The organism is Rhodococcus sp. IEGM 1341 (assembly GCF_030056895.1).
Classification (GTDB): domain Bacteria; phylum Actinomycetota; class Actinomycetes; order Mycobacteriales; family Mycobacteriaceae; genus Rhodococcoides.
This window is the reverse complement of sequence record NZ_JASHKV010000001.1, coordinates 1,495,613-1,553,283: the sequence shown is the minus strand read 5'-3', so window position 1 is coordinate 1,553,283 and position 57,671 is coordinate 1,495,613. Positions and strand designations below refer to the sequence as shown.

Below are 57,671 nucleotides of genomic sequence, written 5' to 3'. Positions count from 1 at the left end.
ACCCGCTGGCCGTGACCGCGCCTGCCGGCCCCGAATACGACCGCGTCAAGCAGGCCGGAGCCGCTCTGGGCTCGGTTCTCGCCACCGCGTCTGCCGCCGAGACCCTGGTTGCAGCCGGCTTCCGAACATCGAGTGGCACACCGCTTCCCGACGGTCGAGGCGTCGGGTCCGTCGCGTCGCTCGAGATCAAGAACCCGCTGTCCATCGAGACGACGCTGCGGGACTGGGCCGTACTCGCACTGCCGTTGCGCACCCTCGTCGTCGAGGACGTGTCGGGTTCGATGGCCGCGAAATCGGGCGACTCCACCCGCATCGCGCTGACCGTGGACGCGTCGGTAGGTGCCAACTCGCTCTTCAGCGATCAGACGCAGATGGGGTTGTGGGCGTTCTCGATCGGTCTCGGTGGTGGCAAGCAGGACCACCGTGAACTGGTGCCGATGGGTAAGGCCGACGGTACGTTCAACGGAAAATCGCAGCGCGACGCCATTCTCGATTCGATCCGGGGGCTTCCGGCTCTCGTCGGCGGCGGAACGGGGCTCTACGACACCACGTTGGCTGCATTCCGGCGGGTCAAGGAGGGATACGACCCCGACTACGTCAACAGCGTCATCATCCTGACCGACGGTGCCAACGAAGACGAGGGCAGTATCTCCCTCGACGAGCTGCTGGCGTCGCTGCAGAAGGAACAGGATCCGGTGCGCCCCATCGTGATCATCACCGTCGGCGTCACCAGTGACGCAGATCCGGTTGCGCTGCAGCAGATCTCGGCTGCGACCGGCGGAACGAGCTATGTCGCCGAGGATCCACGCGACATCCCGGAGGTGTTCGTCAAGGCCTTGAACTCGCGCACCGAACGTCTCGCGGGGGAGTAGGTCAGCCCAACAGGAAGCTGATCGCGATCGCCGCGGCGCACGCCAGAGTCACCACGATCAGTGTCACCGCGTCCGAGGCCTTGAACCGCGCGTCGGTGGCGGTGATCATTCCGGTACCTCCGCGAGCGGTGATGGCCCCACCCATTTCGTCGGCCCGCCTGATCGCCACCGACATCACCGTCGTGACGATGTCGACCAGAGAATTGTCCGACGCGCTGTTGACGACCGGCTTGGGGCGCAGGCGTCGGGCAGCATTGAGGGTGCGCATCTCTTCGATCAGCAGCGGAAGCGACCGCAGGCTCAGGGCCACGGCGATGGCCCACTCGTCGACCGGCAACTTCAGCTTCTTCAGCGGTGCGCCCAGTTTGGAGACCGCAGGCGCGATGTCGCTCATCGACGTGGTCCAGCCGATCATCATCGATGCGCCGAGCAGGACGAAGATGAACAGCGTCGCGCGCAGATACACCAGCACTGCCGCGCCGCCGATCGGCAGATTGATGAGAGCTCCGACGCCGAACAGTGCCCAGATCCACCACGGTGGACGCGGCACCGCGGTGATCGGGACGTGCGCGATGATCGCGGCGATGACCAACAGCGCGAACACGATTCCGAGGGCAGGCCACGTCGGTGCCACCACGAGAGTGATGCTCAGCAGCAGCACGGCGACGAGTTTGGTGCCGGCCCACAGGCGGTGGATCGGTGAGAATCGCGGGACCTGACGCAGGACGACGGTGGTCACGAGTGCACGCTCCCCAGGATCGAATCGGAGACGATGTGGCCGTCGGCCATCGTGATGGTGCGGCTGCAGACGGTGTCCATGCCGTCCACGTCGTGCGAGATGACGACGATGGCGACGCCGCGATCGCGCAGTCCGGCGAGAACGCCGATGATGTCGTCGCGGCCGGGAGGGTCGAGCCCGGCCAGCGGTTCGTCGAGAACCAGCAGTCGAGGCCGACGCGCGATCAGCCCGGCCAGCACCACGCGTCGCATCTGACCACCACTGAGCGAATCGATGTCGCGAGCCGCCAACGACCTGTCCAGGCCGACGGCATCCATCGCGGCCGAGACTGTGGCAGAACCTGTTTCGGGACCGGCAGCGGCAGCGATGTCCTCGGAGACGGTGCGCCGCTGCAGCTGCAGGCGAGAGTGCTGAAATGCGAGTCCGACATCGCCGACACGTGAAGTCATCGCCTTGCCGCCGAGCTGGGCGGTGCCCTCGGTCGGGCCGGTGAGGCCGGCCATGATCCAGGCGAGAGTGGACTTGCCCGAACCGTTCCCGCCGAGAACGAGCACACCCTCACCGCGTTTGACAGTGATGTCGATGCCGTTCAGTGCTACCTGCGCCCACGGTGTGCGCCGGTTGTACGTGTGCGCGACGCCGCTCAGTTCCAGAAGACGTTCGCTCGAATTGTCGTGCAGCGCAGCGGGGTTCTCCGTCCGAGCGTGCATCCACGTCGAGTCGTGCTGGACCTGATAACCCTCGTGCAGATGTACGACGCGATCCGCGGCGACGGTCTCCGAGACATGGTGGGTGACGAGCACGACCGACATCGCGTGCCTGCGGGGCAATTCGGCGAGGAGCGAGACCAGATGTTCGCGCCCCGAGGCGTCGATCATGGCGGTTGCCTCGTCGGCGATGAGCAGTGCAGGACGGCGAGCAAGTGCCGCGGCGACAGCGAGTCGCTGCATTTCGCCGCCGGAGAGGGAGGCAGTGTCGCGCGCTCCCATACCGCCGAGCCCGACCTCGTCGAGCAAGGCCTCCACGTCGGGGCGTGAATCGCCGGGCGGCAGTCCCCACACCACGTCGTCGGCGACGCGGGTGCCGAGGATCTGGCTTTCGGGGCGCTGCAGCACCACTGCGGTACCGCCGTACCGTCCGAGTCCGGTCGAGCCGGGCCTGTCCACGGTGCCCTCCGACGGTTCGAGGCCGGCGAGGATCCGCGTCAGCGTCGATTTGCCGGAACCGTTGTGGCCGACGATCGCCACGAATTCACCGGTGTCGATGCGGAGGTCGACACCGGTCAACGCGGACGTCGTGCTTCCCGGGTACCGGAACCCGACCGCGGTGAGCCTGACCGGCAGTGGGCCGATCTCGTCGTCGGTGCTCGAGGCCAGAGGCTCGGGGGTGGGGATGGTGGAGAGACGGTCCAGAATCGCGGTGAGGATGAGCCACGCGAACAGCGTTCCGGTGACGATGCCGAAGGCGATCGATCCGCCGACCCACCACCACCAGTTGTCGAGCACGGTCGTGGAGCTGGTGCGGATCACGTCGGCCACGCCTTGCAGTGCCGATGTGCGCTCGAGCAGTCGAGAAATGCCCTCGAAGGTGTTGCGGAGAGTTTCGAGGAACAACTCGCGCAACGGAACGAGAACGAGCAGCAGCAGCACCGTCAACGCCCCGAGCACCGGCCCGACGACCATCGAGGTGACGAGAACGCCGAACAGTCCTTGCTTCCTGCGCTTCGCCCGCCCGACCAGGCCGCCCAGTAGGGCGGCACTGGCGACGGTGATGGCCGTCTGGGTTCCGGCCGCGACGAAACCGACGAGGGTGCCGGCCACCGCCGAGGTGACCAGTGCACGAGTCCGATACCGAAGTGCGACCACCGACATGGGAATCGCCGCGACGACCTGAAGGATCGCCGCCATCGGTACCAGCACACCGATCACCGTCAACGCGACGGTGAAGCTGCTCATGACGGCAGCGGTCGCCATTTCCTGCGGACCGAGGGGCCCTGACTTCGGCGTGTGGGGAGAGCTGACGGTCACCGCTCCAGTGTGCCAGCCTGAGATCAGCGGCTGCGCTGGCTCGTGGCGGGTCCTGCTGCGCGACGGCTGTGTCCGCCGCCACCGCTACGCGGCTGACCACCGCTGCGGGGCTGTCCACCGGAGCGCGGCTGCCCACCGGATCGGGCCGGGCCGCCGCGTCGGGCGTTGTTGCTGTTGCGAGGGTTCGCGGCGCGAACTTCCGGCTCGGCCTTCGGCATCGGCTGGACGTAGCGAGCCTGCTCACCGACGAGGTTCGCCACTGCGGGCGAGTCGGCGGTGACGCGGACGGGCGTGACCTTGATATCGGCCTTGCGCAGCAGAACTGCGGTGTCCTTGCGCTGCTCGGGCAGGACGACGGTCACGACGTCTCCGGCGCTTCCCGCGCGTGCGGTGCGGCCGGAACGGTGCAGGTACGCCTTGTGCTCGGCCGGGGGATCGACGTGGACGACCAGCTGGACGTCGTCGACGTGGACGCCGCGGGCTGCGACGTCGGTGGCGACGAGAACACGGGCCTGGCCGGAGGAGAACGCGGCGAGGTTGCGGTCACGGGCGGCCTGCGAGAGGTTGCCGTGCAGGTCGACGGACGGGATTCCGGCGTCGGTGAGCTGCTTGGCGAGCTTGCGGGCCTGGTGCTTGGTGCGCATGAACAGGATGCGGCGTCCGGTGCCGGAGGCGAGCTGGTGGACCAGCTTCTTCTTGGCTTCGACGCCGTCGACCTCGAAGACGCTGTGCGTCATGGCCTCGACGTGTGAGGTGGCCTCGTCGACGGAGTGCGTGATCTGGTTGTGCAGGAATCGCTTGACCAGCTTGTCGACGCCGTTGTCCAGGGTCGCGGAGAACAGCATGCGCTGGCCCTTGTCCGGGGTGGCGGCGAGGATGCGGGTGACGACGGGCAGGAACCCGAGATCGGCCATGTGGTCCGCCTCGTCCAGGACGGTGATCTGAACGCCGTCGAGGGTGAGGTGGCGCTGCTTCATCAGGTCCTCGAGGCGACCGGGGCACGCGACGACGATGTCGACTCCACCCTTGAGTGCGGAGACCTGGCGGACCTGCGAGACACCACCGAAGATCGTGGTGACCTTGAGCGAGTACGCGGACGCGAGTGGTTCGATCGCGACGGCGATCTGGGTGGCGAGCTCACGCGTCGGCGCGAGGATCAGGCCACGGGGGCGGCCGGGCTTGCGGTTGCCGGGAAGCTGGCCGGCGAGGCGAGCGACCATCGGGATGGCGAATGCGAGTGTTTTACCGCTGCCGGTCTTTCCGCGTCCGAGCACGTCGCGTCCCTGCAGTGTGTCGGGAAGGGTGTCGGCCTGGATGGGGAATGCCTCGGTCTTGCCCTGGCTCGCGAGTACATCCGCGATGGCCTGGGGTACGCCGAGTGCAGAAAAAGTCTGTGGGGTCGTCATAGTGATGGAAAGTGCCTTTCGGGCAGGGTGTTGCACCTGCGGGCCTTCGGGCCGAGATGCAAGGTGGCGAGACTGCCGGTGGGCAGTTTCGATCGCCGTAAGAGAAGCCTGTGCAGGGTGCACATGGAGGTTCGGGAGCATTCCACGACGTCTGGCGTGCAGCTACGCGCGCCGTTGACGAGTGTAACCGAGTCGGTGCTCGGTATCTTCCCGCCGCAACCCGTCATGCGGCGTCGTCGTCGAAGAGACCGGTGATCATCACGTTCTCGATCGTCGAGCTGTACAGCTCGACCACCGGCATCGGCGGCGCACTCGAGTCATAGCTGTGCCCGGTGGGTGAGATGAGCCGGTAGCGGTGTCGCGCGTTGCGTTTGTCTCGCCATGCTTCGGCTGTCCAGCCATCACCTTCTTTGGCGTAATTGCATGCGGCACAGAGGCCTGCGCCGTTCTCGGCACTCGTTCTGCCACCCGCGGAGTGCGATCTGATGTGATCGTGGTGACGGATCGGTGCGTCGCACCACGGGGTTCGGCAGGTGCGATCGCGGAGATCTATCAGGCGTCCCAGCGCGGTGGGAAATGCGCGCGAATTGGACTCCACTGCCGTCAGCGCACCGGACTTCGGGTGCGCGTAGAGGCGGCGCAATGCGACGTGCGTCTCACTGTCGAGTGTGTCTCGGATCAGTTGCCGTGCGACATCGGACGGAATGTCGCCGTAGCCGTGCATGTATGCGGACGTGTCACCGCCGGCGAGGAGGGTGGAATCCGAGATCACGATGTCGACGGTCACCGGCGGGCCCTGAGCTGCAGATGCGCCGGTGATGCGCTCGAACACGAGGTCGGCCATGATCTGATCGCGGGTGCGTGTGTCACCGCCGGAGTTGATGATTGTGTCGGCGTCTCGTCTCAGCGTCGCCCACATGCAGACCATCTTTTCCATCGACGTGAGGACCGTGAAGAAGCCCATCGATTCGGGTGCTGGACGGGTGCTGGTGCGGCGGGCGGCGTAGGCCTTGGCGCGTCGTTTCACCTGGGAGGCGGCGTCGAGCTCGTTGGCGAGTGCGCGGGCGCGGCCTTCGATGGTGCGGTCGCCGGCACCGGCCAGGGTGGCGGGGTCTGCGCACAGTCGTGCGTCGATGGTGCGGCGATCGTCGACGGTGAGGCATGCGGTTTCGCGAGCGAGGATCATGGCGCGCCACTCGTTGAGTTCCCCAGCTTTCAGCCGCGCGAGGGTGTGCGGCATTTCGTGCACCAGCGCGCGAGCGAGTCCCAGGTGAGTGCCCCCACGGTTCGGTGATTCGCGCCGAGCCAGTCCGATCTGTGACGCAATACCATTGTGCCACTGGGCTTTCGGCTTGCCGCGCTCTCTGCGTTCGTTGCTGATGGCTGTCGCAACGGCATCGGTCACCACGGCTTGCGTTGCCACGCTGGCGCACTTGACAGTCTCGAGAGCGGAGATCAAATCGATGCCGGCTGCTGCGTCGACATCGAGATCGGACGCCTGAAGACGCGCAACGAAGCGCAGCACTTCATCGGGCGTGAGTGGTGAATCTTGTACAGCTGTGACCACGAGTTCCTCCCCAGTACTCGAATACATGTTCGATAGTACGGGGAGTTTTGTGGCTGCGCAATAGTTGCCAGCAATTGGGGAGGGTGGAGCGCGAAGTCGACTCGTGGTGCCCTCGGCAGGATTCGAACCTGCGACCTACCCTTTAGGAGAGGGTTGCTCTATCCCCTGAGCTACGAAGGCTGGTGACCGTTCTGCTGATCCGAAGTCATTGTCCAGCAACGGCTTTCGATCAATCGAACAATCGGTTGCGGATGGGTCTGCCGCCGCACTGCACAGCTGGCCCACATCGCGCTTGCTAGTCTAGCGGCCCACCGTGCCGATCGTGAAGCAGGTTGCCGCTGCTCGCCACCGTCCCGGTCGGCGATGCGATCAGGTTCAGGGCGGTGCGGTGCTGGTCAGCGGTGTGATCGGCAGCCGATTCGATGCCGACGAAGCACCGAATGTCGCGGGCGAAGGCATCGGTCATCCTCGGACAAACGCGCGCGCATTCGCCAAACGCGCGCAGAGTCGCCGGCCACTGGCTGTCTATTCCGCTCGCACCTGACAAACGCGAGCGCATTTGCGGATCCCGAGGCCGGAGCGCATTTGCGGATCCCGAGACCAGCGGCCTGTAGCCCCGCCCACCATCTAATCCGCCGCGATAGCGTCCACGATGCTCAGTCGAGAGGCATGCACGGCAGGCGGAGCCGAACCCAGCAGCGACAGGCCGAGGGCAACGAGTCCGTACAGCAGCACCGACCAGCTCGCGGTGTAGGCGACCGGAATTCCGATGCTGGCTCCGAGGATCAGGGTGCTCAGGTATTGCAGACCCGCACCGATGATCAGGCCGAGCACACCACCGACGACGCCGACCGAGAGCGCCTCGGCGAGCACCATTCGCGCCAGGGTTCCGCGGCCACCGCCCATGGCGCGCAGTACGCCGAGTTCACGTCGACGCTCGAGTACCGACAGTGTCAACGTGTTGAGCAACGCGACGGCAGCGACGAGCGCGACGATCCACTGCAACGCGATGGCCAGTGCACCGGACTGTCGGATAGCGGCGCTCGTTCCCTCGAGTGCGGCGCCGCCGGTGTAGACGAACGCCTCGGGTGGCAGCGCTGCGCGCAGTGAATCCTGTACTGCCGCAACGTCTCCATCGATGCTGATCTCGAGGTAGGTAGCCCCGGGCCGGTCGTACCAACGCTGCATCGAATCCAGCGAGATCGCCATGGTCCCGCCGGCGGCGTTGATGTATTCGACCAGGTCGAGTACCCGCACGGTCTGCACGCCGGTCGGCGTCGGCAGATCGATGGAGTCACCCACCGAGACACCGAGTGTTCTGCCGAACCCCTCTGACAGCACCACACCGTCACCGGCGAGCACCGCCGCGCGGACGTCGTCGGAGAGCGATGCGAGCGTTACTGCGTTGCTACCGTCGGCGACGCCCTGGATGGATACCGTCTCGCCGTCGATCGTCGCGTATGCCCACTGTCCCTCGACGATGCGAGAGACCCCCGGCGTCGCCCGGACAGCGTCTTCCACCTCGGCGGGAACGATCGGGCCCGACGGTATGGCGTCGGGTGAGGTCATCGACACGTACAGGTCGGTGTTCGCCAAGGACGACAACGATTCGGCTGCCGAGTCGGTCATGTTGGTCAGCGAACCCGACACTCCCACACTGACTCCCACGGCGATCACGATCGTCATCACGGTTGCCCAGATACGCCGCGGGGCGCGTTCGATGGTGGCGGTCGCGAGGCGTCCGGCACCACCCCAGCGGCGGGGGACCGCTGCGGTGACGGACACGATCGGCCCGGTCGCGCCGACGCACAGCGCGACGACGCCGAACATGAACAACGCACCGGCTCCGAGGGTCAACTGCCCGTCGACGTTGACGGCGAAGAGGAAGGATCCGGCGACGGCGAACACGCCGAACACGGTCGCGGCCAGGGTGAATCGCAGACCGGGGCCTCCGGAGGTCTCTCCGCCGCCGACTGCGAGCGCTTCGATCGGCGAGATGCGATACACCTGCACGGCGGCGACGGCCGACGCCCCGACGCAGGCCAGCACGCACGCGACGATCGCCACCGGAATCGCGAAGCCGGGCAGCACGTATTCGATTCGCGCATCGAAGGCCTGCGAGAGGAACGGCGGCAGACTTTCGATTGCAATGCGGCCCATCACGATTCCCAGCGGAACTCCGACGGCACCGCCGACGAGACCGACCAGAACGGACTCGAACAACAGGTCGCGGACGATATCGCCGCGGCGGCCACCGACTGCCCGGAGCAGAGAGATGGTGGGTCGACGCTTCGCGATGGCCATGTTCATGACGTTGAAGACGAGGAACGCCGCGACGACGAACGCGATGAGCGAGACCATCAGTGTCGCATTGCGAGTCAGGCTCATCGCCTGGTTCGCGCGGTCGGCCCGGAAGTCCGGATCCATCACCGACACCCGGCCGGCCAATGCGGCATCGAGGTCGGTGCGCAGAGAGTCGCCACTGCCGAGGACGAAGATCGAATCGAGCTGATCGGTGCGGTCGGTGAGCGCCTGAGCCGTCGGGACGAGCGCGACCGCGAACATGCCCCCGCCGATGCGCTGCGTCCCGGGGCCGTCGACCACGCCGACCACCGCGGTCGGAACATCGTCGATGGTGACGGTGTCGCCCTGCGTCAGACCCGTTGCGGCTCCGACCAACACCCCGTCCGGATCGGTGAGCAATCCTGACGCGTTTCCGACGGCACCTTCCAGATCGGATTGCAGTGCCGTGATGGATGAGTCGACACCGAGAATCGTCAGGTCTCCGACATCGGACCGAACGGTGCTGCGCAACAGTGGAACCGCTGTCTCGACGCCGGGAACAGCACGTACGGCGTCGAGTTCGCTCTGATCGAAACCGGAGTCGGTGACACCGACGATCTCGTAGTTCGCGTTACCGGCGATCGACACGGCGAGCCGCTCGACGGAGCCGGTCAAGGAGCCGTACGTGCCGAGGACGGCGATGAGCAGCCCGGCCGCGACGGCGACGACACCGGCCGAGACCAGCGAACGCACCCAGTGCATGCGGAGATCGCGAAGGCTGATGACTCGAAATCTGCTGAGCGCGGTGCTTATCACCGATCGAGGCCGGCCGTCAGAGTGTCGGTCTCGACGCGACCGTCGATCATGCTGACGATGCGATCGGTGGACCGTGCTGCCTCGAGGTCATGGGTCGCCATCACCACTGCTCGACGCCCGTTGCTGGCGTGCGCCACGTCGGCGAGGATCTCGAGGACGTTGTGGGAGGTCTTCGAATCGAGATTGCCGGTCGGCTCGTCGGCGATCAGCAGCGCCGGATCCATCATCAACGCCCGGGCGATCGCGATGCGCTGGATCTGACCACCGGACAACTGTGCCGGCCGGTGCTCGGATCGGTTCGAGAGTCCGACCATCTCGAGCAGACGCATCGCGTCGGTCTTGGCCTTCTTGATGGGTGTGCCGTCGAGCAGCTTGGGCACGGCGACGTTCTCCCACGCGGACATCGTCGGCAGCAGGTTGAAGAACTGGAAGACGAACCCCACCTGGTGGCGTCGGAAATCGGATTGGGCGTTGTCGTCGAGGGTGGTGACCTCGACGTCGTCGAACCGGATGGAACCCGACGTCGGTGTGTCGAGAGCGCCGAGCATGTGCAGCAGCGTCGACTTTCCGGCACCGGACGGCGCGACGAGCGAGACGAACTGGCCACCCTCGATGGTGAGATCGATTCCGTCCAACGCGCGTACCGGTTGCTCGCCGGTGGGGTACTCCTTGACCACACCGGACAGCTCGAGCTTCAAATTGGTCATGCAACGATCCCCTGCTCCTCGATTACTTCCGACGCTACCTGCCGTCGGGTCGAGAAACCGGTCGGAGTTCTCAGATCACGCTGCGCCGCGCGAGGATTCGAGCCGCCGGGCCACCAGTGCGGCCTGCAGGTGCCGAATTCCCGAGGGACGGGTGGGATCGAACCCGGTGAGTTGCGCGATCCGCTTGAGGCGGTAATCGACGGTGTTGGTGTGCAGATGAAGCTGGCGAGCGGACCGCTGACGGTTCAGATCGTGGGAGATGTGGATCTCGAGGGTCTCGAGCAGCTCAGGGGACGAATCGAGGGGCTCGAGGATCTGGGTCAGGTGGCGACGCCCGGGGCCAGGCCGCGTGAGCTGGTACTCCAGCACCAGGTCGTCCATGCGGTACAGGCCGGACGGGCGGTGCAGCTGGTGCGCCAACGACAGCAGTTCGTGTACCTGATCGGCTGCGGTGGGGATGTCGGCGGTTGCGGCCTGTTCGGCGGTGACTGTGACGGGAACCTCGGCGGCGGTACCGATGCGATGCACCAAGGCCTCGACCCACTCGTCGTCGTGGGTACCGGGGATGAGCACGGTGCCACCCTCGGTGCTGAGCAGAGACAGGGGAGTGCGGCCGCAGATCGTGGCCAGCTCGGCCTGGACGCGGCGCAGCTTTCTACGGGCGGCGACGGTCTTCTGAATGTTGGGATCGTTCTCGTCGGGGTGCGGCGGAACAGAGATGGCGAGCACGAGGTAGCTGTCGGCGAGTTCGATGCCGGACTGACGGGCCATCGAGACCGCGTTGTGGCCGCTGAGCAGCGAGGTCACCAGGGTGTGCGCTGCCGTGTGGTGCTCACTTGCCACCGCTTGGAGCTCCTCGACGTAGCTCTTGCTGGCGGCGATGGACACCTTCTCCGACAGCAGCACGAACATCCGCGCGGCCTCGATCAGTTGAGCGGCGTCGCCCTCACCTGCCCTCTTGGACACCAGATTCCAGCCGATCTGGATGCCCTCGTGGTAGACGCTGAGCACGGACTCGAGGGGCACGCCCTCGCGTGCCCACTGGCTGGCTTTGACGCGAAGTTCGGCCAGGTCGGACTCGGCCGGAGCGCGCCGTTCGTCGAGCATCTGCACGGCGATACTGATGCACTTGACGGTGAATTCGGTGACGTCGCCGTGGAGCTGTTCGCCCGGCAACGACCCGCAGGGGGTGTTGGCGGCGAAGTGCCCCACGAGGAGCCGCGCCACCGCACGGAAGTCGCGAAGAGGAGCCGACGCAGGCTGACCCGCGACCATGATTCCGAGGCTAGTCGAGTTGTGAACGGTCACAGATCAACCCTTCGTGTTGGGATCTTCAGGTCATCGGAGAGCAAACTTACTTGCGCGTATCGATGCGCTTCCGCGGCTCAATGTATGCAATTCCCGACGAAACCGCGGCGTTTTCGTACTTCAAGTTTGTTTCCTGGCCTCTAACAGGGTCGATCATAGGTTGTTATCAACGCGTGATCCACCATTTCGGCAAAACTCGTTGTGACCTGTCTCGAGCGCGCGCCCCAGGCGCTTGCGACTTGCCCTAAACAATCTGCAAGCGCTCCACGGTGCGAGTTCGGCGGATCTACCTTTGTCTCCGTCGGAGTGGGTAGGCGGGCGACGAAGGGGCGGGTATGCGCAGAGATATCGGGCAGTTCGCGGTACTGCGAGAACTGTTGCCGACCATCGAGGCCAACCTGGCTCGGCATCGCGCCGAGGCCGTTCTGTGGGAACCGGCCGACTACGTCCGAGCCGAGATGTACTGGGGTTCGCGTCCCTCGACACTGACCGAAGCTGCCAAAGCGGCACTGGTGACCACCCTGCTCGTCGAACAGAACATTCCGCTGTATCGGCGGGATACTGCAGCCTCCGAGAACGGGGTCTGGCCGTCGTGGCTGACCGAGTGGAGCGACGAACGAACCCGGCATGCAGTGGCCGTCACCGATTACCTGGTCGTCACCCGCAGCGTCGACCCGGTCGCCCTCGGTCGAGCCCGAGCGCAGTGCATGACGGTGGGTTTCGACGCCCCGATGAACGGAGCGCATCTGCTCCGGTCGCTCGCCCAGGTCACCCTCGACGAGTCGGTGTCGAGCGTCTGCCATCGCAACACTGCCGTTCAGTGCCACGATCCGGTGGCCGATCGCCTGCTCGGACGCATCGTCGCCGATCAGGACCTGCATGTCCGCTTCTTTTCGGACCTTGTTTCTGCGGCGCTCGAGGTGGCACCGTCGCTCACCGTCACGGCGATCACCGAGGTCGTCATGAACTTTCAGCTGCCGGGCACCAACCTGCCGGGGTTCGCGCGCAGCGCGATGCTCATCTCGCGGGACGGAATCTACGATCTGCGCCGCCATCTCGACGATGTCCTACGACCCCTGTTGGCGCAGTGGCGCATCTTCGAGCGCACCGATCTCGGTGCCGGAGCCCGCAGTCGCGACCAACTGGCCGACTATCTCGATCATCTCGACGCCCAGGACGCCGCAACCCAGCTCGGCCGCACACGAGTCCGGGAATACTCGAACGCATTGCGCGCCAGCTGACACCACATACCCCGGGGGGTCCGTGGGACCGGTGCCTCTTCGATTCGATTCGAATCGAAGAGGCGCTCGGGCGGACCCCATCGACTAGCCTGAACGCCTATTCGTCATACGCGCGAGGATTGGTTCTCGCGCAAGACCGGAGGCCCGAAACGTGACAGGCTCTCGACCGATCATCGTCGGTATCGACGGATCCGCCGCAGCGGACAAGGCCGTGATCTGGGCGGCTCTCTGCGCTCACCGACGCGATCGGCGATTGCACATCGTCACTGCCGTCGACATGCCGGGGGTGGTCGACCTGAGCGAATTCGCAGGAGAAGCAACCGAATTCGTTGCCACGGCCAAGTCGAGGTTGGTGGCGGCAGAAACGCTGGCCGCACTGGTCGTCGACGATCCTGCCTTCGAGGTGACCTCCAGTGCCGTCGAGGGCGGCGTGATGGATGTTCTCATCGGCGTCTCGGCGCAGGCCGAGATGCTGGTGATCGGGGCCAGCGAAACCGGCGCTGTCACACTCTCGTTGGCCGCGCACAGCGTGTCCCCGGTCGCGGTGGTGCGAGGCCGCGACATCGATGGCCGCCCGGTTGCCGAGGGGCCGGTGATCGTCGGTATCGACGGCTCGGACGTCAACCAGGCTGCGGTCGAGTGGGCTTTCGTCGAAGCATCCGCTCGCGACGCCGTGCTGATCGCGGTTCACGTGTGGTCCGACGTCGATCTCACCCAGTCGTTCGGCCGTGCGCCCAAGGACTGGCAGGCCATCGCCGACGGCGAGGAGGTTCTGCTGGCAGAGAGCCTCGCCGGCTGGCAGGAGAGGTTCCCCGACGTCGAGGTGCAGCGCGTCGTCGCTCAGGACCGTCCGGTGCGGGTTCTGAGCGGACTGTCCGAAACCGCGGCGTTGATCGTGGTGGGCAACCGGGGGCGCGGCGGATTCGGTGGAATGCTGTTGGGCTCCACCAGTTTCGCGCTCGTCAACACCGCGGACTGTCCGGTACTGGTCGTGCGGAAAGCACTCACATAGCGACGGTCAGCAAAAAGCTCACGTCTTCGAGGGCCTCGACGCTGTGGCGGGCGTCGGGGATGACGAGAAGGTCGCCGGTCGAGCCCTTCCAGGAGCGCTCACCGGAGATCAGTTCGAGCTTGCCGCTGAGCACCAGGACGGTGGACTCGCCCGAGAGGTCGTGCTCGGCCAGCTTGTTGCCGGCGGCCAGTGCCACCACGGTCTGCCGCAGGTGGCGTCGGTGGCCGCCGTACACCGTCTGTGAACTGCGGCCACTCGACGCGCCGACTGCAAGTTTGAGCTGTTGGCGGGCAAGGGCGGTGAGTGACTTCTTGTCCATGATCGTCAGTATGACGCACCGCTCGCAGTCGCGACGGGGGAATCCTGAACGCGCTCAAGAAGGTTGGGTAGGCTTTCCGTACTCGACCCAGCGGAATCGGGTTCCGTCGACCCGGCTGCTCTGCCACTCACCTGCCGTCGCGACCCAGCCGTCGGGAATCTCGGGGGCCTTCGTATCGCCCTCCACGTCGAGATCGACCTCGGTCACTTCCAGGTGGGTCGCGATATCCATTGCACTGCGATAGATTTCGCCGCCCCCCATGATCCAGACCGGGCTCTCGCCCACCAGGGCCACGGCGTCGGCGACACTCGGTGCGTTCTCGGCACCGTCGGCGGTCCACGAGGAGTTGCGAGTGACCACGATGTTGCGACGGCCCGGCAGCGGACGGAACTTCGCAGGAAGTGAGTCCCAGGTCTTACGGCCCATGATCACCGGATGCTCGGCCGTCTTCGATTTGAAGTGCGCCATGTCCTCGGGGACGTGCCAGGGGATCGATCCCGCGTCTCCGATGACGCCCGCGGTGGTCTGAGCCCAGATCAGGCCGACGAAGTGCGGTGCACTCACACCGCTACCGGGGCCTTGATCGCCGGGTGATGCTGGTAGTCCACTATCTCGATGTCCTCGTAGGTGTAATCGAAGATCGAATCCCGTTGCGCCAGTTTCAGAGTGGGGTATGGATACGCCTCGCGTGAGAGCTGCTCGGTGACCTGCTCGCGGTGGTTGTCGTAGATGTGGCAGTCGCCGCCGGTCCAGACGAACTCGCCGACCTCGAGGCCGGTCTGCGCCGCCACCATGTGCGTGAGCAGTGCGTAGCTGGCGATGTTGAACGGCACGCCGAGAAACATGTCTGCGCTGCGCTGGTAGAGCTGGCAGGAGAGTTTTCCGTCGGCCACGTAGAACTGGAAGAACGCGTGGCACGGCGGGAGCGCCATCCGCGGGATCTCGCCGACGTTCCACGCCGAGACGATCATTCGCCGCGAATCCGGATCGGTCTTCAGGGTCTCGATGACCTGGCTGATCTGGTCGATGTGCTCGCCCGACGGGGTGGGCCACGACCGCCACTGCACTCCGTAGACGGGGCCGAGCTCGCCGTCCGGAGCTGCCCACTCGTCCCAGATGCTGACGCCGCGCTCCTGGAGCCACGTGGCGTTCGAGTCTCCGCGCAGGAACCACAACAGCTCGTAGACGATCGACTTCAGGTGGACCTTCTTGGTGGTGATCAACGGGAAGCCCGCTGCCAGATCGAAGCGCATCTGATGCCCGAACACGCTGGTGGTGCCGGTTCCCGTGCGGTCGGATTTCGCCGTCCCGGTATCGAGGATGCGGCGCAGCAGATCTTCGTACGGAGTCGGAACCATCACGACGGTCATCGTAGCTGCATACTGGACGCATGCCGGAATTACCCGAGGTGGAAGCCCTTGCCGGCTTTCTGCGCGAGCATGCCGTCGGAGCCGTGATCGGCCGAATCGACATCGCTGCGCTGAGCGTTCTCAAGACATTCGATCCGCCGATCACCGAGCTGCAGGGCAAGGACGTCACCGATGCCGCCCGCTTCGGAAAGCACCTGGCGCTCCGAGCCGGTGACCTCTGGCTGATCACCCATCTCTCGCGTGGAGGATGGCTGCGGTGGGTGGACAACCCCAGCGCCGCGCCGCCGAAGCCGGGCAAAGGGCCCCTCGCGCTGCGGATCCACTTCTTCACCCCCGAGGGAGCGACGCCCGCGATCGATCTCACCGAAGCGGGGACCAAGAAACGGCTGGCGGTGTGGGTGGTACGCGATCCGCAACAGGTGGCGAGTATCGCCCGGCTCGGACCCGACGCGCTGACGGTCACCGAGCTCGAATTCGCCGAGATCCTCAGCAGCACCACCGCGCGACTGAAGACTTCGTTGGTGGATCAGTCGCTGTTGGCCGGCATCGGCAATGCCTACTCGGACGAGATACTGCACGTGGCGAAGCTCTCGCCGTTCGCATCGTCGAGCAAGCTCGATTCCGAGGCCGTCGGGGCGCTGTACGCGGCAATGCGCTCGGTGCTGTCCGACGCGGTGGCCCGCTCGGCCGGGCAGGATGCGGCGCGTCTGAAGGGGGAGAAGAGATCGGGGATGCGCGTGCACGCCAGGACCGGACTTCCGTGCCCGGTGTGCGGCGACCCGGTCCGCGAAGTCGCCTACGTCGATCGCTCTTTTCAGTATTGCGCGACGTGTCAGACGGCCGGCAAGATTCTTGCCGACCGTCGCATGTCGCGACTGCTCAAGTGACGGGCTCGAGCTTCTGGCTGTCGTAGCCCCGGTAGCCTTCCCACGCCTTGCGACGGTCGCTCCGTGGGTCCTTCTGTACCCGCGTGCGGGTGTCGAAGATCAACGTCTTGCGGTCGGTCTCGTTGTACTCCGGCCACGATTCGAGGGGTTTTCCGTTGGTGGCGAACGCAATCCAGTTCGACTGGACCTGCTCGGTGACTTCGGCGAAGGCCTTCCGCCCGCCTGCCAGCGTCAGCGCCTTGCCGAACAGTGTTTCGCTGATGCCGAACACGGCGAACAACTCGAAGCCGTGGGTGGCGTCGAATCCGAGCAGCTTCATCGACCGCGGGGCGAAGTCGAACCGGTAGAAGTACGTGGGTGCATGACGCGAATGTCCCTCGGCCACTTCGAGCGAGGGCTTCCAGAAGGTGAAGTCGCCGCCGAAGTCGATGGCTGCCCGCTCGTTGGGATAGCCCCGGTAGCCTGAAGTGACCACGGCCTCGGCGTCGGGATCGGTGAGCGAGAACAGCTTGGTGATGCGCTCGGGGTTGGTGGGCAAAGCGTCGAGGAACTTCGGAAACAGTGTTCCCTCACGGGCATTGGTGCCGATGATCAGCGGGACGCGGTGCGCCGTTCCGTTCGCGTATGCCTCGACCGGGCTGACCGGGAGGAAGTCGCCGTCGATCACCGGGCCGAACGGGAGCAGCCCCGGGGTGCGGTGCAGGGTGGTGAGGCCGAGTTTGGTGCCCGCCCGGCCGAGCCGGAGCACCTCGGCGTTGTCGAGGGTCTCGGTGGCGGTCTCGACCGTGCCGCCGAGGTAGCCGACGTACTCGCGCGCCCACTGATCGGCGCGCTCCTTGGTGGCCGTCATTCCCGGGGCAGAGCTTTCGGAAATGGCTTGCGCGAACAGGCCTTTCGCGGCGGGAACGGTCATGAGAGTGGTGACGGCATTGCCGCCTGCGGACTCGCCGAAGATGGTGACGTTGTTCGGATCGCCGCCGAAGTTCGCGATGTTGCGCTGCACCCATTCCAGCGCCGCAACCTGATCCCGCAAGCCCAGGTTGGAGTCGAACGGCCGCTCGGGAGTGGAGAACTGGGACATGTCGAGGTACCCCAGTGCGCCGAGTCGGTAGTTGACCGACACGTAGATGATGCCGTCGCCGTCCTTCAGCGAGCGGCGTACCAGAGAGCCGCCGCCGTACAGCGGGGTCGCCGATGTGCCGAGCGTGTAGGCACCACCGTGGATGAACACCATGACCGGCCGCGGGCTCGCGCTGGGTGTGCTCGGGGCCAACACGTTGAGCGTCAGGCAGTCCTCGCTCGACGGTTGGTACTTGCCCACTGCGAGCATCGTGCCGCGCTTGTGCTGAACGGAGGCATTGCCCCACTCGGTGGCGTCGCGCACACCCGACCAGGGCTCGGTGGGTTGGGGCGCTCTGAAACGAAGCGGTCCGACGGGCGGGGCGGCGTAGGGAATGCCTCGCCAGGTGGTCAGATCACCCACCGGCTTTCCCTCGATGATGCCGTCCGATGTGGTCACGCGGGTCGTCACAGCCATGTCGCGAGTGTACTGATCTCTCCTTACCCGCGGGTAAGAACAGCGGGGGACGGGCACACGGCAGACTCGAAGGCATGTCCTTCGAGTACCGCGCCGAGATCGTGCAGCTGCTGCGAGCGCCCACACACGCCTATTTCGGCAGATCCAAGGACGGCCCGGCCGACGTACCGACGGACCTGCCGGAGAGTGTCCAGATCGTGGCCCACAAGGGCATCCGGGGCGATCGGTTCTTCGGCGTGCGGGCGCATACCGAGGCGGCGGTGAGCTTTCTGGCCGTCGAGGCCTGGGAGGCAGTGGGGGATGTGCTCGGCGTCGAGGTCCCCGACCCGGCCGTGGCCAGGAGAAACGTCGTAGTGCGTGGGCTCGAGCTCGACCCGTTGCGAGGTCTGGAATTCGAGCTCGACTCCGGTGACGGCTGGATCCGCTTTCGCGGTGGGCGACCGGCCCACCCCTGCGCGTGGATGGACCGGATGGTCGTCGACGGTGCCCGCAAAGCGTTGATCGGTCGCGGCGGGCTTCGCGTGGAACCGTTGTCCGACGGGATCTTGCGGGTCGGCGAGGTGGCGGTGCGCTCGCCGGTCGAACTCGACGCCTCGCGAGCTGCGCTGTCGGTTCGGCGCGCACAGCCCATCTGACGCCAAGTCGGGGTCACTCTTGCTCACGAAGTAAATCTGTGCCCATAATGTGAGCAATGGTGCGACGCATCACACCGGTCCGTCTTCGATGGCGACGGTCACTCTCTCTGGTGGGAAGAACTGCCGATGTCCGACATGTGGATCGTGATCAACACCGTCGTCGCTGTGCTGGCGGTGGTGGTCTTCATCGTTCGTTTTCACTTCAATCCGGTGATCTCGCTGGTTCTCGGGGCCGCGTATCTGGGTCTGGCGACAAAGCTCGGAGTGTCGACCACCGTCGACACCATCACGGGCGGATTCGGCGAGATCATGGCCGAGGTGGGGCTGCTCATCGCCTTCGGAGTCCTGATGGGCTCGGTGCTGCAGGAGATGAGCGCCATCCAACGACTCGTCGGCACGTTGCTGAAAACGTTCGGGCCCAAACGACTCCCGTACGCGTTGTCGCTGACCATCGCGACCGTGCTGCAGTCCATCTTCCTCGACGTCTTGCTGGTGATCTCCGCTCCGCTCGCCCGCAACCTCGCCCCCAAGATCGGCAAGTACGGTACGGCGAGAATGGCTACAGCACTGGCCATCTCGCTCGAATGCGGCATCGTGTTCATGGTCCCCGGTGTCGCGACGCTCGCGCTGGCCGGACTGCTCGGAGTGCCCCTGGGCAAGATGATGATCTACGGATTGATCCTGATCGTTCCCGTCGTCGTGCTGTCGGTGGCCATCATGTCGTTCGTCTTCCGACACGGCTGGTGGAACGAGGAGAAGGACGAGCAACAGATCGCCGTAGTCGAGCAGCCTGTGGTTCCCGAGCCTGCCGATTCCGACGACGAGCCCCTCGAAACCGGAGGTGGCGTGGCGCAGAAGGTGCGAACCGAGAAGCAGACGTCGCTGCTGGTGTTGCTCTCGCCGTTGCTGCTCGCGCTCGTTCTCATCGCAGTCGGAGCGGTTCTCGAAGTCGCCGAAATATCGGTTCCGGTGGTCGAATTCATCGCCAGCCCGGTCATCGCGCTGCTCATCGGCTTGGTGGGGACCTGCCTCATCGGCCGCTATCACGTCGGTCAGGCCCGGGTGGAGAAGGCTCTCGCCCGTGGTTTCGCCGAGAGCGGTCAGATTCTCATCCTCACCGGTGTCGGTGGTTCGCTCGCGGCCGTCATCAACGAGGCGGGTCTCGGCGACATCCTCGGCCAGTACTTCACCGCCAGCACCGCGGCTCCGTTGTTGATGGTGTGGGTCATCGCTGCCGCGTTGCACATCGCCGTGGGCTCGGTGACGATCTCGGCCATCACGTCCGCGGGCATCCTCGCCCCGGTCGCTCCGTTGATCGGGCTCGATCCGGTGTTCATCGCGCTCGCCGCCGGTGCCGGATCGCTGTTCGCCGTGCACGTCACCAGCAACACCTTCTGGCTGCTGCAGTCCTTGATGGGACAGTCGACCAGGGGCACACTCAAGACGTGCTCGGTGGGCGTCTCGGTGGCATCGGTCATCGCCATCGCGTTGATCGTGCCGATGAGCTGGATCCTGTGAGCCCTGATTTTGTGAGTATCGAAAGGAACACGATGGCATTGCCGCTCAGCGGAGTTCGAGTTCTCGAGCTCGGCAACTACATCGCCGCCCCTACCGCGGCGCGCATGCTCGCCGATTTCGGTGCCGAGGTGATCAAGGTCGAACGGCCGGGAACCGGAGACGAACTGCGTAACTGGCGGCTCTACTCCGGCACCACATCGATGCTGTATCGCACGATCAATCGAAACAAGAAGTCGATCGTGCTGGACCTGCGTACCGAACAAGGACGCAAGGACGTCGTCGACCTCGCTGCCAAGTGCGACATCGTGTTGGAGAATTTCCGTCCCGGCACGCTGGAGAAATGGGGTATCTCGCCGGAAGTGCTCAGCGCAGCCAATCCCGAATTGATCATCACGCGCATCTCGGCCTTCGGGCAGACCGGCCCCATGTCGCAGCGACCCGGATTCGCCGCTGTCGCAGAGGCATACGGCGGCTTTCGCAATCTCGTGGGTGATCCGGACCGGCCACCGGTCCGAGTGGGAGTCTCGATCGGCGACTCGATCGCCGGACTGTACGCCGCGTTCGGTTGCGTCATGGCACTGTTCCAGCGGCAGACACAGCGTGCGGCGCAGGCACCCGACGAGCAGTCGCCGCTGACGTTGGCGCAGCGTTCCATCGATGTGGCGCTGAACGAATCGATCCTGTCGATGATGGAATCGCTGATTCCGGATTACCTCGCCTACGGAGTCGAACGTGAGCGCACGGGCGGCCGCATGGAGGGCATCGCCCCGTCGAACGCGTACCCGTGCAACGACGGTCACTCGATCATCATCGCCGGCAACGGTGACGCGATCTTCCAGCGCTACATGGAGACCATCGATCGCCCCGACCTCGGAGCCGATCCGGACCTAGCTTCCAACGCCGGCCGATGGCGTCGACGCGACGAGCTGGACGCAGCCATCTCGGCCTGGACCGGATTGCATTCGCGCGAGCAGGCTTTGAAGATTCTCGACGACGCCGGAGTGCCGTCGGGCCCGATCTACACCGCTGCGGACATCGTCGCCGACGAGCAGTACGCCGCCCGCAACATGATTCAGCACTTCTCGGTCGACACCGGAGGCGACAAGCCGACCGACGTCGGATTCGTCGGCGTCGTCCCGGTGATCGGCGACGCGTCCCTGCCGATTCGTTCCGTCGGACCGGATCTGGGCGAACACACCAGGGAAGTACTCTCGACTCTGCTCGGCCGCACCGACGAAGAGATGGGCCTGTAAATGTATCGCTTCGCTCCCGCCGCAGAGTTGCGCGACGTCACGATGCGCGACGGTCTGCAGCTGACCGGCAAGATGCTCCCCACCGATCGCAAGCTCGAGATCATCAGGGCCCTCATCGAACTCGGCGTACCGTCGCTCGAGATCGGGTCGATGGCGCGGGGCGACAAGGTGCCCCCGATGGCCAACACTCTCGAGGTGATCGGTGAGCTCACCGCCGCCGAACTCGCCCGATGCTGGGTGTGGGTCGCCACTCCACGGCATGTGGAGAAGGCCGCTGCCGCTGGGGCTCGCAACTTTCAGTACTGCTTCTCCGCGTCGGACTCGCACAATCAGGCCAACATCGGTCGGACCACCGAGGTGTCCCTGGCCGCGATGCCCGACGCCGTGGACATCACTCGATCGGTGGACGGTGAGATCGAGCTGTGTATCGCGACCTCCTTCACCTGCCCGTTCGAGGGACAGGTGTCGCCGGATCGCGTCATCGAGATAGCCAGCGACGATCGTGCAACCGGGGCAACCGATATCGTCATCTGCGACACCCTCGGACAGGCCGTCCCGGTTCAGGTGTCGTCGCTGATTTCTCGGGTGCGTGCCGAAACTCCGGATCGCAGAGTGGTGTTCCACGGTCACGACACCTGGGGCCTGGGCGTCGCGAACACCCTCGCCGCGATCTCGGCCGGAGCCACGATGGTCGACGGTTCGCTCGGCGGGCTCGGCGGTTGTCCCTTCGCGCCGGGGGCCAGCGGCAACACCTCGTCGGAGGACATCCTGTTCGCGACGCGACCGGACTGGTTCGAGCCGAAAACCCTGGCGGCCATGGCAACTCTGTCGGAGGAGCTGCTCACCGAATTGAACGAGCCCATGCGCTCGAAAACCGTTCAAGGTGCACGTTCCGAGGCCCGTGCTTTCGAGTGGGTCGCATGAGTCGAATCCTCGTCACCACCGAGATCCCCGCGCCGGGCATGGATATCCTGCGCGCCGCAGGAGAAGTGGACCTGCGGGAAGTCGATCACCAGCAGTTGGTCGAGGCCTGCGCCTCGGGTGGGTACTCCGTGGTCGTCTCTCAATTGCGTGATCGGTTCGACGCGGAGTTGCTGGAGTCGGCGTCTCTCGTCGGAATATCCAACTACGCAGTCGGATTCGACAACATCGACATCGCGGCGGCAACCCAGCGGGGCGTCACTGTCGCCAACACCCCCGGGGTGTTGACCGATTCGACCGCGGACATCGCGATGTTGCTGATCCTGTCGACTGCCCGCCGCGCCGTCGAGGCCGATGCGTTCGTCCGTTCCGGCGCGTTCACCGGCTGGGAGCCCGAACTGCTTCTCGGCAGCGATGTCTCGGGCCGGGTGCTGGGACTGGCCGGCTTCGGTCGGATCGCCCGCGCCACTGCGCGTCGGGCATTGGGTTTCGGGATGACGGTCAAGTTCTGCCCCCGCCCGCCCGGCGATCGCGAGGTCTCCGAGAACGAGCTCGGCGAGTTCGCCGGTCGCGTCGAGCATGCGTCGTGGGACGAGATCGTCACCTCCAGCGACTTTCTGTCCCTCCATGTTCCGCTGTCGGATTCCACGCACCATCTGGTGGACACCGCCGTACTCGGGGCGATGAAGCCGTCGGCGATCGTGATCAACACCGCGCGCGGACCGGTGGTCGACGAGGCAGCTCTGGTGACCGCACTTCGCGAGGGCGCCGTTGCCGCAGCGGGATTGGACGTCTACGAGCGTGAGCCGGCCCTCGAGCCGGGCCTCGCGGAGCTGCCCAACACGGTGTTGCTTCCGCATGTGGGGAGCGCGACGGTGTCGGTGCGTTCGGAGATGGCGCGGCTGTGCGCAACCAATGCAGCGGCGATGTTCGGTGGTTCGATGCCGCCGCATCCGGTGAATCCCGACGCCTGGTCTCACGCGGGGTAGCGGCCGCCCAGGGTTCTCGTGATCTGTTCGGCATGGGAGATCAGCAGATCCACCCAGTCCTCGCACTGCGACTGCGGCATCCGCAGCGTCGGACCGCTGATGGTGACGGCACCGACGATGTCCGCGGCCGAATCGAACACCGGCGCAGACAGTCCCGAGGCACCGGTTTCGCGCTCGCCGGTGGTGATCGCGTACCCGTCGGCTCTGGTCTGCGCCAACAGCGTTCGCATCGTCTCTGCCTCGGTCACCGTCTGCTCGGTCAACGATTCGAGTTCGCGAGACAGGACGCGCTCGGCGAGCTCGTCGTCCCAGGCCAGCAGGACGCGGCTGGCCGATCCTGCGCTGAGCGGGATGACCTTGCCGACGTACATGTCTCGGCGCAGGGCATGCCGCGTCTCGGCGATGGCGACGCACACGCGGTAGTTCTGTTCGGGCCGAAAGAAGCATGCGGTCTCGGTCGTCAGGTCTCGCATGTCCTTGAGCACGGGGTTGACGACCGACAGCACGTCGAGGTCCTTGGTGGCCGTTGCGGCCCAATAGGCCATGCGGACCCCGATGCGAATGCGGTCGCCGCTCCGATCCAGAAATCCCTGCTGCACAAGGTTGGTCACGAGACGCTGCACCGTCGAGGTCGGCAGGCCGGTGGTCTGTTGGATCTCACCGAGGGTCATGGACGGACGGTCGAACGAGAAGGCGTCGAGAATCTCGGTGATCTTGCCCAGCACCAGAAGCGGTTGCTGCTTCGACGCACTCTCGGTGTTCACCCGTCCAATCTACTCGGCCACGCGATCCGCGAGGCGATTGTGCCCGAGCGCGTACTCAGCGTCGAGATTCGAGCAGCCGCAGCCAGATCTCGCTGACCGTCGGGTACGACGGCACCGCATGCCACAGGTCGTCGAGCGAAACCTTGCCGACCACAGCCACCGTGGCTGCATGCACCAGCTCGGCCACACCCGGCCCGACGAAGGTTGCGCCCACGATCGTGTCGGTGGCGCGGTCGATCACCAGCTGCGCTCGCCCCGAGTAATCGTCCTGTTGCAGAGACGAACCCGCGACTGCGATGTCCTGGGCCACGATCTCGACGTCGATGCCTTCTTCTCGGGCCTTGGCCTCGGTCAGTCCGACGGATGCCACCTCGACCGGCGTGAACACCACCTGGGGGATCTGGCCGTGATCCGCTGATGCGCGGAATCGCTTGCTGTCCAGCGGCTTGCCGTCGGCCCTGGCGGCAATGACGTCACCGGCCACTCGGCCCTGATACTTGCCCATGTGTGTCAGCGGCGCTCGGCCGTTGACATCGCCCACCGCGTAGAGCCAGTCGTGGCCGGGAACGGTCAGATGATCGTCGACGTCGATGTAGCGCCCGTCCTCGAGTCCGAGGCTCGACAGTCCTAGGTCGGAACTCGCCGGAGTACGTCCCGCAGCAACGAGCACTTCATCGGCGACGATCTCGGTACCGTCGACGACGAGACGGACAGTGCCCCCGTGGATTCGGCCGATGCCGGTGTCGGCCGGGTTCTCTCGTGACACCGTCTCGAGGGAGGCGTCGAGCATGATTTTCGCGCCTCGCTTCGTCAGAGCCTCGGCGACGAGTTCACCGGCGAACGGTTCGGAACCGGCCAGCAGCGACGATCCGCGCACGATCATTGTGACCTTCGCGCCGAGCGAGAGCAACCAGGTGGCCGCCTCCGTGGCGACGACGCCACCGCCGATGACGGCGATGTGACCGGGGGTCTCGTGAATGTTGGTGGCATCGCGGGAGATCCACGGCAGGGCATCGCGCAGGCCGGGTGTGTTCGGTACGGATGCGGTGGTTCCGGTGGCGAGAACAACAGCGTGACGGGCTGTGAGTGTGCGGCCGTCGACCTCGACGGTTCTCTCCCCGGTGAGGCGACCGTGGCCACGGATCACCGAGATGCCGGCCGACTCGGCCCACGCCACCTGCGAGGAGTCGTCGAGACCGTGGGTGAAGGATTCGCGTCGGGCCAGGACGGCGTCGGCGTCGAGGGGTTGATCGCCCACCAGTTCCTTGACGCCCGGCATGTTTCGTGCGGTGTCGAGAACCTCGCTGGGGCGCAGCAGTGCCTTGCTCGGCATGCATGCCCAATAGGAGCATTCACCACCGAGAAGTTCGTGCTCGACGATCGCCGCGGTGCGGTCGCTGCCTGCGATGGCGTACTGGGCGGCATTCTCGCCGACCGGTCCACCGCCGATGACGATGACATCGAATTCCGAGCTTTCTGAGGCCATTGCTCCACAGTGACATAGGCTCGCCGCTTATGGCGACCACTCGGAACAAGATTCTGATCACCGGAGCGAGCTCGGGACTCGGTGAGGAAATGGCGCGACGGTTCGCAGGCATGGGCCGGGATCTGGCGCTCTGTGCGCGTCGGGTCGAGCGGTTGGACGACCTTCGCGCCGAGTTGATGCACCACAACCCGAACATCACCGTGGCGGTCCGGGCGCTCGACGTCACCGATCACGATGCGGTCGGTGAGGTGTTCGGAAAATTACGAGACGAATTGGGTGGACTCGATCGAGTGATCGTCAATGCCGGGCTCGGCAAGGGTTCGAAGATCGGGACCGGGCGAGCCGAGGCCAACCTGCAGACCGCCCACACGAACTTCATCGGGGCGCTGTCGCAGGCCGAGGCGGCCCTGTCGATCTTCCGAGCACAGAAACACGGGCACCTGGTGTTCGTCTCGTCCGTCAGCGCCGACCGGGGACTGCCGGGGGCCAAGGCGACCTACTCGGCGAGCAAAGCCGCAGTGGCCTCGCTGGGTGAATCGTTGGCGACGGAACTGTCGCGAACCGACATCGCCGTCACCACCCTGCTGCCCGGCTTCATCGCCACCGACATGTCGGCCAACGCGGGTGACAGTGCCGCTCTCACAGCCACTCTGGACGAGGGAGTGTCGGCAATGGTCGACGCGATCGAGAGCGAAACCCGGCGCGCCGCGCTACCGGGACTCAAGTGGCGGGGCATCGACGCGGCGCTGCGGTTCCTACCGAATGCGCTGACGGATCGAATGGTCTAGGTTCCGGGGTTCACTGCAGGTATCCCTCGACCCGGTCGACGCTGTTGGCGGTTGCCGCGTCTGGGTTCTTGCCTGCATCGATACGCGCCCTACGCTGACGGAGCAGGTCCCAGCACTGGTCCAGGGCGTGCTCGAGGGAGGCCAGTTGGGCCTTCTCGGTGTCCGGGTCGACGTCCCCGGACTGGGCTTCGGTGCGGAGCTTGTGCTCGGTGGCGATGAGCTGCTGGATCTTGGTGTGGATATCGTGCTCGTTCATGGCGACAACGCTAGACCTACCAGGGTTTGGCGGCCAGGTTCCGCGTCGCAAGTGCTCGCTGCAGGGCCGCGGTGAGCTCGGCCGGCGATCCGGCCAGGGCGTCATCGGTGCACACCAGCGAGAGCGTGTAGTTGCCGTCCAGTCGGGAGAGATAGGTGGACATTCGGATCGTCGACAGTGCGCCCGACGGGTTCGGATGGATCGCCCGCGTGGCCAGTCCGCACGATCGGTGCGAGCCGAGGGCAGTGATGCCGTCGGGAATGTCGCCGATGTTGGAGCACAACACTTCTCCGCGTCCAGGCGTCGACGTCAGCTTCGCGGCGACGCGGTGGGGGAGCAGCTGGACGATCTCGGGTGGATAGCCTGCCGGAGCTCCGACCGGCTTGCCGAACGCCTCCTTGCAGGCTGCTCGGATGGCCGCGGGCGAGTCGTCTCCGCGGACGGCGACGGTGGCCATGCCGATCGCATTGGCATCACCGGACCCGGTGCGGAAAGGAATGTCGACGGTCACTGCGGGAGAACCGAGTTCGCTCATCGTGGCGGCGACGACGGAGACGAACAGCGAATTGGCCGATCCGCCGACGCGTCGGGCAGCCGAATCCCACTCTGCAGCATCGACATCCACGATCACCGACGTCATTCTGTTCGCGTGGTGCGGTGCGATACCGCCGCTGTCGGCGGTGGTGAACGCTCGCAATTCGGCCCGGGCTTTCTTGCTGACCCACAATCTTGCCGTCGCCGCGATGGAGCGTAGGAGGACGGTGACGATCATCGCGAGCGCATCCTTCACATCCGAGCCCGGGTGCAGCACATGCACCGGTACCGATCCTGAGAATGCTTGTGCCGCAGCGTCGATGAGCTCACGAGCATCGGCCAGCGCGTGCGAACACACCAGGGACAGCACGGTTCCCCCGTGTGCAACGGGCGCGGCCGTCAACCGCCAGCCGGGCCCGTACTGCGGATCGAGTCGAACGTCTGCCTGCGCGTCGGCCCAGCCGATGATGTCGTCGACCGCGTCGGTGCCGTACTCGAGGGGAAGCGACTCGGATGAGATGTCCCATCGAAGTCGTGCCCCGGGGATGCGGGGCTTGCCGACTCGACGACCGAGCTGCCCTACAGCCAGTTCGTCGTGGATCCTGTCGAGTTCTTCCCTGCTCACCGTCTCGGTCGTGCGCCAGATACCTTGCAGTGCAATGGGAATTCCGTAGCCGCGGTGGGTCCGGAGAAATATCTCGTCGATCACCGACAGGCGCGTGGACTTCACGGACTCGGGGTGCCGTGACGTCCCGCGCCCGAGACGAACTTGCTCGCGCCGGTGAGTGCGTCGGCGGTGATCGAGATGGCTCCGTGCCGAAACTCGTTCTTCAGCGCTGCCTCCTCGTCGAGGCCGTCCTGTTCGAGGACGGACAGGCGATCCTCGCGCATGCAGGTCTGAGGTAGCAGGGCGAGTTCGGCAGCCAGGGCCTCCGCCTCGGAGCGAGCTCGCCCCACCGGAACGACTCGGGTGATCAGTCCGATGTTCAGAGCTTCCTGCGCATCGACTGCGCGACCGGTGAGGACCATGTCCATCGCCCGGCCGGTTCCGACGATACGCGGCAATCGCACTGTGCCGCCGTCGATCAAGGGAACACCCCAACGTCGGCAGAACACGCCGAACGTCGCGTCGTCCTCGGCGATACGGAGGTCGCACCACAGTGCGAGTTCCAGTCCGCCCGCCACGGCGTACCCGGAGACAGCCGCGATGACGGGCTTGGACAACCGCATTCGCGTCGGACCCATCGGGCCGTCGCCGTGTTCGGTGGCGTGGTTGGAGCGCGATGTCCCGAGTGCCTCGAGATCGGCTCCCGAGCAGAACGTGCCGCCTTCGCCCCACAGCACGGCCACCGACGCGGACTCGTCGGCGTCGAACTCCTCGAACGCCTGGGTCAGCTCCTGGGCGGTCGGGCCGTCGACAGCGTTCCGCACCTCAGGGCGCGACAGGACGATTGTGGTGACGGGGCCTGATCGTTCGATCCGTACCGACATGTCTGTGAACCCTACTCGAGTTCTCTTGCGTGAAGCAGTGAATCAGTGCTTCAATCCTTGTATGCCCTATCGACGGACGCCCGCGGTGCAGGCCAGGCTCGACGCCGGTCGTGAAAAACTGTTCGACGCTGCCATCGAGGTGCTCTCGACGCAGGGCTACGCAGGTCTGTCGATCGCCTCGGTCGCCGCGGCAGCAGGGGTGTCCGCCGGCAGCGTCTACACGCACTTCGAGGGCAAGTCGGATCTGGTCGTCGCCATCTTTCGCGAGGTCTGCAGCCGCGAGGTCGCTGCAGTGGTGGCCGTTTCCGGGCACGGCAGCACCGCCGAGCGGGTCACGGCAGTGGTGCAGACCTTCGCCGGACGGGCCTTGAAGAACCGAACGATGGCGTACGCGTTGTTGGCCGAACCGGTGGACCCGGCCGTCGACGCCGAGCGGTTGGTGTTCCGGCAGAAATTCACCGATGCCTTCGCCGACGCCATCGTGGCCGGCATAGCAGCGGGAGAGATCCCCGAGCAGGACGTGCGCATCTCGGCAGCAGGGCTGGTCGGTGCCGTCGGCGAAGTGCTGGTAGGTCCGTTGTCATCGCAGAACTCGGTGGACGTGATACCGGGTCTGGTCGCATTGTCGTTGCGCACGTTAGGAGTTCGAGATGGACACGCATGAGGTATTCAACCAGGCAGTCGACCTGAGTCCGTTCGACACGTCCCGGACCCGTCGTTGCTCGACGGCGTGGCGCGTACCGGTGGCGGCTGGGCGCTCGACGAGGTTCGGCAGCTGGGAGTCCTCGCCGGTGGAGTGGCGGCACAGGACTGGGGCCGGATCGCCAACGAGAACCCGCCGGTGCTGAAGACTCACGATCGATACGGCAATCGGATCGACGAAGTCGAATTCCACCCGCACTGGCACGATCTGATGACCGTTGCCGTCGAGCACGGGCTGCACGCCAGTCCGTGGGCCGACGATCGCGTCGGTGCTCACGTTGCCCGCGCCGCGAAATTCTACGTCTGGGGGCAGGCCGAGGCCGGGCACATGTGCCCCATCTCGATGACCTACGCCGTCGTTCCGGCGTTGCGGCACAATCCTTCTCTGGCCGCGCAGTACGAGCCGCTGCTGGCCTCGCGAGAATACGACTTCGGGCTGCGTGTTCCGTCCGAGAAGCGCGGACTGATCGCCGGAATGTCGATGACCGAGAAGCAGGGCGGATCCGATGTCCGCGCCAACACCACCACGGCCACTCCGTCGTCGGACGGAACGTACTCGATCACCGGCCACAAGTGGTTCACGTCCGCGCCGATGTCGGACATGTTCCTCACTCTGGCGCAAGCACCCGGCGGGCTGTCGTGCTTCATGCTGCCGCGCGTGCTGCCCGACGGCACTCGCAATCGAATGATGCTGCAGCGCTTGAAGGACAAGCTCGGTAACAAGTCGAACGCATCCGGTGAGCTCGAATACCACGGGGCCACCGGCTGGCTCGTCGGAGAAGAGGGGCGCGGCGTGCGCACCATCATCGAGATGGTCAATATGACTCGGTTGGACTGCGTCATCGGGTCCGCGGCCGGAATCCGCAACGCCACAGTGCGCGCAGTCCATCACGCGCGTCATCGAGCTGCGTTCGGGGCTGCCCTTGTGGACCAGCCTCTGATGCGAAACGTACTGGCAGACTTGACCGTCGAATCCGAGGCCGCCACCGCTGCCATGATTCGCCTGGCGCAGGCCACCGACGGCTCCGCCCGCGGCGACGAGCAGGAGAGTGCGCTGCGCCGAATCGCGTTGGCCGTCACCAAGTACTGGGTATGCAAGAGGGCACCGGCCCACGCCGCCGAAGCACTCGAATGTCTCGGTGGCAACGGCTATGTCGAGGAATCGGGTATGCCTCGGTTGTTCCGCGAATCGCCGCTGATGTCGATCTGGGAAGGCTCCGGCAACGTCGCCGCACTCGATTCCCTACGCGCACTGGCCCGTCAACCCGACAGTGTCGAGGCCTTCTTCGGTGAGATCGGCCAGGCGTCGGGCGTGGATTCTCGCCTGGACGACGCCATCGCCCGCGTCGGCAAGGAACTCTCCGATACCTCCGACATGGAATACCGGGCCAGGCGAGTCGTCGAACTGATGGCCCTGACCTTCCAGGGCGCGCAACTGGTGATGCACGGCAATTCCGCTGTGGCCGATGCCTTCTGCGCCACTCGACTCGACCGTGACTGGGGCATTGCCTTCGGCACCCTGCCCGTCGGCGTCGATACGGAGGCGGTGTTGGCGCGGGTGTAGGGGTATCGGATCTACGCCCCTCGTGGGAATTCGCACCGCCTGTAGGGTGCGCATATTCCTACGAGCGCCGTAGCTGCGGGGAGGGGTAGCTCGGCGTACCGTCCACTCGGCGTGCCGAGGAGCAATGCACGCCGATAGGCAGCATGAAGCCGGTCGATGATGACCTGCGGAGTCGACAAGTCCCGCCAGTCGAATCTGAAGACGGTCCTGCCCTGCTCGGCGAGTCGGTTGTGGCGATTCTTCTCTGCGATGATTGCTTGCCGTGGCTGCGGACCGTACTTGTCTTCCCCGTCGAACTCGGCGATCACCTCGGCCAGGTCGGGAAACAGGAAGTCGGTACGGGCGATGCGTCGACCGTCTTCGTCGAAGACCGTCTGATTGGACAGCGGAGTCGACACTGTCTGCAGGATCAGTCGCGATCGACTTTCGCCGACACTGTCGCTGCGTGCACTCATCGCGCCGATCGCACGTCGAGCGCGTCCGGCACCGCTTCGGTGGTGCGCCGCATCGCAGCATTTCTCGAGTTCGTCGATTGTGGTGAGGCCATGCCGCAATGCCCGATCACCGAGACACACCGCTACCTCGAGTGGATGAGTCCTGGCGACGTCGACGACGGTGCGCGCTGGGCGTGTGACCCGCATACCGTCGAGATGAAGCCACTCGTCGTCCAGTAGATCGGTGCCGTGAAGGAATCGGCGTCGACTGCGCTTGCCCGAGTGGCCCCGAAGAGTGGTCATCGTCACCGTGTCGAGCGGCAAGTTCCACACGTCGAGTCCGAGAACCACCGCTGCGGACACATGGCTGAGGACGACGTCGTCGCCGGAATCGGCATAGGTCGCCTGCGCCAGGAGGGCATGCTGCTGCGCAGAGTCCAGTGTTGCGAATACATCCCCTCGAACGAACCAGCCTCTGCGGATTGCAACGATGGACTTGTGTGCGCGTGCCCGTCGAAGGTCGTCGTCGGTGAAGCCCGACGCGAGTGCATCGGCACGGGTGAATAGCCCACGTTGGTCGAAGTCCATGCTCAATTGGACGCACGGTTGACCTGTTTGGATCCGCTGAGCGCAATCTACGGCCCGTCCAGGAATCCGCACCGCCTGCAGGGTGCGTAAATTCCTACCAGGGCCGTAGATGCGCCACAACTCAGGCCGAACGACCCCGCTGCGCCCGGTACCAGCGCACCAGGGCGTCGGTGGATGAATCCGATTGTGCAGCAGGCGCTTCGGCGTCGGTCAGCACCGGCGTCAGTTCGAGGGCCTGGGTCTTGCCGAGTTCGACGCCCCACTGGTCGTAGGAGTCCACGCCCCAGATGACGCCCTCGACGAAGACCTGGTGCTCGTACAGGGCGATCAACTGACCGACCACCGACGGCGTGAGTTTGGGGGCGAGGATGGAGGTGGTGGGCCGATTGCCGGGCATCACCTTGTGCGGCACCACATCTGCCGGAGTGTCCTCCGCGGCGATCTCTTCGGCGGTCTTGCCGAAGGCGAGCACCTTGGTCTGGGCGAAGAAGTTGCTCATCAGCAGATCGTGCATCGATCCGCTGCCGTCGCGGGTCGGCAGATCGTCGGTGGGCTCGGCGAATCCGATGAAGTCCGCCGGCACCAAACGTGTTCCCTGGTGCAGCAATTGGTAGAAAGCGTGCTGGCCGTTGGTGCCCGGCTCGCCCCAGAAGATCTCGCCGGTCGGCGTGGTGACTGGGGAGCCGTCGGCCTTGACTGACTTGCCGTTGGACTCCATCGTCAGCTGCTGCAGGTACGCGGCGAAACGGGAGAGGTCATTCGAATACGGAAGCACCGCACGGGTTTCCGCGCCGAAGAAGGAGCTGTACCACAGGCCGACGAGGCCGAGCAGTACCGGCGCGTTCTCGGCGAGCGGCGTCGACCGGAAATGCTCGTCGATGCGATGAAAGCCGTCGAGGAACTCGCCGAACGCTTCCTTGCCCACAACGGCCATGACCGACAACCCGATTGCCGAATCGACGGAGTAGCGTCCACCGACCCAGTCCCAGAAGCCGAACATGTTGGCGGTGTCGATTCCGAAGTCCGCGACGCGTTCGGCGTTGGTGGACACGGCGACGAAGTGCTTGGCGACGGCATCTTCACCGAGCGCGTCGACGAGCCAGCGCCTGGCCGCGGTGGCGTTCGTCAGTGTCTCGAGGGTGGAGAACGTCTTGGACGCGATGATGAACAGCGTCGACGCTGGGTCGAGTCCGTCGAGCGCACCGACCAGATCGGCTGGGTCGACGTTGGAAACGAACTTCGCGGAAATCCCCGCGTCGGCGTAATGACGGAGCGCGTTGTAGACCATGACCGGTCCCAGATCGCTACCGCCGATGCCGATGTTGACGACGGTGGCGATCTTCTCGCCGGTGGCACCGACCCATTCGCCCGAACGCACTCGGTCGGTGAATTCGCCCATCGCAGTGAGTACTTCGTGTACGTCGGCGACGACGTCCTGGCCGTCGACGGTCAACGACGCGTCGGCCGGTAGGCGCAGCGCGGTGTGCAGTACGGCGCGGTCCTCGGAGGTGTTGATGTGCTCACCGGCGAACATGGCGTCGCGCTTGCCCTCGACGTCGGCGGTGCGCGCGAGTTCGACGAGCAGTTCGAGGGTTTCGCGGGTGATCCGGTGCTTGCTGTAGTCGATATGAAGATCGGCGGCGTCGAGCGTGAACGTGTGCGCTCGGTCGGCGTCCTCGGCGAACAGCGTCCGAAGATGAGTATCGGCGATCGAGGAGTAGTGATCGGTCAGCTTCTGCCAGGCATCCGTGCCGGTGATATCGACGCTCATACGAACCAACACTAATCCGGTGCCGAGTCATGCGCGCGTCGTTTGTCGTTTGCATCGGGCGCTGCGGAGGCATCATGGAGGTATGGACCAACGTGCATTGATCGATTCGATTCCGGCAAAACTGTGGATCGGCGGCAAGGCCGTCGACGCCGAGGGAGGCAAGACGTTCCCGGTGAACGATCCGGCGACCGGCAAGCCCCTGACAGAGGTGGCCGACGCATCGCCCGCCGACGCGATGAAGGCGCTCGACGCCGCCGCGGCGGCGCAGAAGGGTTGGGCGGCAACGCCCGCCCGCGAGCGCAGTGAGATTCTTCGAGCGGCATTCGAGAAGGTCACCGAACGCGCCGACGACATCGCGCTGCTGATGACCCTCGAGATGGGTAAGGCCCTCGCCGAATCCAAGGCCGAGGTGAAATACGGTGCCGAGTTCTTCCGCTGGTTCGCCGAGGAAGCGGTACGCATCGGCGGTCGCTACACCCCGGCCCCGGCGGGCAACGGTCGAATCCTCGTCACCAAGGCCCCGGTCGGGCCCGTCCTGGCGATCACCCCGTGGAACTTCCCGTTGGCGATGGGCACCAGAAAGATCGGTCCCGCTCTGGCCGCCGGCTGCACCATCGTCGTCAAGCCTGCTCGTGAGACCCCGCTGACGATGTTGCTGCTCGCGCAGATCTTCGACGAGGTCGGCTTGCCCGAAGGCGTGCTGTCGGTGCTGACGACGTCCAAGTCCGGTGATGTCACAGGCCCCCTCATCGAGGATCCGCGGATGCGCAAGCTCACCTTCACCGGCTCGACGGGCGTCGGCAAATCTCTCGTCCAGAAGTCCGCGACTCGATTGCTGCGCACGTCGATGGAACTGGGTGGCAACGCACCGTTCGTGGTGTTCGACGACGCGAACATCGACGATGCGGTGGACGGCGCGATGCTCGCCAAGATGCGCAACGGCGGCGAAGCCTGCACCGCCGCGAACCGGTTGCACGTGCACAACAGCGTGCGAGAGGAATTCACCACCAAGCTCGTGGAAAAGATGGCCGAGATGAAGCTCGGACCCGGCGTCGACCCCGATACCAAGCTCGGACCGCTGATCAATACCGATCAGCTCGAGACCGTGCAGGAACTCGTCGACGACGCGGTGGCCAAGGGTGCGACGGTGGCGCTCGGCGGCACCGCGCCGGGCGGGGACGGCTACTTCTACCCGGCGACCGTGCTCACCGAAGTGCCTGCCGATGCACGGATTCTGAAGGAAGAGGTGTTCGGGCCGGTGGCTCCGATCGTCGGCTTCGACACCGAGCAGGAAGGTATCGACGCGGCCAACGCCACCGAGTACGGCCTGGCGTCGTACATCTACACCGAGAGTCTCGATCGGGCGCTACGGGTGGCCGACGCCATCGACAGTGGCATGGTGGGCGTCAACCGCGGAGTGATCTCGGACGCGGCAGCGCCGTTCGGTGGAGTCAAAGAATCCGGATTCGGCCGCGAGGGCGGATCCGAGGGAATCGAGGAGTATCTCGAGACCAAGTACATCGCTCTGAAGTGAGCTACTGACGGTTGGGCGTGCGCACCGCGCGCCCAACCGGGGGTGGATCAGTGGCCGAGGCGACCGCGACCGAGGCGGAGCAGGAGCATTGCCAGCGTGTGACCCTCCTGGCCCAGGCTGCTGAAACGCTCGAGAACCTTCATCTCGCGGCTGTGCACCAGGCGCGGTCCGCCGGAGGCCATACGGGTGCGTCCGATGATCTGCGACACCTCGGAGCGACGCTTGATGGCCGTCAGGATCTCGGCATCGAGGCGATCGATTTCCTGGCGCAGGTCGTTGATCTCGGCTTCGCTCGTGGGCACTGCGGTCTCTGAGTCGATCTTCGTCGTCATGGCCATCGTCTCTCCTCGGGTCACATCTTGGATCGCTGCGTCGTCCGTCACCGTTACGCCTTTCGTATTCGGAACTGCATCGCCGTTCGGTTCGGTCCCGTCCGGAACCAGGGGCGTTGCGTCTATCGACAGGCTCCTGCACGCGTGGCCGAACAATGGCCGACCCGATGCAGGCGATGACGTACGGTTTTTTCGATCACCGATCCAGTGTGCCACGGGTCAACCCTCCTGAAAAGTCGTCGGTTCGGCCGACGACCACGCGATGTGGGTTTGTCGGTACGCGCCGGTAACCTGACCACACGATGAACACATTCCTCCAGGGCCTCCAATCCCGACAGAACACCTCGTCCGACACACTGCTGGAAGGTCTCAATCCTCAGCAGCGTGAGGCCGTCGTGCACACCGGATCTCCGCTGCTCATCGTGGCCGGAGCCGGGTCGGGCAAGACCGCGGTGCTGACGCGTCGTATCGCGTATCTGCTGGCCGAGCGAGGAGTGTCACCCGGCCAGGTTCTGGCGATCACGTTCACCAACAAGGCCGCTGCCGAGATGCGCGAGCGAGTCGCCGGACTCGTGGGACCGCGGGCGAACGCCATGTGGGTGTCGACGTTCCACTCGAGTTGCGTGCGGATCCTGCGCGCGCAGGCTGCGCTGCTGCCCGGTCTGAACTCGAACTTCTCCATCTACGACGCGGACGACTCGCGGCGACTGCTGACGATGATCTCCAAGGATATGCAGATCGACACCAAGAAGTTCTCGGCGCGGCTGCTCTCGACGGCCATCTCGAACCTGAAGAACGAGCTGATCGGCCCCGACAAGGCAGCGGAGGACGCCGACGGCGATCCCGCCGAGCTCCCGCGGCTGGTGGCCAAGGTCTACGGCATCTATCAGCAGCGGCTGCGCGCCGCCAACGCGATGGATTTCGACGACCTCATCGGCGAAACGGTGGGCATTCTGCAGGCGTTCCCCCAGGTGGCTCAGTACTACCGACGCCGGTTTCGGCACGTTCTGGTCGACGAGTACCAGGACACCAACCACGCCCAGTACATGTTGGTCCGTGAATTGGTCGGCACCCCCGACGCCGACGGCGCACTCGAGGGCACTGTCGCTCCGGGCGAGCTGTGTGTGGTGGGCGACGCGGATCAGTCCATCTACGCATTCCGTGGTGCCACGATTCGCAACATCGAGGAATTCGAGCGCGACTATCCCGACGCTCGCACCATCCTGCTCGAGCAGAACTACCGATCGACGCAGAACATCCTCTCGGCCGCCAACGCGGTGATCTCGCGCAACATCGGCCGGCGTGAGAAGAAACTGTGGACCGACACCGGCGAGGGCGAGTTGATCGTCGGTTACGTCGCCGACAACGAGCACGACGAGGCGTCGTTCGTGGCCTCCGAGATCGATCGACTCGTCGACGGCGGAGATGTGCGCTTCGACGAGGTGGCCGTCTTCTATCGAACCAACAACTCCTCGCGTGCACTCGAAGAGATCTTCATCCGACTCGGACTGCCGTACAAGGTCGTCGGCGGCGTCCGCTTCTACGAGCGCAAGGAGGTACGAGACCTCGTCGCGTACCTGCGGGTGCTGTCCAACGAGGACGACACCGTCAGCATGCGACGCATCCTCAACACTCCGCGCCGGGGGATCGGCGATCGTGCCGAGGCCTGTGTCGCCGTGCACGCCGAGCAACGAGACATCAGCTTCTCGCGCGCATTGCACGACGCGGCCGCGGGAAAGGTGGCGTTGCTCAACTCGCGGCAGCAGAAGTTGATCGCGCAGTTCATGGAGTTGCTCGACGAACTACGTGCAGTGCTCACCGCGACCGACGGGGACGGCAACGACATCGCAGACATCGGTGATGTCGTCGAAGCCGTTCTCGATCGCACCGGCTACCGCGCCGAGCTCGAAGCCAGCAGTGATCCGCAGGACGGCGCGCGCCTCGACAACCTCAACGAACTCGTCAGCGTCGCAAGGGAATTCACCTCGGAGGCGCGTAATCAGGCCGCGGTGGCGGCAGAGGCTCTCGAAACCGGGGACGACGAGAACGGCGACGCGGACGGTGGCGTCGACGGGTTGGCCGAGCCGGGGTCGCTCGCGGCGTTCCTCGAACGGGTCTCCCTGGTGGCCGACACCGATCAGATCCCCGATTCGGGTACCGGCGTCGTCACCTTGATGACGCTGCACACCGCCAAGGGTCTGGAATTCCCGGTCGTCTTCGTGACGGGTTGGGAGGACGGCCAATTCCCGCACATGCGGGCGCTCGGCGACCCCAATGAACTGTCCGAGGAGCGACGCCTGGCGTACGTGGGGATCACCCGTGCGCGGCAGCGGCTCTACCTCACGCGCGCGATCATGCGCTCGGCATGGGGGCAGCCCATCGCTAACCCGGAATCACGCTTCCTGCAGGAAGTTCCGCAGCACCTGATCGACTGGCGACGCGAGGATCCGGGCACCGGGGGAGGCCGAGCCATCGGCGGGGGCAGATCGGGCAGCTACGGATCGGGTGGCGGATACGGCTCGAACAATTACGGTTCGAGCAATTACGGCTCCGGCAGCTACGGCGGATCCTCGAATCGCGGTCAGAGTTCGACGCCGAGTTTCGGTGCCGCCAAGGGGCGCAACTCCAATCTCGTTCTCGCCGTGGGCGATCGAGTCAGCCACGACAAGTACGGCCTGGGTACGGTGCTGGAATCGACCGGTGCCGGAGTCAAGGCGATGGTATTGGTCGACTTCGGTTCGGCTGGTCGCGTGAAGATGATGCTCATCGGCGGCGTCCCGATGACCAAGCTGTAACAGAGCCGAGAACGCGAAAGCCGGACCCTGCGAAAGCGGGGTCCGGCTTCGAGTCGAAAGCTGGTGTACTCAGTCCATCTCTGGGCCGAGGGAGATTCCTCGGGAAGCGAGCCACGGAAGCGGATCGATCTTGACCTCGCCCGGAAGGTGGACCTCGAAGTGCAGGTGCGGGCCGGTGGAGAAGCCGCGGTTGCCCATCGTCGCGATCTGATCGCCTGCCATGACGTCCTGACCGACCGTGACGGTCGAGGTGTCGATGTGGCCGTAGACGGTGATCGTGCCGTCGGCGTGCTGGACGCGAACCCACATGCCGAAGCCTGCGGCCGGACCTGAGTCGATCACCTTGCCGTCGGCGACGGCGTAGATCGGGGTTCCGATGGCGTTGGCGACATCGACGCCGGCGTGGAGAACGCCCCAGCGGGTGCCGAAGTTGGAGGTGTAGGTGCCCTGCGCGGGCAGTGCGAACAGCGGCCTGCGCGCAGCAGCTTCGCGGGCGGCACGCTCTTCGCTGAAGCGCTGGCCCTTGGCGAGCAGGTCGTTGAACTGGCTCAGATCCACCGGCGCAGCGATGCTGAGGATCTGCGGAGCCTCCGACGGCGTCGCGCTGGTCGAGTCGGCTTCGACCTCGGTGGTCTGCGGAGCGGTGGTGGCCGCGACTGCTGCCGCAGCGGGTGCTTCACCTGCGGCGAGTGCGTACTCGGAGGTGGCGACCGCGGTGGGTGCGTCGTCGTTGACGACGGCCTGGCCGGCCGCGACTACCGCACCTGCGGCCACTGCGAGAACTGCAGCTCGGCCCTTGAGTGCGGTGGGGGGAAGGGGGATGCGGTGTGCGCCGCCGCGACGGGCCACGGGGGTGGCGTCTGCGGTAGTGACGAATGTGGTGACGACGGTCGGCGACTCGTCGGCTGCGACGTAGGCGGTATCGACGTACTCGGCCTCGGCGTACTGGTACGCGGGGTAGGCATACGCGTCGTATGCACCGTTGTCGGCAGGCGCGGCGGCGGGCTCGTAGCTGTAGACCGTGGTCGCGTCTTCGGCCGAGGGTCGAGAGAATCTGCTCGATGTGAAGGACGCACGGTGTTGCTGCAAGACCTACAACCTCCGTTATCCGTGACCTGGCCGTTACTGAAAGACTCGGCAGACGGTAACGAAATGATTGCGGGGCGCGCAAGTTAACAGCCCAAACCGGCGGCATATGTGAGATGGCTCACAAGTCGACCAGCGGTTATGTCGTGACGGGCCACATTCGTAATCGGACACGAGAACACGTGGACGGCACACGGTGACAGTAACGGTTCTCGCACCGATCGAGCCGATACCGTGATCCGAGTGCCGACTCCCTCCTTCGACGACTCGTCCGCCCCCGGCTCCGAGCGAGCGGAACCGCAGCGGATCCGACCCCAGGACGGAGAGTTCGGCCGAGCCGACGATCCGTCGCCCACTCCGCGCATCGCGCTTGCCGTCGCACTCGGTCTGATCGCTGCGGTTGCTGCGGTCGTGGCCCAGCTGATCGGCGTCGTCCGCAGCGCCGACGGTTCGCCGGTGGGTACCGGGGCAATGGTGGCTGCGATCCTGGCCGGTGCCGTCCCCGTCGTCGTTGTCCTCGGAGCCGCGGCGGGTGTGGTCGGCAAACGCGTAGAGTTCGCCGCAGCCCTGCTGGCCGGATACGGCGCAGTGGCACTCGGCCTCACGTTGCTCGACGTTGCCTTGCTGTCCGATCCCATCGACGCGAATCGGCTAGAGCTCTTCCGCCCGCTGAGCGCCGCGATGCTCGACGCGACCGCCGGTGCCTATGTTCTGCTCGTCGGTCACGCTGTGTCGGTGCTGGCGGGTATTGCGGGGTGGTCTGCGGTGCACCGCGCCGGGCTCGGTGACGGGTACGGCCACTCGGTGTATTCGGAACACGTGGGGCGCGCGGCGGCGGGGCGTGTCGGGCCGTTGCTCGCGGCGCTGCTCGGCGCGTTCGGTGTGCTGGCGGCCGTTGCGGCTTTTGCCTCGCTGTACCGCTCGTCCGATCCGGTGGTGATCGTGACGGCGGTGGTGGAGTCGCCGGTGTTCGTCGCGGTGGGCTCCGGGGTCGTCGGTATCGCGGCGCTCGTGGTGGCTGCGTCGGCCCTGGCCTCTCTGTCGCCGCAGGTGGCGTCGGGTGCGTCCGTCGGTGCCGGGCTCGGGGTACTCGGTTTCGCCGGGGTCGGTCTGCTCGCGGGACTCGGTACCGGTGACCGGGTGGACGCCGGGCTCGGTGCCTATCTGGGAACGCTTGCGGGGCTCGGACTGCTGATCTGCGGCGCAGTGCTTGCACCCGTCGCGGTAGCGCGCGACCGTCGGGCGCTGGAGAGAGCGCAGCAGCGCGAGTCGGGTGCGCGGGGTGTCCGCGGTGTCGCCGGCCTCGGGGCGACGAGGTGGCATGCCGCGGCCGGCAGCATCGGCGTTCTTGCAGGCGTGCTGTTCGTCGTCGGATCGTTGTTGCCGATTCTGGAGACCGACTCGGGGATCGCCGTGCCGCAGATTTTGGCCACCCGCGTGGTGATGGTCGCGGGGTTCGTGATGATTCTGGGTTCGGTGCCGCTGCTGTTCTCCGAATTCGCCTCGGCTGCGCGGCCGTTCGTGTCGATGTTCTGGCTCGGCGCGGTGGCCGCTGCGGCTGGGGTGCTGCAGTCGGTGGTGCTCGCCGAGGACGTGGACGGCGTCGGTGCCGGCATCGGCGCTCTGGCGATCATCGCGGGCGTCGTCGCAGCGGCAGCCACCGGACTACTGGCCCTGTTCGCCGGCTCGGCCGAACGCGACGACGTCGACACGTCCGCGGACGCATCAACCGACGGCGTGGTGCTCGGCACCGGCTTGTTCGGTGCAGTACTTCTCGCTGTGGGCCTGGCTCTGCCGCTGTATCGGGGCAGCGATTTCACTGCCGCCACCGTCACCGAATTTCCGTGGGGCTGGGACACCTGGGGGCAGATGCTGCTCGCCGTCGGAGTTTTCGTGGCCGCAATCGTCGCGGCGCAAGCTCGGGCCGCACGCGGCAGCGTCCTGCTCGGCGGAGCAGCCGTCGCCGGGATCGTCCATCTGGCGTCGTGGCCGCTGACATCTGCACGCGCCACCGATCCGGAAATGGGGCCTGCGGTGCTCCCGTTGGTGGCGGGAATCGTCGTTCTCGGTGTCGCCGCGGCACTTTCGGCCCGCCGCGACGATCGGTGACGGCCGCTTCATCGAGCCGGTGGCGGTGAGATAGGCCACATAGCATGCATGCGCCCGATGCGCTGTCGGGACACCTGGATAAAGTCCATGCTCAGACCCGCTCACACCCCTGGAGCGGGCGTCAACGTAGACGAGACGGTGAGCTGATGGATCTCTTCGAATACCAGGCGAAGGAATTGTTCGCCAAGCATGGCGTACCCACCTCCGCCGGTCGTGTCACCGACACGGTCGCCGGAGCAACACAGATTGCCGAAGAAATCGGCAAGCCAGTAATGGTCAAGGCACAGGTCAAGGTCGGCGGCCGCGGCAAGGCCGGTGGCGTCAAGTACTCCAAGGACGTCGCAGCAGCCACCGAGAACGCAGAAGCGATTCTCGGACTCGACATCAAGGGCCATGTCGTCAAGAAGCTTCTCGTTGCAGAAGCCTCCGACATCGCCGAGGAGTACTACATCTCCTTCCTGCTCGATCGCACCAACCGCACCTACCTCGCAATGTGTTCGGTCGAGGGTGGCGTCGAAATCGAGGTGACGGCGGAGGAGAACCCCGACGCACTCGCACGTATCCCGGTCGACGCCGTCAAGGGTGTCGACCTTGCTTTTGCTCGTGAAATCGCTGAAAAGGGCAAGCTTCCCGCCGAGGTGCTCGACGCCGCTGCGGTGACCATCCAGAAGCTGTGGGAGGTCTTCATCAACGAAGATGCTCTCCTGGTCGAGGTCAACCCGCTGGTTCGCACCCCGGACGATCAGATCCTGGCCCTCGACGGCAAGGTGACGCTCGACGCCAACGCAGACTTCCGTCAGGCCGGCCACGCCGAGTTCGAGGACAAGGACGCAGCCGATCCCCTCGAGGCCAAGGCCAAGGAGAACGACCTCAACTACGTCAAGCTCGACGGACAGGTCGGCATCATCGGAAACGGTGCCGGACTGGTCATGTCGACCCTCGACGTCGTCGCATACGCGGGCGAGGCACACGGCGGCGTCAAGCCCGCCAACTTCCTCGACATCGGCGGCGGTGCCTCGGCCGAGGTCATGGCCGCAGGCCTCGACGTCATCCTCGGTGACGAGCAGGTCAAGAGCGTGTTCGTCAACGTCTTCGGCGGAATCACCGCGTGCGACGCAGTAGCCAACGGCATCGTCGGCGCACTGAAGAAGCTGGGCGACGACGCCAACAAGCCGCTGGTCGTCCGTCTCGACGGCAACAAGGTCGAAGAGGGCCGCAAGATTCTCGCCGACGCCGCGCACCCGCTGGTGACGCTCGCCGGAACCATGGACGAGGGCGCCGACAAGGCCGCCGAGCTGGCAGCGAAGTAGAGGAAACAATGTCTATCTTTCTGAACAAGGACAACAAGGTCATCGTCCAGGGCATCACCGGCGGCGAAGGCACCAAGCACACCGCCCTGATGCTCAAGGCCGGAACCCAGGTCGTCGGTGGCGTCAACGCACGTAAGGCCGGCACCACGGTCAAGCACGTCGACGCCGACGGCAACGACATCGAACTCCCGGTCTTCGGCTCCGTCGCCGAGGCCATGGAGAAGACCGGAGCGGACGTCTCCATCGCGTTCGTCCCGCCGGCATTCTCCAAGGACGCCATCGTCGAGGCCATCGACGCCGAGATCCCGCTGCTCGTCGTCATCACCGAGGGCATCCCCGTGCAGGACTCCGCGTACGCGTGGGCCTACAACGTGGAGAAGGGCAAGAAGACCCGCATCATCGGGCCCAACTGCCCCGGAATCATCACCCCCGGTGAGGCTCTCGTCGGCATCACACCCGCCAACATCTCGGGAACCGGCCCCATCGGCCTGGTCTCCAAGAGCGGCACGCTGACCTACCAGATGATGTTCGAGCTGCGTGACTTCGGCTTCTCGACCGCCATCGGCATCGGCGGCGACCCGGTCATCGGAACCACCCACATCGACGCCATCGAGGCGTTCGAAGCGGATCCCGACACCAAGATCATCGTCATGATCGGTGAGATCGGCGGCGACGCCGAAGAGCGCGCAGCCGATTACATCAAGGCCAACGTGACCAAGCCGGTCGTCGGCTACGTCGCAGGCTTCACCGCGCCCGAGGGCAAGACCATGGGCCACGCAGGCGCCATCGTCTCCGGCTCGCTGGGAACGGCGCAGGCGAAGAAGGACGCACTCGAGGCCGCAGGCGTCAAGGTCGGCAAGACGCCGTCCGAGACCGCTGCCCTCGCGCGCGAAATCCTGGAATCGCTTTCTGTGAAGTAAGTTTCACATCGTAAGGAGCCCGCCACCGAATCCGGTGGCGGGCTTTTTCGTGCGCGCGCCCCTGTTCGCGTCAATGGACCACTGCACACGTCTGGGCGCGGCAAAGTCACATTCACGCGGCGGGGTCTAGATTGATGCGCGTGCACAGGATCTTCACCACCGCCTTCAGCTCGGTCTATCCGCACTACGTGAACAAAGCCGAGCGAAAAGGCCGGACGAAAGCGGAGGTCGACGAGATCATCCGCTGGCTCACCGGTTTCGACCAGTCGGCCCTCGACCGCCATCTCCAGGCCGAAACGACGTTCGACGAGTTCTTCGCGGCAGCGGACCTCAACTCGAACGCGACCCTGATCACCGGAGTCGTCTGCGGCATTCGCGTCGAGAATGTCGAGGACCCTCTGATGCAGAAAATCCGCTACCTGGACAAGCTGATCGACGAACTCGCCAAGGGTAAGAAAATGGAGAAAATACTGCGCGGATGACCCTTTCTCAGTAAATCGAGTGAGTGAGAGTTGCGGTGTAGGTGTCGGCAAGAAGATCGCTGTTGGGCACCAAGATGTTCACCGTGGCCGTCCAACTCGTCAGGCACGCCACGCCCCCACCGGTTTTCGCGTTGACGGCGGTAGCCGAGAGCGGCACGTTGGTGACGCCAGGGGATTTCGCCAACAGAAGCAGGCAATTGGTCTCGGGAGCGGAGTAGGACGCGACCGGCGTGACGGTCCTACCAGTGTTTTGGCCTTGGAACGGCGAGAGGCTCACCGTAGAAGTCCAGTTACCGAGTACGTTGACCACGCTCAGACTCATGTTCCCGGTCCACGGCACCCCAGGAGTCAACGCACCCTGTCCGGCTTGTGCGATCAGTCCGCTGTTCGCCTGAATGTTCAGCAGGCTCGCGGCGGGTGCTGCAGCTGCGCGAGCGGCAGTCTCAGGAGATGGAACGGCGCTGATCGAGGTGGTGGCGGTCGGAACCGACGTCGGCGTCGCGGTTGTCGATGACACGACTGTCGGCTCAGCAGTCACTGTGGTCGTCGGCACTGCCGTGGTCGTGGGGATTGCTGAGGTCGTCGGGTTTGCCGTGGTCGTAGGGGCTGCCGTGGTGGTGGGGGTCGGTTCCATCGTCGGCAGGGCCGCTGCCGTCTCGGTGGGGGAGATCGTCGTCGGAATGGTCGGCACAGTCGGCACTTCGGTGGCTTCCGTCGGGGAGGGTGTGGTTGTGACGATCGGCGCGGGGGGTGTGCACCCGACCGTCGGCGTCGGCGTGGTGGTCGGCGCGATCGTGTCGACTGGAACGGGGGTAGTAATCGGCGTCGAGTCCGACGCGCATGCCTCTGCGACGGTGGGTATTTCGGGGGTTGGTTGAGCCGACACCACCGGATGGGCGGTGGCCGCGAGGACCACCGCCAATCCGACTGCCAATGCCAGACGTCGCATGTCAGCTGGTCTTTCGTCGCCGAATCACAATGAGTACCGCCGCCGCGACGGCGATGATTCCCAACGCAACGACTGCCCAGATCCATACTGGAACACCGGACTCGGACGACGAGTCTTGGGCGGCGACCGAGCCCTGGTCGGGGAAGGTGAGTTCGACGTTCGACGTCTTGTTCACCAATCCGCTCGTGACGGTGACTTCGGCCTGCCACGGCCCTGAGGGAAGGGCGGGGTCGAAGGCGAATGCCACAGTCCCTGACTGACCTGGTGCGATCGAACTCCCCGCAGCTTCCACAGGGCTAGTCGAAATTCCTCCCGGGCCGCCGGAAAGAGTGACGGTTCCTTGGGGATCGAGCGCTCTGCCGCCGATGTTGGCGACGGTTGCAACCAACTCCGGTGCCCCGTTCGCATTTCGGGTCGCGGTGACGGCGTCGACCTCGAGATCTGCTGGGGGGCCATTCCCGGGACCTACCGAGAGGTACGTGCGAATACCGACGCGGCTGACGTTCTGAATGCCCGAGCCGGACTCGTTGTCCGTTACCTGCGCCCAGATGACGGCATATTGTTCACCCTCGGGAGCGTCGGAAGGGACATCTATTGTCACCACTGCCTGAGCTGTGGAGTTCGGCGGTACCGTCGCTTCGCTGGGGGACACCGACATCCAGGTGCTCAGCTCGTTCACGGCACGGTCGTCGGCCACTGTGAATCCACTTTGGCCCACCGAAGCAGCGGCCGCGTACATGCTGATCGTTCGTTCTTCGTCTGCGCCGTTGCGTACCTCGACCTTTCGAGTGATCGTCGTACCAGGTGGCAAGTTGTCGACGATGTACGTCAGAGCACGCGGGTCGCCTTGCAGGCTTACCGGTGCCTCCAGCAAACGAATGCCGACACTGCCGTTCCGACTGGGTTCGCTCAGTTCTTGTGCGGCGACCGAACTGTGGCCGGTAAGCGCGCAAGCGATCACCGATAGTGCCAGGAAAGCAGCGGTCGAGCCCCGACTTGATGTCATCGACAGGTCACACCAGAGAATGCGTGACGGTTCCGATGTAGTCACCGGCCTGTACCTGCGGCGGCAGCGTGATCGTCACCCCACCATCCCAACTCACCTCGTTGGCTCCCGTCACAACAGCCGACTGGACAGGCAACGGAACAGCGAGTGACGACAACGGAGTAGAGACGACAGTGGCTGAGAGAGGTCCGGTGCTGACGGTCGTGTCAGTCGGCGTGTACGTGGCCAGCAGCGGAGAGATCGACTCCGCGGGCAGGTCGGTCTTGTCGAACGACGTGCTAGATGCAGTCGCGACCCAGACGCCAATGACTCGTCGCTGGTCCGAGACCTCGACGGCAATCGAACCCGATGCGGTCAATCCACTGACATCCAGTTCTTTGTCGGTCTCGGCAGAGATGCTTATATCTCCGCCGCCGATCGTGAAGGTGACAGTCGTGGGGACGGCGTTGGATACGGCGGGTGCGACGAGTGCAGAAGCGAGAGCACCGGCGGCAGCGACAGAGGCGAACAGTGACTTGCGCATAGGGGGCGTCCTAGGGGAGGGCGAGAGAGCTGTCCCGCCGGTTTGTGATGTACAACACATTAATCTCCGCTGTTGATGACGCATTACAAATTACGGATAACTGTCACGGGGTCTTTTTTGGGGGCAGAAACGGGCCTGGCAGATAGTTCTTGAAATCACGCTGATTCGAAGTGTGGTCCCGGGCTCGGAGTCGGACTTCACTGATCGTCATGACAACCACAGAGAATCGTGCGCTCACCAAGAACTGGCCCGACGCCCCCACCACTGCTGCCGGGTGGATTTCCCGCGCGGGTGAGGTGGCTCAACTGCTCGCTGTCGATGCCGTCGCTCGCGACAAGGGCCGCGAGATTCCCACCGCCGAGGTGCAGTTGCTCAAGGACGCGGGCCTGGTCACCCTGCTCGGCCCCGTCGAACACGGTGGTGGCGGACAGGATTGGCCCACGGCGTATCAAGTGATTCGCACCGTGTCGAAGGCCGACGGTTCCATCGGTCAGCTGCTCGGATACCACCTGCTGTGGTTCTGGGCTGCGCGGCTCGTCGGAACTCCCGAGCAGATCGAGGCCGTCGAAGCGGACGCGACGAAGAACAAGTGGTTCTTCGGCGGTGCCGTCAACCCTCGGGACAACGATGTCGCCGTCACCGACGAGGGCGACACCATCGTGTTCGACGGCTCCAAGACCTTCTCCACCGGCAGTCGGGTCTCCGACGTCACCGTGCTCGAAGGTGCTCTCGAAGGCAGTACCGATCACGTGTTCGCGATCGTGCCGTCGAACATCGAGGGTCTGTCCTTCCATGACGACTGGGACAACATCGGCCAGCGTCAGACGGAGAGCGGCAGCGTGACCATCGACAAGGTTCGCGTCGACTGGGCCAGCGCAGCAGGATTCGTGGACAAGGCTTTTCAGCCCCGCGTCTACAACACTCTGAACGTGCCGACCATCCAGCTGGTGTTCGTCAATTTCTACCTCGGTATCGCCAGGGGCGCACTCGAGGAGGCTGCGTCGTACACCAAGGACAAGACCCGTGCGTGGCTGCACAGCACCGTGGACAAGGCCATCGACGAGCCGTACATCATCGACATCTACGGCGATCTGACCTCCAAGCTCTGGGCCGTCGAAGCTCTCGCCGACGCAGTGGCGTTGGAAGGACAGAAGATTCACGACAACGCCTGGAACGTCACCGCCGAGGAGCGCGGTGATCACGAGGTGCGCGTCGCCGCCGTCAAGTCTCGCGCCACCGAGGTCTCGCTCGAGATCACGTCGACGGTGTTCGAGGCGCTCGGCGCCCGAGCCACGGCCAGCAAGTACGGCTTCGACCGCTTCTGGCGCAACGTACGTACGCACACCCTGCACGATCCGGTCGCATACAAGCGACGCGAGGTCGGGCGCTGGGTTCTCACGGGCGAACTGCCCGAGCCCACCTGGTACTCGTAGTCCCCACCTTTCTGGCCCCGATCCGACCCCCGATTTCCGGATGAATGTGCCATTCACGCCATGTGAGTGCGTGGATGGCACATTGATCCGCCGAAGGATGACGCACACATGAGCACCGAAAAGATCACCGACGCGATCAAATTCGCATACTGGGTACCCAATGTCTCGGGAGGGCTGGTCACCAGCACCATCGAACAGCGCACCAGCTGGGATTACGAGTACAACAAGAAGCTGGCGCAGACGGCCGAGAACAACGGTTTCGAGTACGCCCTGAGTCAGGTTCGCTACGAAGCCAGCTACGGGGCCGAGTTCCAGCACGAGTCGACCAGCTTCTCGCTCGCGCTGCTGTTGGCCACCGAACGGCTCAAAGTCATTGCCGCAGTGCATCCCGGGCTGTGGCAGCCGGCGGTACTGGCCAAGCTCGGCGCAACCGCGGATCACTTGTCCAACGGCCGCTTCGCCGTCAACGTCGTCAGTGGCTGGTTCAAGGACGAGTTCACCCACCTCGGCGAGCCATGGCTCGAACATGACGAAAGATACCGTCGCAGTGCAGAATTCCTGCAGGTGTTGCGCAAGATCTGGACCGAGGACGACGTCGACTTCCGCGGCGACTTCTATCGGATCCACGACTTCACCCTCAAGCCCAAACCGCTGAACACTCCCGGTCGTCCCAACCCGGAACTGTTCCAGGGCGGCAATTCGTCTGCAGCGCAGGAGAATGCCGGACGGTACTCGGACTGGTACTTCAGCAACGGCAAAGATTTCGACGGCGTCACCGAGCAACTCGACAATCTCCGACGCGTCGCGCGTGATCACCAGCGTGAGGTCAAGTTCGGGCTCAACGGCTTCATCATCGCGCGAGACAGCGAGAAGGAAGCGCGAGACACATTGCGCGAGATCATCGAGAAGGCCAACAAGCCTGCCGTCGAAGGTTTCAAGGGAGCGGTGCAACAGGCCGGCAATTCGACGGGCGACAAGAAGGGAATGTGGGCCGACTCGACGTTCGAGGACCTCGTTCAGTACAACGACGGGTTCAAGACGCAGTTGATCGGCACCCCGGAGCAGGTGGCCGAGCGCATCGTGGCCTACCGTCGCCGCGGCGTCGACCTGATTCTCGGCGGCTTCCTGCACTTCCAGGAGGAGATCGAGTACTTCGGGGCGAAAGTCCTGCCGCTGGTTCGCGAACTCGAGGCCGCCGAGGCGAACGACCAGGAGTTGGTGGCAGCCCGCTGACCTTTCGGTTCCGTGATCGGTCGGGTCCGTGCAGTAGCGTGAGTTCTCGGACCCGACCGACCTGGGGTACGGACAATCTCAGATGAGGAGACGCGATGACCTACTCGCCCGGCGGCCCTGAAACAGGGGGCTCCAACTCTGGTGGCTACGGCGGAGGTGGCCCGTCCTACGGCCCGTCGTCCTCGCCGAATCAGCCGTCGTCCAACCCGCAGGGTCATCCGGGACAGAACCAGCCCTTTCACCAGCCGTCGGTGTCCAATCCCTTCGGCCCTCCGGTGCCGGGCACCTCGGCACCGGCCGGACCGGGGCCGGCCGCGTCCGGACGTAAGTCGCCCGGATCAGGTCTGGCGAATCTGCCGAGGATTCTTACCTTCGTGATCCTCGGGCTCGGCGTCGTCACTTTCCTGCTCGGCCTGCTGGACCTCGTCACCGCGGAGGTCACCTCGTCTCAGGAACTGCCGAGCAGCATCCAGACGTCGTTCAGCACCACCTTCTTCGCCTCCGGCGGAAGCGCGGTGTCGGTTGCTCTGCTGCTGGCAGCGGGCTTGATCGCCGGTGCCTCGCTGATACAGAAGGATGCCAGGAATCAGGCCGTGGTTGCCGCCCTGGCGATCGCCGGCTGGCTGGTGCTGGTCTTCCAGTCGTTCAGCCTGCCCAGCGCAGAGGGCAACGAGTTCGCCAGCACCACCAGCTCGCTCGGTATCGGTGCGATCCTGGTGCTCGTCCTCGGCTTCGTCCAAGCAGCCGCCGCGGTGCTGGCACTGCTGCTCGACGCGGGCATCGTCAAGGCTCCGGCTCCCAAGCCTGCGGGCTACGGCAACCAGAATCAGCAGCCCGGATACGGCCAGCAGAACCCGTACAACGCGCCGACGACGTCGTTCGGTGGACCCTCGCAACCGCAGGCCTACGGCAACCCGCCGTCGTACGGTCAGCCTCAGGGAACCTCGTCGAACTTCGGTCAAGGTCCCAGCGGTCAAGGTCTCAGCGGTCAAGCACCGAGCGGACAGGCGTCGGGTCAGCATTCCTACAACCCGGGTGGGCAGCCGCCGTACGGACAGTCCGCCCCCAACCCCTCGTCGCCTCAGGGCGGCTATGCACCGCCGCCGTACACCGGTCCGAGCGGGCAGGCCTATTCGCCGAACCAGTACCAGTACGGCCAGCCTTCGGGATACGGCCAGCCTTCGGGATACGGCCAGCCTCCGGCGAAGTCGGACGAGCCCGAATCGGGCGAGCAGTCGACGCCGTACGGCGCGCCCACGCAGTCGTTCGGTGCCACTCCTGCTGTGGACGACGAGAAGAAGAACGACTGATTCAGGCATCACAACCCACTTCGCGGCGCGCCTGACCGGCGCGCCGCGAAGATGATGCGACTCTCGTTGCGATGAGCGATCTATTGAACCGAGAGACGCGACGCGCGGCCGCCCGGGCTCCCCGCGCGAGCACCGGACCGACGCCCGATCAGTCGCGCATGCTCGCCGCACTGGCCTTCAAGACCTCCGGACTCGTCGTGGTGATCGCGACGACCCTTGCTCTGGTCACCCTCGTCTCGGCCAACAGCGACCTCACCGGAACGCTCGGAGCGATCGCCGGTTCGTGGTTCGCCGTGCACCTGGTGCCCCTGAGCATCGGCGGCACCTCCCTGGGTGTCGCACCGCTGCTGCCGACCCTGATCATCGGCTGGTCCGTCGCTCGTACCGTCCACCACGCGGTGGACTCCGACACCGACCGTCGCGTGCTTCGGTGGGTATTCGCGGCGTCGATGGCCGGCCCGCTCGCCGTCACCGCCATCGCTCTGGCCGTCGCCAAGGACGCGTCCACCGTCATCGGACTGTCCAGTCCCAATGCTCTCGTTGCCTTCTCCTGGGTCGCAGGCGTGCACGCGGCCGCATCCGGAACCGGTCTGCTCTTCGCGTGCTGGGACTCGGTGGTGATCCGGCGCGGACTTCCGGACTGGGTCCGCGCGCTCGTTGCGCCCTTCGTGCGCGTGCTGTCGATCCTCACTGCAGGCGGGGCGGCCGTCGTACTGCTCGCCCTGCTCGTCTCCTGGGAGACCGCTGGCGCACTGCTCGACAGCGGAGGCGATGTGGTCGGCATGCTCGGGCTGACCGTGCTGTCCGTGCTCTATCTCCCCAACATCGTCATCGGTGCACTCGCGGTGGCCACCGGTTCCACAGCCGGGTTCGGCGAGGCGTCGGTCAGCCTGTTCTCCACCACCGGAGGACCGCTGCCACCGCTGCCGATCCTGGCCGTCCTCCCCGAAGGATCGGCCCAGACGATCTGGGTCGTCATGCTCGTCGTCCCGATCGGTGCCGGTCTGATGCTCGGCCGCGACTGCGCCATCCGCAGCGCCGACATCCAGGTTGCAGTGTCCTCGGTATGGGTCGTTGCGGCCGCGGCCGGAGCGCTCGCAGCACTGCTCGGCTACGCCGCGGGCGGAAACCTCGGCACATTCGGAACAGTCGAAGTCACCGTCTGGAGCTTCGGGCTGTTGACGTTCGCGTGGCTGGCCGTCGTCGGTTCCGCCTCCGCAGCTTTCGTCGTGTGGCGTCGAGCAGAACCCGAGCCGACTCGCGACGAGCCCGTTCCGATGCCGGTACCTGCGGCCGAATTGGCTATCGAGCCCGCCCCGTCCGAGACCGCCCCATCCGAGGCCGCCCCGTCGGAATCGGAGGACGACGAACAGACCGAGGTGGTCGAGGATGTCGTCGAGGCGGAGGTCGTCGACGACGTCCCGGCCGAGATGCCAGCGGCCGAAGAACCGGACGCGATCGTCGAGGCTGCTACCGCTGAACCGCTGGATGCCGAGGTCGTTGCACCTCCAGGAGACCGGGACGGACCTGCCCGGTAGGGCTCGACGGCGCAGCGACTAGGCTTTCCGCTGGCTCGAACGATCCGCCTCGACAATTCAGGAGTAGTGCGCTGACTGCCTTGCGTGAGACACCCGCGCGGGTCGTCGTCCTCGCATCGGGGACCGGCTCGCTTCTGCAGTCGCTCATCTCCGCGACTGCTGCCGAGAGCTATCCCGCGCGCATCGTGGCCGTCGGAGTCGATCGAGAGTGCGACGCAGCCCGCCGTGCCGACGAGGCCGGAATGCCGAACTTTCGAGTCGGATTGAAGGACTACGCCGATCGAGCGCAGTGGGACATCGCGCTCACCGACGCCGTTCTGGCGCACGAGCCCGATCTCGTCGTCACCGCCGGTTTCATGAAGATTCTCGGCCCGCAATTTCTCGGGGCCTTCACCGGACGCATCGTCAACACTCACCCCGCGCTTCTGCCATCGTTTCCCGGCGCACATGCCGTGCGGGACGCACTCGACCACGGCGTCAAACTGACCGGTTCGACGGTTCATCTGGTCGATTCCGGCGTCGATACCGGGCCGATCCTGGCGCAGGAAGCCGTGCCGGTTCTCGACGGCGACGACGAAGCTGCTCTGCACGAACGCATCAAGATTGTCGAGCGACGGTTGCTGGTCGACGTGATCGCAGCCGTGGCCACCACAGGTGTCACCTCCGATGGACGAAAGGCTCAGATAATCCGATGAGTGAACGTAAAGCAGTGCGCCGCGCGCTGGTCAGCGTCTACGACAAGACCGGACTGATCGAACTGGCGACCGGCTTGCACGGTGCGGGCGTCGCTCTCGTGTCCACCGGATCGACGGCGAGCAAGATCGCCGACGCCGGGATCCCGGTCACCAAGGTCGAGGATCTCACCGGATTCCCCGAGACCCTCGAAGGTCGCGTCAAGACGCTGCATCCTCGTGTGCATGCCGGAGTGCTCGCCGATACCCGTAAGCCCGAACATCTTTCGCAGCTCGAGGAATTGGGCATCGAGGCGTTCGAGCTCGTCGTGGTGAATCTGTACCCGTTCACCGAGACCGTCGCCAGCGGGGCGACGCCGGACGAATGCGTCGAACAGATCGACATCGGCGGACCGTCGATGGTGCGCGCCGCAGCCAAGAATCACCCCTCGGTTGCCGTGGTGGTCGACCCGGCCCGCTACGAGGACGTGCTCACGGCCGTGGCCGGTGGCGGATTCACCCTCGCCGAGCGGACTTCCCTTGCGGCACAAGCTTTTCAGCACACGGCCGCCTACGACGTCGCGGTGGCGTCGTGGATGAGCAATGTGCTGACCCCCGACACCGAATCGTCGTTCCCGGAATGGATCGGCGGAACCTGGGATCGCTCGGCCGTGCTTCGCTACGGCGAGAACCCGCACCAGGCTGCGGCGCTCTACGTCGATCCTGCGAGCTCCGGCATCGCGCAGGCGGAGCAGCTGCACGGTAAAGAGATGTCGTACAACAACTTCACCGATTCCGATGCGGCGTGGCGGGCGGCTTTCGATCATGCCGAGCCCACCGTCGCGATCATCAAGCACGCCAACCCGTGCGGTATCGCCGTAGGCAACGACATCGCCGAGGCGCACCGCAAGGCCCACGCGTGCGATCCGGTGAGTGCCTACGGCGGCGTCATCGCGGCCAACCGCGAGGTCACCGTCGAGATGGCCGAGCAGGTGGCCGAGATCTTCACCGAGGTCATCATCGCGCCGTCCTACGCCGACGGTGCTCTGGGAGTGTTGCAGCGCAAGAAGAACATTCGTGTACTGCTGGCGGAGGCTCCGTCCACCTCGGGCGTCGAACTCAAGCCGATCTCCGGCGGCGCACTACTGCAGCAGCGCGACGTTCTCGACGCAGACGGCGACAATCCTGCCAACTGGACCCTCGCTGCCGGCGAGCCTGCCGACGAGCAGACCCTGAAGGATCTCGAATTCGCTTGGCGCGCAGGTAGGGCCGTGAAGTCCAACGCGATCATGCTCGCCCACGAAGGGGCGTCGGTCGGCGTCGGAATGGGCCAGGTCAACCGCGTCGATGCCGCCCATCTCGCTGTTCAGCGAGCCGGGGATCGCGTCGTCGGCTCGGTGGCGTCCTCCGATGCCTTCTTCCCGTTCCCCGACGGTTTGCAGGTACTGATGACCGCAGGCGTCAAAGCCGTTGTGCAGCCGGGTGGTTCGGTACGCGACAACGAAGTGATCGCCGCGGCACAGGATGCAGGCGTGACGCTGTATCTGACGGGATCGCGACACTTCGCGCACTAGTGCCTGACGCCGAGCTCGCAGTTATGCAGCCACATACCTCACTTTCGGCCGCATAACTGCGAACTCGACAATCTGTGGATGGATGAAAAGTTATCCACAGATCGCTGAGCGGGCCCTTTTCGAGGTGTCGACCCTGCCAGGGTTGAGCCATGGGGATTCAGGTCGGACCGTTTCGGGGTTCGCAGGCAATACGCTCGGGCGCTCTCAGCAGGCACGAGCTGAGTCGCAACTACGTGAGGGTCTTTCGCGACACGTATGTCTGCGACGGGACCGTTCTCGATGCGCGAACGATGGCCGTCGCCGCATCGATCTGTGTCGGCGATGGTGCCGTGATTGCAGGGGTCTCCGCGGCGGCAATCCACGGCGCGAAGTGGATCGACCCGAGCGCTCCGCCGAGTGTGCTGGCGAACGGAAGGTCGCATCAGTTTGCCCGGTCTGCGAATCCATCGCGATGCCTTCGACGGCGATGATGTGTGCGTCGTCGGGGAAATTGCTGTCACCACACCGGTGCGCACGGCATTCGATATCGGGCGCTGGGTCCAGCCACCACTATCCGTGGTCCTCCTCGATTCACTGGTTGCTGCAACCGGGGTCGACGTGGAAGCCGTACGTGCGTATGCGCAGCAGCGGCCGGGCACCCGAGGCATTCGGTGCCTGTTCAGTGCACTCGATGTCGTCGACGGTGGAGCGGAATCGCCACAGGAGACGCGCACCCGGCTCCTACTGGTCGGGGCAGGCCTGCCGACGCCCGAGACCCAGGTCGAGATCCGTGACAGTTCCGGCAGGTTCGTGGCGCGGATCGACCTGGGGTGGCGACGTTGGCGGGTGGGGGTCGAGTACGACGGCGTTCACCATTGGCTCGACGAGCGTCAGCGGACCCGTGACATCGAGAGGTCCGAGGAGTTGCAGCAGTGCTATTGGCAGATCGTGCGGGTCAATTCCGAGCAACTGCGGCTGCGACCTCACGACGTTGTGGCACGCGTCAGAGCCGCGCTTCGAGCGGCAGGCGCACCGGTGTAGCGAGCTCGCACTTATGCGGGCGATTTGTCCAGTTCAGGTGGCATAGGTGCGAACTCGACGGAACCACAACCGACCACTAGATGGCAGCTTTCGGCAAACGCTCGTAGCGTGGAGAAGTGACCTCTACCAAACCTGGCATCTCCACTCTCGGCGAACTCAAGGCATCCGGACATCGGCAGCGGTCGATCAAGGAAGAGTTGCGGGAAAATCTTCTCAAGGCATTGCGTGACGGCACAGATCCGTGGCCGGGGATCGTCGGATTCGGCTCGACGGTGTTGCCGCAGTTCGAGCGCGCGATTCTGGCCGGTCACGACGTGGTTCTGCTCGGCGAGCGCGGGCAGGGCAAGACGCGACTGCTGCGCACCCTGAATTTGTTGCTCGACGAGTGGGTGCCGGTGATCGCCGGAGCCGAACTCGGTGAGCATCCCTACGAGCCCATCACCCCTGCCAGCATCAGGAAGGCGAAGGAACTCGGCGACGACCTTCCCGTCGAATGGCGGCATCGCAGCGAGCGGTACGCCGAGAAGCTCGCGACCCCGGATACCTCGGTGGCGGACCTCGTCGGCGACGTCGATCCGGTGAAAGTCGCCGAGGGCCGCAGCCTCGGCGACCCGGAAACCATTCACTTCGGCCTGGTCCCGCGTAGCCACCGCGGCATCGTTGCGATCAACGAGCTCCCCGACCTTGCCGAGCGCATCCAGGTGTCGTTGCTCAACGTGATGGAGGAGCGCGACATCCAGGTTCGCGGCTACACGCTGCGCCTGCCGCTCGACGTCATGTTGGTCGCGAGCGCGAACCCGGAGGATTACACCAACCGCGGACGCATCATCACCCCGCTCAAGGACCGTTTCGGAGCCGAGATCAGGACTCACTACCCCCTCGAACTCGGCGCCGAGGTAGCCGTCATCGATCAGGAAGCGGAGCTGCAGGCCGCAGTCCCGACCTACCTGCTCGAGGTGTTGGCCCGATTCACCCGACTGCTGCGCGAGTCGCCGTCGGTGGACCAGCGCTCCGGCGTTTCCGCCCGATTCGCGATCGCCGCAGCCGAAACCATCGCTGCCGCAGCCGTTCACCGAGCCGCAATCCTGGGGGAGGCCGAGCCCGTGGCCCGGCCGGTGGATCTCGGCACCATCATCGAGGTGCTGCGCGGCAAGGTCGAATTCGAATCCGGCGAAGAAGGCCGCGAAATCGAGGTGCTCGAGCACATGCTGCGCCGCGCGACCGCGGATACCGTCCGAGCACATCTCGGCGGCATCAACCTCGCAGCTCTGGTGACGGCAGTTGAGACCGGCGAACCGATCGTCACCGGCGACCGCATCACCGCCAAGGCGCTGCTCGACGAGCTGCCCGACGTCGAGGTCATCGGCGACATCCACGAGCGGCTCAACGCCACCTCGGACGGGGAGAAGGCGGCCGCCGTCGAACTTGCCCTCGAGGGCCTCTACCTCGCGCGTCGCATCTCGAAGGACCCCGACGACGACGGTCAGACGGTGTACAGCTGATGCGTCGCTCCAGATACGGGCGGTATCACGACGGTCCGGATCCCCTTGCGCCACCGGTGGATCTGCGCGAGGCGCTCGACGCGATCGGCGAGGACGTGCTCGAGGGCGCGTCACCGCGTCGGGCATTGCAGGAGATGCTGCGTCGCGGGACGAAGAACATGCGCGGGCTCGACGACCTGGCCGCGCAGGCCGCGAAGCGTCGTCGAGATCTGTTGAAGAAGAACAACCTCGACGGCACGCTGCAGGAAGTACGTGAGCTGCTGGACAAGGCAGTACTCGAGGAGCGCAAGGCGTTGGCGCGTGCTCTCGACGACGATGCTCGCTTCCAAGAGATGCAGATCGGCGATCTGTCTCCGTCCACTGCCCAAGCGGTGCAGGAACTTTCGGACTACGACTGGCGTTCGTCCGAGGGTCGCGAGAACTACGAGAAGATCAAGGATCTGCTCGGACGCGAAATGCTCGATCAGCGTTTCGCGGGCATGAAGCAAGCTCTCGAAGGTGCCACCGAGGAGGACCGTCAGGCCATCAGCGACATGCTGAAGGACCTCAACGAATTGCT

The 57,671-nt window shown here is 65.3% G+C and carries 51 protein-coding genes, 1 tRNA gene and 1 pseudogene (2 of these 53 running past the window's edge); 29 read left to right on the top strand and 24 right to left on the bottom strand.

Features of this window, described 5'->3' with window-relative positions:
• A protein-coding gene (locus QM615_RS07020; protein WP_283347144.1) for a VWA domain-containing protein crosses the window boundary here: on the top strand, positions 1-872 show its 3' portion. Its footprint begins 781 nt before the window's first position; the window shows 872 of its 1,653 coding nt (coding positions 782-1,653); its start codon lies off the left edge, out of view; its stop codon occupies positions 870-872.
• A gap of 1 nt (position 873) precedes the next feature.
• Here the strand turns inward: QM615_RS07020 and QM615_RS07015 are convergent, their stop codons facing one another.
• The 5 genes from QM615_RS07015 to QM615_RS06995 all read right to left on the bottom strand — a co-directional run bounded on the left by QM615_RS07015 (position 874) and on the right by QM615_RS06995 (position 6,791).
• On the bottom strand, positions 874-1,611 hold the full coding sequence (locus QM615_RS07015; protein WP_283347143.1) for an energy-coupling factor transporter transmembrane component T family protein: 738 nt from the start codon (positions 1,609-1,611) through the stop codon (positions 874-876).
• Entirely contained in the window at positions 1,608-3,638 is a 2,031-nt protein-coding gene (locus tag QM615_RS07010) for an ABC transporter ATP-binding protein (protein ID WP_349307165.1), read from the bottom strand. Before QM615_RS07010 ends, QM615_RS07015 begins: the two co-directional genes overlap by 4 nt.
• Positions 3,639-3,661: 23 nt before the next feature.
• Complete coding sequence (locus QM615_RS07005) at positions 3,662-5,044, bottom strand: DEAD/DEAH box helicase (protein ID WP_283347142.1); 1,383 nt, start codon at positions 5,042-5,044, stop codon at positions 3,662-3,664.
• A gap of 223 nt (positions 5,045-5,267) precedes the next feature.
• Positions 5,268-6,611, bottom strand: coding sequence for an HNH endonuclease (locus QM615_RS07000; protein ID WP_283347141.1), 1,344 nt, complete (start codon positions 6,609-6,611; stop codon positions 5,268-5,270).
• Between the two features lie 104 nt (positions 6,612-6,715).
• Positions 6,716-6,791: transfer RNA gene (locus QM615_RS06995), tRNA-Arg, on the bottom strand.
• Positions 6,792-6,933: 142 nt separating this feature from the next.
• Between QM615_RS06995 and QM615_RS06990 the strand changes: the two genes are divergently transcribed.
• Positions 6,934-7,155: a hypothetical protein gene (locus tag QM615_RS06990; protein WP_149405096.1), complete on the top strand. Its 222-nt coding sequence runs from the start codon at positions 6,934-6,936 to the stop codon at positions 7,153-7,155.
• Between the two features lie 83 nt (positions 7,156-7,238).
• Here QM615_RS06990 and QM615_RS06985 read toward each other — a convergent pair whose 3' ends face one another.
• The 3 genes from QM615_RS06985 to QM615_RS06975 all read right to left on the bottom strand — a co-directional run bounded on the left by QM615_RS06985 (position 7,239) and on the right by QM615_RS06975 (position 11,725).
• Entirely contained in the window at positions 7,239-9,656 is a 2,418-nt protein-coding gene (locus QM615_RS06985; RefSeq protein WP_149405097.1) for an FtsX-like permease family protein, read from the bottom strand.
• Between the two features lie 50 nt (positions 9,657-9,706).
• Entirely contained in the window at positions 9,707-10,408 is a 702-nt protein-coding gene (locus QM615_RS06980) for an ABC transporter ATP-binding protein (protein ID WP_094668584.1), read from the bottom strand.
• 84 nt (positions 10,409-10,492) lie between these two features.
• Positions 10,493-11,725 carry a PucR family transcriptional regulator gene (locus QM615_RS06975; protein WP_094633082.1) on the bottom strand — a complete coding sequence of 411 codons (1,233 nt, stop codon included), beginning with the start codon at positions 11,723-11,725 and terminating at the stop codon, positions 10,493-10,495.
• Between the two features lie 335 nt (positions 11,726-12,060).
• Between QM615_RS06975 and QM615_RS06970 the strand changes: the two genes are divergently transcribed.
• Both QM615_RS06970 and QM615_RS06965 read left to right on the top strand, forming a co-directional pair.
• On the top strand, positions 12,061-12,966 hold the full coding sequence (locus tag QM615_RS06970; protein WP_149405098.1) for an acyl-ACP desaturase: 906 nt from the start codon (positions 12,061-12,063) through the stop codon (positions 12,964-12,966).
• A gap of 151 nt (positions 12,967-13,117) precedes the next feature.
• Entirely contained in the window at positions 13,118-13,978 is an 861-nt protein-coding gene (locus tag QM615_RS06965; protein WP_149405099.1) for a universal stress protein, read from the top strand.
• On the opposite strand, the gene QM615_RS06960 is transcribed toward QM615_RS06965, so the two are convergent.
• From QM615_RS06960 to QM615_RS06950, 3 genes are read right to left on the bottom strand one after another with little or no spacing between them, the layout of a single operon-like run.
• Positions 13,971-14,297 (bottom strand): cupin domain-containing protein, encoded by a 327-nt coding sequence (locus QM615_RS06960; protein ID WP_032395790.1) that lies wholly within the window; start codon positions 14,295-14,297, stop codon positions 13,971-13,973. The two genes, QM615_RS06965 and QM615_RS06960, sit on opposite strands and share 8 nt — an antisense overlap.
• 54 nt (positions 14,298-14,351) lie before the next feature.
• A complete protein-coding gene (locus tag QM615_RS06955) occupies positions 14,352-14,861 on the bottom strand; it encodes a dihydrofolate reductase (protein WP_149405100.1) in 510 nt (169 codons plus the stop codon).
• Positions 14,858-15,658 carry a thymidylate synthase gene (locus QM615_RS06950; RefSeq protein ID WP_149405596.1) on the bottom strand — a complete coding sequence of 267 codons (801 nt, stop codon included), beginning with the start codon at positions 15,656-15,658 and terminating at the stop codon, positions 14,858-14,860. The genes QM615_RS06955 and QM615_RS06950 overlap by 4 nt, the downstream gene beginning before the upstream one ends.
• 29 nt (positions 15,659-15,687) lie before the next feature.
• Between QM615_RS06950 and QM615_RS06945 the strand changes: the two genes are divergently transcribed.
• Positions 15,688-16,554 (top strand): DNA-formamidopyrimidine glycosylase family protein, encoded by an 867-nt coding sequence (locus QM615_RS06945; RefSeq protein WP_149405101.1) that lies wholly within the window; start codon positions 15,688-15,690, stop codon positions 16,552-16,554.
• Here QM615_RS06945 and QM615_RS06940 read toward each other — a convergent pair.
• Complete coding sequence (locus QM615_RS06940; protein ID WP_149405102.1) at positions 16,547-18,091, bottom strand: carboxylesterase/lipase family protein; 1,545 nt, start codon at positions 18,089-18,091, stop codon at positions 16,547-16,549. The genes QM615_RS06945 and QM615_RS06940 overlap by 8 nt on opposite strands.
• Positions 18,092-18,165: 74 nt before the next feature.
• Between QM615_RS06940 and QM615_RS06935 the strand changes: the two genes are divergently transcribed.
• The 5 genes from QM615_RS06935 to QM615_RS06915 all read left to right on the top strand — a co-directional run bounded on the left by QM615_RS06935 (position 18,166) and on the right by QM615_RS06915 (position 23,407).
• Entirely contained in the window at positions 18,166-18,726 is a 561-nt protein-coding gene (locus QM615_RS06935) for a molybdenum cofactor biosysynthesis protein (protein WP_149405103.1), read from the top strand.
• Positions 18,727-18,852: 126 nt separating this feature from the next.
• On the top strand, positions 18,853-20,244 hold the full coding sequence (locus QM615_RS06930) for a GntP family permease (RefSeq protein WP_149405104.1): 1,392 nt from the start codon (positions 18,853-18,855) through the stop codon (positions 20,242-20,244).
• A 32-nt stretch (positions 20,245-20,276) separates the two neighbouring features.
• The gene (locus QM615_RS06925; protein WP_068050101.1) at positions 20,277-21,497 is read left to right on the top strand and encodes a CaiB/BaiF CoA transferase family protein; all 1,221 of its coding nucleotides are present in this window, start codon (positions 20,277-20,279) and stop codon (positions 21,495-21,497) included.
• Entirely contained in the window at positions 21,498-22,421 is a 924-nt protein-coding gene (locus tag QM615_RS06920) for a hydroxymethylglutaryl-CoA lyase-like TIM-barrel protein (RefSeq protein WP_149405105.1), read from the top strand.
• On the top strand, positions 22,418-23,407 hold the full coding sequence (locus tag QM615_RS06915; RefSeq protein WP_283347140.1) for a 2-hydroxyacid dehydrogenase: 990 nt from the start codon (positions 22,418-22,420) through the stop codon (positions 23,405-23,407). Before QM615_RS06920 ends, QM615_RS06915 begins: the two co-directional genes overlap by 4 nt.
• On the opposite strand, the gene QM615_RS06910 is transcribed toward QM615_RS06915, so the two are convergent.
• Entirely contained in the window at positions 23,395-24,171 is a 777-nt protein-coding gene (locus QM615_RS06910; RefSeq protein ID WP_262498255.1) for an IclR family transcriptional regulator, read from the bottom strand. The two genes, QM615_RS06915 and QM615_RS06910, sit on opposite strands and share 13 nt — an antisense overlap.
• 55 nt (positions 24,172-24,226) lie before the next feature.
• Positions 24,227-25,657 (bottom strand): dihydrolipoyl dehydrogenase family protein, encoded by a 1,431-nt coding sequence (locus QM615_RS06905; protein WP_149405108.1) that lies wholly within the window; start codon positions 25,655-25,657, stop codon positions 24,227-24,229.
• Between the two features lie 29 nt (positions 25,658-25,686).
• Here QM615_RS06905 and QM615_RS06900 point away from each other — a divergent pair, with 29 nt between their 5' ends.
• Positions 25,687-26,445: an SDR family oxidoreductase gene (locus QM615_RS06900; RefSeq protein ID WP_149405109.1), complete on the top strand. Its 759-nt coding sequence runs from the start codon at positions 25,687-25,689 to the stop codon at positions 26,443-26,445.
• Positions 26,446-26,455: 10 nt separating this feature from the next.
• Here QM615_RS06900 and QM615_RS06895 read toward each other — a convergent pair whose 3' ends face one another.
• From QM615_RS06895 to QM615_RS06885, 3 genes are read right to left on the bottom strand one after another with little or no spacing between them, the layout of a single operon-like run.
• Positions 26,456-26,701 (bottom strand): DUF2630 family protein, encoded by a 246-nt coding sequence (locus QM615_RS06895; protein ID WP_068050123.1) that lies wholly within the window; start codon positions 26,699-26,701, stop codon positions 26,456-26,458.
• Between the two features lie 16 nt (positions 26,702-26,717).
• Positions 26,718-27,965 (bottom strand): hypothetical protein, encoded by a 1,248-nt coding sequence (locus tag QM615_RS06890; RefSeq protein ID WP_283347139.1) that lies wholly within the window; start codon positions 27,963-27,965, stop codon positions 26,718-26,720.
• Entirely contained in the window at positions 27,962-28,726 is a 765-nt protein-coding gene (locus QM615_RS06885; RefSeq protein WP_149405111.1) for a crotonase/enoyl-CoA hydratase family protein, read from the bottom strand. The genes QM615_RS06890 and QM615_RS06885 overlap by 4 nt, the downstream gene beginning before the upstream one ends.
• A gap of 61 nt (positions 28,727-28,787) precedes the next feature.
• On the opposite strand from QM615_RS06885, the gene QM615_RS06880 reads away from it, so the two are divergent.
• Together QM615_RS06880 and QM615_RS06875 are read left to right on the top strand one after the other, a co-directional pair.
• On the top strand, positions 28,788-29,390 hold the full coding sequence (locus QM615_RS06880) for a TetR/AcrR family transcriptional regulator (RefSeq protein ID WP_094639804.1): 603 nt from the start codon (positions 28,788-28,790) through the stop codon (positions 29,388-29,390).
• Positions 29,377-30,992, top strand: a pseudogene (locus QM615_RS06875) (acyl-CoA dehydrogenase family protein). The gene QM615_RS06880 and the pseudogene QM615_RS06875 overlap by 14 nt, the downstream one beginning before the upstream one ends.
• Positions 30,993-31,003: 11 nt before the next feature.
• Here the strand turns inward: QM615_RS06875 and QM615_RS06870 are convergent.
• Both QM615_RS06870 and pgi read right to left on the bottom strand, forming a co-directional pair.
• Positions 31,004-32,014 (bottom strand): type IV toxin-antitoxin system AbiEi family antitoxin domain-containing protein, encoded by a 1,011-nt coding sequence (locus tag QM615_RS06870; RefSeq protein ID WP_188078539.1) that lies wholly within the window; start codon positions 32,012-32,014, stop codon positions 31,004-31,006.
• Between the two features lie 121 nt (positions 32,015-32,135).
• Complete coding sequence (pgi, locus tag QM615_RS06865; RefSeq protein WP_149405115.1) at positions 32,136-33,785, bottom strand: glucose-6-phosphate isomerase; 1,650 nt, start codon at positions 33,783-33,785, stop codon at positions 32,136-32,138.
• An 82-nt stretch (positions 33,786-33,867) separates the two neighbouring features.
• Here pgi and QM615_RS06860 point away from each other — a divergent pair, with 82 nt between their 5' ends.
• Positions 33,868-35,319: an NAD-dependent succinate-semialdehyde dehydrogenase gene (locus QM615_RS06860; protein ID WP_149405116.1), complete on the top strand. Its 1,452-nt coding sequence runs from the start codon at positions 33,868-33,870 to the stop codon at positions 35,317-35,319.
• Between the two features lie 47 nt (positions 35,320-35,366).
• Here the strand turns inward: QM615_RS06860 and QM615_RS06855 are convergent, their stop codons facing one another.
• Positions 35,367-35,657: a chorismate mutase gene (locus QM615_RS06855; RefSeq protein WP_068050144.1), complete on the bottom strand. Its 291-nt coding sequence runs from the start codon at positions 35,655-35,657 to the stop codon at positions 35,367-35,369.
• Between the two features lie 296 nt (positions 35,658-35,953).
• Here QM615_RS06855 and QM615_RS06850 point away from each other — a divergent pair, with 296 nt between their 5' ends.
• Positions 35,954-38,446: a UvrD-helicase domain-containing protein gene (locus QM615_RS06850; RefSeq protein WP_149405117.1), complete on the top strand. Its 2,493-nt coding sequence runs from the start codon at positions 35,954-35,956 to the stop codon at positions 38,444-38,446.
• Positions 38,447-38,515: 69 nt separating this feature from the next.
• On the opposite strand, the gene QM615_RS06845 is transcribed toward QM615_RS06850, so the two are convergent.
• Positions 38,516-39,535: a M23 family metallopeptidase gene (locus QM615_RS06845; RefSeq protein ID WP_149405118.1), complete on the bottom strand. Its 1,020-nt coding sequence runs from the start codon at positions 39,533-39,535 to the stop codon at positions 38,516-38,518.
• Between the two features lie 240 nt (positions 39,536-39,775).
• Here QM615_RS06845 and QM615_RS06840 point away from each other — a divergent pair, with 240 nt between their 5' ends.
• The 4 genes from QM615_RS06840 to QM615_RS06825 all read left to right on the top strand — a co-directional run bounded on the left by QM615_RS06840 (position 39,776) and on the right by QM615_RS06825 (position 44,353).
• Positions 39,776-41,641, top strand: coding sequence for a hypothetical protein (locus tag QM615_RS06840; protein WP_149405119.1), 1,866 nt, complete (start codon positions 39,776-39,778; stop codon positions 41,639-41,641).
• Positions 41,642-41,787: 146 nt separating this feature from the next.
• Positions 41,788-42,951: an ADP-forming succinate--CoA ligase subunit beta gene (gene sucC, locus QM615_RS06835; RefSeq protein WP_032377331.1), complete on the top strand. Its 1,164-nt coding sequence runs from the start codon at positions 41,788-41,790 to the stop codon at positions 42,949-42,951.
• 8 nt (positions 42,952-42,959) lie between these two features.
• On the top strand, positions 42,960-43,871 hold the full coding sequence (sucD, locus tag QM615_RS06830) for a succinate--CoA ligase subunit alpha (RefSeq protein ID WP_068050146.1): 912 nt from the start codon (positions 42,960-42,962) through the stop codon (positions 43,869-43,871).
• A 134-nt stretch (positions 43,872-44,005) separates the two neighbouring features.
• Positions 44,006-44,353, top strand: coding sequence for a DUF2200 domain-containing protein (locus QM615_RS06825; protein WP_188078540.1), 348 nt, complete (start codon positions 44,006-44,008; stop codon positions 44,351-44,353).
• 7 nt (positions 44,354-44,360) lie between these two features.
• On the opposite strand, the gene QM615_RS06820 is transcribed toward QM615_RS06825, so the two are convergent.
• Positions 44,361-44,675, bottom strand: a complete 315-nt coding sequence (locus QM615_RS06820; RefSeq protein ID WP_141215354.1) for a hypothetical protein — start codon at positions 44,673-44,675, stop codon at positions 44,361-44,363.
• A 73-nt stretch (positions 44,676-44,748) separates the two neighbouring features.
• Between QM615_RS06820 and QM615_RS06815 the strand changes: the two genes are divergently transcribed.
• Positions 44,749-45,231: a hypothetical protein gene (locus QM615_RS06815; RefSeq protein WP_283347138.1), complete on the top strand. Its 483-nt coding sequence runs from the start codon at positions 44,749-44,751 to the stop codon at positions 45,229-45,231.
• A gap of 72 nt (positions 45,232-45,303) precedes the next feature.
• Here the strand turns inward: QM615_RS06815 and QM615_RS06810 are convergent, their stop codons facing one another.
• On the bottom strand, positions 45,304-46,113 hold the full coding sequence (locus QM615_RS06810) for a hypothetical protein (RefSeq protein ID WP_283347137.1): 810 nt from the start codon (positions 46,111-46,113) through the stop codon (positions 45,304-45,306).
• A 202-nt stretch (positions 46,114-46,315) separates the two neighbouring features.
• Positions 46,316-46,831, bottom strand: coding sequence for a hypothetical protein (locus tag QM615_RS06805; protein WP_149405124.1), 516 nt, complete (start codon positions 46,829-46,831; stop codon positions 46,316-46,318).
• Positions 46,832-47,040: 209 nt separating this feature from the next.
• On the opposite strand from QM615_RS06805, the gene QM615_RS06800 reads away from it, so the two are divergent.
• The 9 genes from QM615_RS06800 to QM615_RS06760 all read left to right on the top strand — a co-directional run.
• Complete coding sequence (locus QM615_RS06800; protein WP_283347136.1) at positions 47,041-48,264, top strand: acyl-CoA dehydrogenase family protein; 1,224 nt, start codon at positions 47,041-47,043, stop codon at positions 48,262-48,264.
• A 108-nt stretch (positions 48,265-48,372) separates the two neighbouring features.
• The gene (gene sfnG, locus QM615_RS06795) at positions 48,373-49,497 is read left to right on the top strand and encodes a dimethylsulfone monooxygenase SfnG (RefSeq protein ID WP_068050155.1); all 1,125 of its coding nucleotides are present in this window, start codon (positions 48,373-48,375) and stop codon (positions 49,495-49,497) included.
• A 95-nt stretch (positions 49,498-49,592) separates the two neighbouring features.
• Complete coding sequence (locus QM615_RS06790) at positions 49,593-50,807, top strand: DUF5336 domain-containing protein (RefSeq protein ID WP_269594616.1); 1,215 nt, start codon at positions 49,593-49,595, stop codon at positions 50,805-50,807.
• 71 nt (positions 50,808-50,878) lie between these two features.
• Positions 50,879-52,345: a cell division protein PerM gene (locus QM615_RS06785; RefSeq protein ID WP_283347135.1), complete on the top strand. Its 1,467-nt coding sequence runs from the start codon at positions 50,879-50,881 to the stop codon at positions 52,343-52,345.
• Between the two features lie 71 nt (positions 52,346-52,416).
• On the top strand, positions 52,417-53,040 hold the full coding sequence (gene purN / locus QM615_RS06780; protein ID WP_068050161.1) for a phosphoribosylglycinamide formyltransferase: 624 nt from the start codon (positions 52,417-52,419) through the stop codon (positions 53,038-53,040).
• Complete coding sequence (gene purH, locus QM615_RS06775; RefSeq protein WP_283347134.1) at positions 53,037-54,590, top strand: bifunctional phosphoribosylaminoimidazolecarboxamide formyltransferase/IMP cyclohydrolase; 1,554 nt, start codon at positions 53,037-53,039, stop codon at positions 54,588-54,590. The genes purN and purH overlap by 4 nt, the downstream gene beginning before the upstream one ends.
• Before the next feature lie 426 nt (positions 54,591-55,016).
• Positions 55,017-55,610, top strand: coding sequence for a PDDEXK-like endonuclease domain-containing protein (locus QM615_RS06770; RefSeq protein WP_283347133.1), 594 nt, complete (start codon positions 55,017-55,019; stop codon positions 55,608-55,610).
• 116 nt (positions 55,611-55,726) lie between these two features.
• Positions 55,727-57,112: a sigma 54-interacting transcriptional regulator gene (locus QM615_RS06765; RefSeq protein WP_283347132.1), complete on the top strand. Its 1,386-nt coding sequence runs from the start codon at positions 55,727-55,729 to the stop codon at positions 57,110-57,112.
• A protein-coding gene (locus tag QM615_RS06760) for a vWA domain-containing protein (protein ID WP_283347131.1) crosses the window boundary here: on the top strand, positions 57,112-57,671 show its beginning. Its footprint extends 1,387 nt past the window's final position; only the first 560 of its 1,947 coding nucleotides appear in the window; its start codon is at positions 57,112-57,114; the stop codon falls past the right edge of the window. Before QM615_RS06765 ends, QM615_RS06760 begins: the two co-directional genes overlap by 1 nt.

Coding starts and splice junctions, on each gene's coding strand:
- QM615_RS06905 (WP_149405108.1), bottom strand. CDS start 25,657: ATGGCCTCAGAAAGCTCGGAATTCGATGTCATCGTCATCGGCGGTGGA.
- purH (WP_283347134.1), top strand. CDS start 53,037: ATGAGTGAACGTAAAGCAGTGCGCCGCGCGCTGGTCAGCGTCTACGAC.
- QM615_RS06945 (WP_149405101.1), top strand. CDS start 15,688: ATGCCGGAATTACCCGAGGTGGAAGCCCTTGCCGGCTTTCTGCGCGAG.
- QM615_RS06920 (WP_149405105.1), top strand. CDS start 21,498: ATGTATCGCTTCGCTCCCGCCGCAGAGTTGCGCGACGTCACGATGCGC.
- QM615_RS06870 (WP_188078539.1), bottom strand. CDS start 32,014: ATGGACTTCGACCAACGTGGGCTATTCACCCGTGCCGATGCACTCGCG.
- QM615_RS06860 (WP_149405116.1), top strand. CDS start 33,868: ATGGACCAACGTGCATTGATCGATTCGATTCCGGCAAAACTGTGGATC.
- QM615_RS06825 (WP_188078540.1), top strand. CDS start 44,006: ATGCGCGTGCACAGGATCTTCACCACCGCCTTCAGCTCGGTCTATCCG.
- pgi (WP_149405115.1), bottom strand. CDS start 33,785: ATGAGCGTCGATATCACCGGCACGGATGCCTGGCAGAAGCTGACCGAT.
- QM615_RS06915 (WP_283347140.1), top strand. CDS start 22,418: ATGAGTCGAATCCTCGTCACCACCGAGATCCCCGCGCCGGGCATGGAT.
- sucD (WP_068050146.1), top strand. CDS start 42,960: ATGTCTATCTTTCTGAACAAGGACAACAAGGTCATCGTCCAGGGCATC.
- sfnG (WP_068050155.1), top strand. CDS start 48,373: ATGAGCACCGAAAAGATCACCGACGCGATCAAATTCGCATACTGGGTA.
- QM615_RS06785 (WP_283347135.1), top strand. CDS start 50,879: ATGAGCGATCTATTGAACCGAGAGACGCGACGCGCGGCCGCCCGGGCT.
- QM615_RS06925 (WP_068050101.1), top strand. CDS start 20,277: ATGGCATTGCCGCTCAGCGGAGTTCGAGTTCTCGAGCTCGGCAACTAC.
- QM615_RS06850 (WP_149405117.1), top strand. CDS start 35,954: ATGAACACATTCCTCCAGGGCCTCCAATCCCGACAGAACACCTCGTCC.
- QM615_RS06940 (WP_149405102.1), bottom strand. CDS start 18,091: ATGGCTGTGACGACCCGCGTGACCACATCGGACGGCATCATCGAGGGA.
- QM615_RS06970 (WP_149405098.1), top strand. CDS start 12,061: ATGCGCAGAGATATCGGGCAGTTCGCGGTACTGCGAGAACTGTTGCCG.
- QM615_RS06790 (WP_269594616.1), top strand. CDS start 49,593: ATGACCTACTCGCCCGGCGGCCCTGAAACAGGGGGCTCCAACTCTGGT.
- QM615_RS07005 (WP_283347142.1), bottom strand. CDS start 5,044: ATGACGACCCCACAGACTTTTTCTGCACTCGGCGTACCCCAGGCCATC.
- QM615_RS06885 (WP_149405111.1), bottom strand. CDS start 28,726: ATGTCGGTACGGATCGAACGATCAGGCCCCGTCACCACAATCGTCCTG.
- QM615_RS06820 (WP_141215354.1), bottom strand. CDS start 44,675: ATGAGTCTGAGCGTGGTCAACGTACTCGGTAACTGGACTTCTACGGTG.
- QM615_RS06880 (WP_094639804.1), top strand. CDS start 28,788: ATGCCCTATCGACGGACGCCCGCGGTGCAGGCCAGGCTCGACGCCGGT.
- QM615_RS06985 (WP_149405097.1), bottom strand. CDS start 9,656: ATGCACTGGGTGCGTTCGCTGGTCTCGGCCGGTGTCGTCGCCGTCGCG.
- sucC (WP_032377331.1), top strand. CDS start 41,788: ATGGATCTCTTCGAATACCAGGCGAAGGAATTGTTCGCCAAGCATGGC.
- QM615_RS06960 (WP_032395790.1), bottom strand. CDS start 14,297: ATGGACAAGAAGTCACTCACCGCCCTTGCCCGCCAACAGCTCAAACTT.
- QM615_RS06930 (WP_149405104.1), top strand. CDS start 18,853: ATGTCCGACATGTGGATCGTGATCAACACCGTCGTCGCTGTGCTGGCG.
- QM615_RS06935 (WP_149405103.1), top strand. CDS start 18,166: ATGTCCTTCGAGTACCGCGCCGAGATCGTGCAGCTGCTGCGAGCGCCC.
- QM615_RS06900 (WP_149405109.1), top strand. CDS start 25,687: ATGGCGACCACTCGGAACAAGATTCTGATCACCGGAGCGAGCTCGGGA.
- QM615_RS06815 (WP_283347138.1), top strand. CDS start 44,749: ATGTTCAGCAGGCTCGCGGCGGGTGCTGCAGCTGCGCGAGCGGCAGTC.
- QM615_RS06800 (WP_283347136.1), top strand. CDS start 47,041: ATGACAACCACAGAGAATCGTGCGCTCACCAAGAACTGGCCCGACGCC.
- QM615_RS06895 (WP_068050123.1), bottom strand. CDS start 26,701: ATGAACGAGCACGATATCCACACCAAGATCCAGCAGCTCATCGCCACC.
- QM615_RS06805 (WP_149405124.1), bottom strand. CDS start 46,831: ATGCGCAAGTCACTGTTCGCCTCTGTCGCTGCCGCCGGTGCTCTCGCT.
- QM615_RS06855 (WP_068050144.1), bottom strand. CDS start 35,657: ATGGCCATGACGACGAAGATCGACTCAGAGACCGCAGTGCCCACGAGC.